Source organism: Mycobacterium sp. (assembly GCF_032162605.1).
Classification (GTDB): Bacteria; Actinomycetota; Actinomycetes; order Mycobacteriales; family Mycobacteriaceae; genus Mycobacterium.
The window spans coordinates 1-48263 of record NZ_JAVROT010000592.1; the positions used below are offsets into that span (position 1 = coordinate 1).

44 protein-coding genes, 2 tRNA genes and 2 pseudogenes are annotated in these 48263 nt (G+C 66.1%); 30 read left to right on the forward strand and 18 right to left on the reverse strand.

Annotation, left to right across the window (positions count from 1 at the left end):
• Positions 1-232: 232 nt before the first annotated feature.
• Positions 233-1039, reverse strand: a complete 807-nt coding sequence (gene cmrA, locus QOI01_RS33215; protein WP_526388003.1) for a mycolate reductase — start codon at positions 1037-1039, stop codon at positions 233-235.
• Positions 1040-1072: 33 nt separating this feature from the next.
• On the opposite strand from cmrA, the gene QOI01_RS33220 reads away from it, so the two are divergent.
• Positions 1073-2380, forward strand: coding sequence for an MFS transporter (locus QOI01_RS33220; protein ID WP_526388005.1), 1308 nt, complete (start codon positions 1073-1075; stop codon positions 2378-2380).
• On the opposite strand, the gene QOI01_RS33225 is transcribed toward QOI01_RS33220, so the two are convergent.
• On the reverse strand, positions 2377-3150 hold the full coding sequence (locus QOI01_RS33225) for an MmpS family transport accessory protein (protein ID WP_526388007.1): 774 nt from the start codon (positions 3148-3150) through the stop codon (positions 2377-2379). The two genes, QOI01_RS33220 and QOI01_RS33225, sit on opposite strands and share 4 nt — an antisense overlap.
• Positions 3151-3306: 156 nt before the next feature.
• Between QOI01_RS33225 and QOI01_RS33230 the strand changes: the two genes are divergently transcribed.
• Complete coding sequence (locus QOI01_RS33230) at positions 3307-3522, forward strand: hypothetical protein (protein WP_526388009.1); 216 nt, start codon at positions 3307-3309, stop codon at positions 3520-3522.
• Between the two features lie 16 nt (positions 3523-3538).
• Positions 3539-3694: a DUF6131 family protein gene (locus QOI01_RS33235; RefSeq protein WP_526388010.1), complete on the forward strand. Its 156-nt coding sequence runs from the start codon at positions 3539-3541 to the stop codon at positions 3692-3694.
• Here the strand turns inward: QOI01_RS33235 and QOI01_RS33240 are convergent.
• Positions 3691-4311, reverse strand: coding sequence for an SACE_7040 family transcriptional regulator (locus QOI01_RS33240; RefSeq protein ID WP_526388012.1), 621 nt, complete (start codon positions 4309-4311; stop codon positions 3691-3693). The genes QOI01_RS33235 and QOI01_RS33240 overlap by 4 nt on opposite strands.
• Positions 4312-4403: 92 nt before the next feature.
• Between QOI01_RS33240 and QOI01_RS33245 the strand changes: the two genes are divergently transcribed.
• The 8 genes from QOI01_RS33245 to QOI01_RS33280 all read left to right on the forward strand — a co-directional run bounded on the left by QOI01_RS33245 (position 4404) and on the right by QOI01_RS33280 (position 13955).
• Entirely contained in the window at positions 4404-5984 is a 1581-nt protein-coding gene (locus QOI01_RS33245) for a carboxyl transferase domain-containing protein (RefSeq protein WP_526388014.1), read from the forward strand.
• A gap of 2 nt (positions 5985-5986) precedes the next feature.
• A complete protein-coding gene (locus QOI01_RS33250; protein ID WP_526388016.1) occupies positions 5987-8011 on the forward strand; it encodes an acetyl/propionyl/methylcrotonyl-CoA carboxylase subunit alpha in 2025 nt (674 codons plus the stop codon).
• Positions 8008-9207, forward strand: a complete 1200-nt coding sequence (locus tag QOI01_RS33255) for an acyl-CoA dehydrogenase family protein (RefSeq protein WP_526388018.1) — start codon at positions 8008-8010, stop codon at positions 9205-9207. Before QOI01_RS33250 ends, QOI01_RS33255 begins: the two co-directional genes overlap by 4 nt.
• Positions 9204-9722: a MaoC family dehydratase gene (locus QOI01_RS33260; protein ID WP_526388020.1), complete on the forward strand. Its 519-nt coding sequence runs from the start codon at positions 9204-9206 to the stop codon at positions 9720-9722. The genes QOI01_RS33255 and QOI01_RS33260 overlap by 4 nt, the downstream gene beginning before the upstream one ends.
• Positions 9722-10540 (forward strand): HpcH/HpaI aldolase/citrate lyase family protein, encoded by an 819-nt coding sequence (locus QOI01_RS33265; RefSeq protein WP_526388022.1) that lies wholly within the window; start codon positions 9722-9724, stop codon positions 10538-10540. The genes QOI01_RS33260 and QOI01_RS33265 overlap by 1 nt, the downstream gene beginning before the upstream one ends.
• A gap of 100 nt (positions 10541-10640) precedes the next feature.
• Positions 10641-11750 carry a pyruvate dehydrogenase (acetyl-transferring) E1 component subunit alpha gene (gene pdhA, locus QOI01_RS33270; protein WP_526388024.1) on the forward strand — a complete coding sequence of 370 codons (1110 nt, stop codon included), beginning with the start codon at positions 10641-10643 and terminating at the stop codon, positions 11748-11750.
• A 1-nt stretch (position 11751) separates the two neighbouring features.
• Positions 11752-12795 carry an alpha-ketoacid dehydrogenase subunit beta gene (locus tag QOI01_RS33275; protein ID WP_526388026.1) on the forward strand — a complete coding sequence of 348 codons (1044 nt, stop codon included), beginning with the start codon at positions 11752-11754 and terminating at the stop codon, positions 12793-12795.
• Entirely contained in the window at positions 12792-13955 is a 1164-nt protein-coding gene (locus QOI01_RS33280; RefSeq protein WP_526388028.1) for a 2-oxo acid dehydrogenase subunit E2, read from the forward strand. Before QOI01_RS33275 ends, QOI01_RS33280 begins: the two co-directional genes overlap by 4 nt.
• A gap of 11 nt (positions 13956-13966) precedes the next feature.
• Here QOI01_RS33280 and QOI01_RS33285 read toward each other — a convergent pair whose 3' ends face one another.
• Positions 13967-14719, reverse strand: coding sequence for an enoyl-CoA hydratase (locus QOI01_RS33285; protein ID WP_526388030.1), 753 nt, complete (start codon positions 14717-14719; stop codon positions 13967-13969).
• A 317-nt stretch (positions 14720-15036) separates the two neighbouring features.
• Here QOI01_RS33285 and QOI01_RS33290 point away from each other — a divergent pair, with 317 nt between their 5' ends.
• A complete protein-coding gene (locus QOI01_RS33290) occupies positions 15037-15537 on the forward strand; it encodes a DUF5994 family protein (protein ID WP_526388032.1) in 501 nt (166 codons plus the stop codon).
• Positions 15538-15562: 25 nt separating this feature from the next.
• On the opposite strand, the gene QOI01_RS33295 is transcribed toward QOI01_RS33290, so the two are convergent.
• Positions 15563-17197 (reverse strand): fatty acyl-AMP ligase, encoded by a 1635-nt coding sequence (locus QOI01_RS33295; RefSeq protein ID WP_526388034.1) that lies wholly within the window; start codon positions 17195-17197, stop codon positions 15563-15565.
• An 800-nt stretch (positions 17198-17997) separates the two neighbouring features.
• Between QOI01_RS33295 and QOI01_RS33300 the strand changes: the two genes are divergently transcribed.
• From QOI01_RS33300 to QOI01_RS33320, 5 genes are all read left to right on the forward strand, one after another.
• Complete coding sequence (locus QOI01_RS33300) at positions 17998-18969, forward strand: GlxA family transcriptional regulator (protein ID WP_526388036.1); 972 nt, start codon at positions 17998-18000, stop codon at positions 18967-18969.
• A complete protein-coding gene (locus QOI01_RS33305; protein WP_526388038.1) occupies positions 18956-19654 on the forward strand; it encodes an SDR family oxidoreductase in 699 nt (232 codons plus the stop codon). The genes QOI01_RS33300 and QOI01_RS33305 overlap by 14 nt, the downstream gene beginning before the upstream one ends.
• 83 nt (positions 19655-19737) lie before the next feature.
• Positions 19738-20694, forward strand: coding sequence for an alpha/beta fold hydrolase (locus QOI01_RS33310; RefSeq protein WP_526388086.1), 957 nt, complete (start codon positions 19738-19740; stop codon positions 20692-20694).
• 2 nt (positions 20695-20696) lie between these two features.
• Positions 20697-22067 (forward strand): hypothetical protein, encoded by a 1371-nt coding sequence (locus QOI01_RS33315; RefSeq protein ID WP_526388040.1) that lies wholly within the window; start codon positions 20697-20699, stop codon positions 22065-22067.
• Between the two features lie 300 nt (positions 22068-22367).
• Complete coding sequence (locus QOI01_RS33320) at positions 22368-23633, forward strand: aminotransferase class I/II-fold pyridoxal phosphate-dependent enzyme (protein ID WP_526388042.1); 1266 nt, start codon at positions 22368-22370, stop codon at positions 23631-23633.
• Positions 23634-23641: 8 nt separating this feature from the next.
• Here QOI01_RS33320 and QOI01_RS33325 read toward each other — a convergent pair whose 3' ends face one another.
• From QOI01_RS33325 to QOI01_RS33335, 3 genes are read right to left on the reverse strand one after another with little or no spacing between them, the layout of a single operon-like run.
• The gene (locus QOI01_RS33325; protein ID WP_526388044.1) at positions 23642-24619 is read right to left on the reverse strand and encodes an NAD-dependent epimerase/dehydratase family protein; all 978 of its coding nucleotides are present in this window, start codon (positions 24617-24619) and stop codon (positions 23642-23644) included.
• A 48-nt stretch (positions 24620-24667) separates the two neighbouring features.
• Positions 24668-27166: an ABC transporter permease gene (locus QOI01_RS33330; protein WP_526388046.1), complete on the reverse strand. Its 2499-nt coding sequence runs from the start codon at positions 27164-27166 to the stop codon at positions 24668-24670.
• Positions 27167-28009 (reverse strand): ABC transporter ATP-binding protein, encoded by an 843-nt coding sequence (locus QOI01_RS33335; protein WP_526388048.1) that lies wholly within the window; start codon positions 28007-28009, stop codon positions 27167-27169.
• 414 nt (positions 28010-28423) lie between these two features.
• Between QOI01_RS33335 and QOI01_RS33340 the strand changes: the two genes are divergently transcribed.
• Positions 28424-28549: a hypothetical protein gene (locus QOI01_RS33340; RefSeq protein WP_526388050.1), complete on the forward strand. Its 126-nt coding sequence runs from the start codon at positions 28424-28426 to the stop codon at positions 28547-28549.
• 164 nt (positions 28550-28713) lie between these two features.
• On the opposite strand, the gene QOI01_RS33345 is transcribed toward QOI01_RS33340, so the two are convergent.
• Complete coding sequence (locus QOI01_RS33345) at positions 28714-28938, reverse strand: hypothetical protein (RefSeq protein ID WP_526388052.1); 225 nt, start codon at positions 28936-28938, stop codon at positions 28714-28716.
• A gap of 351 nt (positions 28939-29289) precedes the next feature.
• Here QOI01_RS33345 and QOI01_RS33350 point away from each other — a divergent pair, with 351 nt between their 5' ends.
• Positions 29290-29526 carry a hypothetical protein gene (locus QOI01_RS33350; RefSeq protein WP_526388053.1) on the forward strand — a complete coding sequence of 79 codons (237 nt, stop codon included), beginning with the start codon at positions 29290-29292 and terminating at the stop codon, positions 29524-29526.
• A gap of 94 nt (positions 29527-29620) precedes the next feature.
• Here QOI01_RS33350 and QOI01_RS33355 read toward each other — a convergent pair.
• The 3 genes from QOI01_RS33355 to QOI01_RS33365 all read right to left on the reverse strand — a co-directional run bounded on the left by QOI01_RS33355 (position 29621) and on the right by QOI01_RS33365 (position 30475).
• Positions 29621-29719, reverse strand: a tRNA-Gly gene (locus tag QOI01_RS33355).
• Between the two features lie 31 nt (positions 29720-29750).
• On the reverse strand, positions 29751-30218 hold the full coding sequence (locus QOI01_RS33360) for a MarR family winged helix-turn-helix transcriptional regulator (RefSeq protein ID WP_526388055.1): 468 nt from the start codon (positions 30216-30218) through the stop codon (positions 29751-29753).
• Between the two features lie 14 nt (positions 30219-30232).
• Complete coding sequence (locus tag QOI01_RS33365; RefSeq protein ID WP_526388057.1) at positions 30233-30475, reverse strand: hypothetical protein; 243 nt, start codon at positions 30473-30475, stop codon at positions 30233-30235.
• Positions 30476-30849: 374 nt separating this feature from the next.
• Between QOI01_RS33365 and QOI01_RS33370 the strand changes: the two genes are divergently transcribed.
• Positions 30850-31359, forward strand: coding sequence for a MarR family transcriptional regulator (locus QOI01_RS33370; protein ID WP_526388059.1), 510 nt, complete (start codon positions 30850-30852; stop codon positions 31357-31359).
• 675 nt (positions 31360-32034) lie between these two features.
• Here the strand turns inward: QOI01_RS33370 and QOI01_RS33375 are convergent.
• The 4 genes from QOI01_RS33375 to QOI01_RS33390 form a co-directional block, all read right to left on the reverse strand.
• Positions 32035-32670: an alpha/beta fold hydrolase gene (locus QOI01_RS33375; RefSeq protein WP_526388061.1), complete on the reverse strand. Its 636-nt coding sequence runs from the start codon at positions 32668-32670 to the stop codon at positions 32035-32037.
• 284 nt (positions 32671-32954) lie between these two features.
• The gene (locus tag QOI01_RS33380) at positions 32955-33785 is read right to left on the reverse strand and encodes an LLM class F420-dependent oxidoreductase (RefSeq protein ID WP_526388063.1); all 831 of its coding nucleotides are present in this window, start codon (positions 33783-33785) and stop codon (positions 32955-32957) included.
• A 167-nt stretch (positions 33786-33952) separates the two neighbouring features.
• Positions 33953-35041: an NmrA family NAD(P)-binding protein gene (locus QOI01_RS33385; RefSeq protein WP_526388065.1), complete on the reverse strand. Its 1089-nt coding sequence runs from the start codon at positions 35039-35041 to the stop codon at positions 33953-33955.
• Positions 35042-35142: 101 nt separating this feature from the next.
• On the reverse strand, positions 35143-35862 hold the full coding sequence (locus QOI01_RS33390) for an SDR family NAD(P)-dependent oxidoreductase (RefSeq protein WP_526388067.1): 720 nt from the start codon (positions 35860-35862) through the stop codon (positions 35143-35145).
• Between the two features lie 126 nt (positions 35863-35988).
• Between QOI01_RS33390 and QOI01_RS33395 the strand changes: the two genes are divergently transcribed.
• The 5 genes and pseudogenes from QOI01_RS33395 to QOI01_RS33415 form a co-directional block, all read left to right on the forward strand.
• Positions 35989-36312 carry an alpha/beta hydrolase gene (locus QOI01_RS33395; protein ID WP_526388069.1) on the forward strand — a complete coding sequence of 108 codons (324 nt, stop codon included), beginning with the start codon at positions 35989-35991 and terminating at the stop codon, positions 36310-36312.
• A 243-nt stretch (positions 36313-36555) separates the two neighbouring features.
• Positions 36556-36777 (forward strand): hypothetical protein, encoded by a 222-nt coding sequence (locus QOI01_RS33400; RefSeq protein ID WP_526388071.1) that lies wholly within the window; start codon positions 36556-36558, stop codon positions 36775-36777.
• A gap of 465 nt (positions 36778-37242) precedes the next feature.
• On the forward strand, positions 37243-38148 hold the full coding sequence (locus QOI01_RS33405; protein WP_526388073.1) for an SDR family oxidoreductase: 906 nt from the start codon (positions 37243-37245) through the stop codon (positions 38146-38148).
• A 127-nt stretch (positions 38149-38275) separates the two neighbouring features.
• Complete coding sequence (locus tag QOI01_RS33410; protein WP_526388075.1) at positions 38276-38746, forward strand: winged helix-turn-helix transcriptional regulator; 471 nt, start codon at positions 38276-38278, stop codon at positions 38744-38746.
• Between the two features lie 74 nt (positions 38747-38820).
• Positions 38821-39110: pseudogene (locus tag QOI01_RS33415) on the forward strand (tyrosine-type recombinase/integrase); the annotation flags it as partial.
• 77 nt (positions 39111-39187) lie between these two features.
• On the opposite strand, the gene QOI01_RS33420 reads toward QOI01_RS33415, so the two are convergent.
• A tRNA-Arg gene (locus QOI01_RS33420) sits at positions 39188-39260 on the reverse strand.
• Between the two features lie 155 nt (positions 39261-39415).
• Between QOI01_RS33420 and QOI01_RS33425 the strand changes: the two genes are divergently transcribed.
• From QOI01_RS33425 to QOI01_RS33445, 5 genes are all read left to right on the forward strand, one after another.
• Complete coding sequence (locus QOI01_RS33425) at positions 39416-39781, forward strand: group I intron-associated PD-(D/E)XK endonuclease (RefSeq protein ID WP_526388077.1); 366 nt, start codon at positions 39416-39418, stop codon at positions 39779-39781.
• 87 nt (positions 39782-39868) lie between these two features.
• Positions 39869-41362 carry a wax ester/triacylglycerol synthase family O-acyltransferase gene (locus tag QOI01_RS33430; RefSeq protein WP_526388078.1) on the forward strand — a complete coding sequence of 498 codons (1494 nt, stop codon included), beginning with the start codon at positions 39869-39871 and terminating at the stop codon, positions 41360-41362.
• A complete protein-coding gene (locus tag QOI01_RS33435; protein ID WP_526388080.1) occupies positions 41359-43005 on the forward strand; it encodes an HAD-IB family hydrolase in 1647 nt (548 codons plus the stop codon). Before QOI01_RS33430 ends, QOI01_RS33435 begins: the two co-directional genes overlap by 4 nt.
• The gene (locus tag QOI01_RS33440; protein WP_526388082.1) at positions 43002-45341 is read left to right on the forward strand and encodes a glycerol-3-phosphate 1-O-acyltransferase; all 2340 of its coding nucleotides are present in this window, start codon (positions 43002-43004) and stop codon (positions 45339-45341) included. The genes QOI01_RS33435 and QOI01_RS33440 overlap by 4 nt, the downstream gene beginning before the upstream one ends.
• 34 nt (positions 45342-45375) lie before the next feature.
• Positions 45376-47382, forward strand: a complete 2007-nt coding sequence (locus QOI01_RS33445; RefSeq protein ID WP_526388084.1) for a bifunctional copper resistance protein CopD/cytochrome c oxidase assembly protein — start codon at positions 45376-45378, stop codon at positions 47380-47382.
• Positions 47383-47410: 28 nt separating this feature from the next.
• On the opposite strand, the pseudogene QOI01_RS33450 reads toward QOI01_RS33445, so the two are convergent.
• A pseudogene (locus tag QOI01_RS33450) lies at positions 47411-48015 on the reverse strand (malate:quinone oxidoreductase).
• Between the last annotated feature and the right edge of the window lie 248 nt (positions 48016-48263).

Below are 48263 nucleotides of genomic sequence, written 5' to 3' on the forward strand. Positions count from 1 at the left end.
TCTCGATGCCGGAACCCGAGGGGCCGGGTGTGGTCGAAGAGGTGCTGAAGAGCTCGGCGTTCAAGAGCTTCATCCGGTCTGCGGCCACCGTGGCGGGCCGTGAGATCACCCGCAGCGTGTTCGGCACCAGCACGCGACGCCGCCGCTAGCGGTCTCTACGCCGAAATAGCATTCCCTGTCGTTGAGCCCCGCGCTCAACGACAGGGAATGCTATTTCGGCGAGCTGGGAGGTCTACTCGCCACCGAGCTTCTTGTAGACCGCGCCGACGATGGGCGTCACGATGGACCGCGGCGCGTAACCGCTCGCCACCGACATCGCCTTGGACGTCACCCCCGGAACGACGCGCATCTTGTTGCGCTCCAACCCATCCAGCGACAGCTTCGCGGTGTGTTCGGTCGAGATCCACAGGAAGTCCGGAATCAGCTTCTCGACGAGGGACTGCTCGTCCGGATTGGGCAGCTCGGTGCGCACCGGTCCCGGCGCCAGCACGGTGACGTGGATTCCGTGTGGCTTCACCTCGCCACGCAGCGACTCGCTGAAGGTGTTCACGAACGCCTTGGACGCGGCGTAGGTCGCGTTGTTGGGGATGGGCGAGTTGCCAGCCACGGACCCCGAGACGAGGATCCCGCCCGCGCGGCGCTTCACCATTCCCGGCAGCACCGCGAGCACGAGGTCGTGCACGCCGAGGACGTTGAGCTGAACCTGAGTCTTCTCGCCGTCGACGTCGAGGTCGACCACGGCGCCGAATGTGGCCGTTCCCGCGTTGGCGCAGAGGATGGAGACGTTGCGCTGCGCGAGCTCGGAGCAGAACTCGGCGCGTTGCGTGGGGTCGACCAGGTCTACGGGGCGCACCTCGACGGTGACGCCGTAGCGTTGGGTCAAGCGATCCGCCAGCGAGGTGAGTACGTCTCCCCGGCGGGCGGTGATGATGAGGTGGTGCCCGCGGGCAGCGAGTTCGGTGGCCAATGCCTCACCGATGTTCTGCGAGGCGCCGGTGACGACGGCGCGTGCGTCGGGACTGGGAGCGGGTACGGCCATGGGCACAATCGTAGGGACCAATAGAGTGCGTTCATGACCAGCCCCGTGACGGTTCCTCGAACCGCGGCGAGGTCCCGGGTCGTCGCGTGGGCGTTGTGGGACTGCGGCGCCACGGGCGTGAACGCGATCGTCGTCACGTTCGTCTACTCGGTCTACCTCACCCAACAGGTCGGGGCGGGACTGCCGGGGCCGACGACGCCCGCGAGCTGGCTCGGCCGGGTGCTGACCATCGCGGGCGTGTTCGTCGCGCTGCTGGCCCCGGCGACGGGGGTTCTCGTCGACGCGCCGCACCGCCGCCGCACCGTGTTGGCCGTCCTGACCGGAGTAGTGGTGGCGTTGACGTCCGCGATGAGCCTCATTCGCGCCGACTACCACTACCTGTGGCCTGGCTTGGTGCTGCTTGCGTGCACCGCGGCCTTCAGTGATCTGGCCACGGTTCCATACAACGCCATGCTGCGGCAGCTCTCCACGGCCGAGACGTCCGGGCGGATCTCCGGATTCGGTTCAGCGGCAGGTTACTTCGGCAGTGTCGGGCTGTTGGTCATCGTGTATCTGGGCTTCATCGCCGGTGACGGCGATACCCGCGGGGTGTTGTCGATTGCCCATGACGACGGCCAGAACGTCCGAGCCGCGATGCTTCTGACGGCTGCGTGGTTCACCTTGTTCGCGCTCCCGCTTCTCATCTCGGCCCGAACCCTCGACACGGAAGAACGCCCGCCTGCCGTTGGCATCCTCGGCGCCTATCGCGCGCTCTGGGTCGAGGTGAAGGGGGAATGGCGTCGCGACCATCACGTCGTGTACTACCTGCTGGCCAGTGCGGTCTTCCGCGATGGGCTCACGGGCGTGTTCTCGTTCGGCGCCGTCGTTGGCGTGACGGTGTACGGGGTGTCGTCGGCCGACGTGTTGCTGTTCGGCGTCTGCGCATGCGTGATCGCCGCGGTGGGTGCGGTCGTCGGCGGTCTTCTCGACGACCGCATCGGCTCCAAGCCCGTCATCGTCGGCTCACTGAGCGCGATGGTCGTCGTGGGAGTCGTCCTGCTGAATCTCTCGGGCGCCGTGGCCTTCTGGATCTGCGGGCTGCTGTTGTGCCTCTTCATCGGGCCTACCCAGTCCTCGGCGCGGACGATGATGCTGCGGATGTCGACCGAAGGCAAGGAGGGCGTGGCGTTCGGTCTATACACGACCACCGGCCGGGCCGTGTCGTTCCTCGCGCCGCTGTTGTTCTTCACCTACATCGACGTGTTCGGCAGCGACCGTGCGGGCCTGGCAGGCCTGGTCACCGTGCTGGTGATGGGACTGGTGGCCATCGTCGGGGTGCGCGTGCCGAGCCGCTCGAGCTAGCGCGTCCCCAGCGACGTGCACAACGTCAGGCCGGTGCCGGTGTTCTGCTGTGTCTCGGCGCCGTCGATCGTGATGGAGCAGGTGATCGGGCGACCGACGTTGACGATGCTGACGCTCGCCGAGCTGTTGGCCGCTCCGGTGAGCTGAACTTCCTTGTTCCACGGCAGCAGGACGTTGAACTCGGTCTGCAGGACGCCGCCACTGTCGAGGTACAGGATGCTTATCGCGCGGCCCTCGCCCGCGACCGAGTAGACGACCGTGTGGGTGCGGCTCGGGTCGGTTTGATCCGGCGGCAGAGCGGTGGTGGACGTCGTGGGCGCGGGAGTCGACGTCCGCGTGGTGGTCGGCGCGCGTGTGCTGGTCGACGGTTTGGTCGCGGTCGGTTCGATCGGAGTCTGCGGGGGTGCCACGACGGTGTCCTGCTGCGAACTGTTGACGATGACGAGGCCGATGACCAATCCGAGGACGATAAGCAGCGCCGTCGCCGCGAGGAGCCAGAGCCAGCGCCGCGGATTGGGGCCGCCGGGTTTCGGCGGCTCGGGAGGCGTCCCGCCGGGCGGGTTGGGCGCTCCGTACTGAGCCCCCGAATGGGGGTCCCAGCCATACGGGGAGTACGCAGGCAACTGTTCGGTGGGTTTGGGCCCATCGGGTGCCTGGTAGGTCGGTTGGTACGGCGATTGCTGGCCGTACGTCGCGCCGGGGTAGGCGGGGTAGTTATAGGTACCGGGGTGCTCTTGGCCCCACCCGTCGCGGCGTGATGGATCCGTCATGTCCACCTCATGTCTGCAGGGTACCTGCGCAGCGGACGGGGGCACCGTGCCCGCTTCCGCGTGACGGCGGATCTTCGCTGGCGGGTTTATCGCAATTGTCCGTCGGGTAAGCAGTGCCAACGCCGTCGTGGCGGACTAGGGACATGGAGGTCCAGCATGCGAGGTAGCGGAATCATAGGCACGATCGTGCTCGTCTGGTTGCTGATCGGAGTCTTCGCCGCGTACCAGCGGGACTATTTCAAGACTGCTGAAACCAATTGTGCAACAGCAGGAACCATTGCCTTGACGGTGGTCGCGGGGCCGCTGAACTACGCGGGTGCAAACCCGAAGGTGGCGAACTGCAACGTCAACGTCCCGCAGCCCAGCAAGTAATCGAGTAGGAGTCGACATGATCGCCCTGGGAGTAATTCTTCTTATCCTGGGACTTGTCTTCGGAGTCCCGATTTTGACCTACATAGGCGTCGTCGCGCTCGTCATCGGCGCGGTGTTCTGGTTGCTCGGAGCCGCAGGCCACGCCGTCGGCGGACGGCGCGTCTGGTACTAGACGGGGCGGGCTGAGACGAGGGCCGCGACGGTCATCGCCCTCAACACGGCCCGCGAGGACTCCGACACCGTCCCCGGCTTGACGCTGTGCGGGGTGGAGTTGAGCAGTCCGAACGTGGCGTGCGCCATCAGTCTCGCGTCGTTCTCGCCGAGTTCGTTCGACAGTCTGCGGAGCACGCCGACCCAGATCTCGACGTACTGTCGTTGCGCCCGGCGGACCTGACGCTTGGCGGCAACCGGCAGATGTGCGAGGTCACGGTCCTGAATGCGGATGAGATCGGGTTCGGAGAAGACGAAGTCGAGGTGGAAGTCGATCAGGTCGTCGAGTGCCACCGCGGGAGTCTCTGTGTTGGCGACGACGTCGGCGGCTCCCGCGAGCAGTCGGGTGCTGATGCCCACGAGGAGTTCGACGAGAAGTGCTTCCTTGTTGGGGAAGTGGCGGTAGATCGCGGGCCCCGTCACCCCGGCGGCGGCGCCGATGTCCTCGAGTCGGACGGCGAGGAAGCCGTGCTCGGCGATCAGTCGTTCGGCGGCCGCGATCAATTGCGTGCGGCGGTCGGACTTGGCCTTGCTGCGGCGCGTCTCCGTCGTGGCCGGCGACGTGGTCGGGACTGGCATATCCAGGCCTCCTCCCGCTGGTAGACATTTCGGTTAATGCTCACTAACATAGCATCAGTTAGTCATCATTAACTCAATTGGAACGGGTGGGCATGGCAACGCTCGTATCGCATCGCGAGCAACACCTGGCGCTGGTGGCGCAACTGCGCGAGAAGCTGGCCACGGCAGCGCTCGGCGGTTCGCCGCGGGCGCGGGAACGACACGTCAGTCGAGGAAAGCTCTTGCCGCGCGACCGCGTCGACGGGCTGCTCGATCCGGGCAGCCCGTTCCTCGAGTTGGCCCCACTGGCGGCCGACGGAATGTACGACGACGAGTGCCCCGGTGCGGGGATGATCGCCGGCATCGGCAGAGTGTCGGGTCGCGAATGCATGATCGTGGCCAATGACACGACGGTCAAGGGCGGGACGTACTACCCGATCACTGTGAAGAAACATCTACGCGCACAGGAGGTTGCGGCGCAGAACCGGCTGCCGTGCCTGTACCTCGTCGACTCTGGCGGGGCCTTCCTGCCCCGGCAGGACGAGGTGTTTCCCGATCGTGACCACTTCGGCCGGATCTTCTTCAACCAGGCCAACCTCAGCGCGCAGGGCATCCCGCAGATAGCGGCGGTCCTCGGGTCGTGCACCGCGGGCGGCGCGTACGTGCCCGCCATGAGCGACGAAGCCGTCATCGTGCGGAACCAGGGCACGATCTTTCTGGGCGGCCCGCCGTTGGTGAAGGCCGCCACCGGTGAGGTGGTGACTGCTGAGGAGCTGGGTGGTGGCGACCTGCATTCGAGGGTCTCCGGGGTGACCGACCATCTCGCGCACGACGATCGCGATGCGCTGCGGATCGTGCGGCGGATCGTCGCGACGTTGGGCCCGCGATCCGCAACCCCCTGGGACGTGCGGCCGACGGTCGATGCGATCGCCGACCAGAGCGAGCTGTACGACGTGGTGCCTACCGACTCGAGGGTGGCCTACGACGTGCACGAGGTCATCACGCGGATCGTCGACGGGCCTTCCCCCGGCGCTTCGCTTGCCCAAGGTGGTGACTTCGCCGAGTTCAAGGCGGAATACGGCACCACCCTGGTGACGGGCTTCGCCCGAATCCACGGGCACCCCGTAGGGATCGTCGCCAACAACGGCGTGCTGTTCGGCGAATCTGCCGTGAAGGGAGCGCATTTCATCGAACTGTGTGACAAGCGCTCGACACCGTTGCTCTTCCTTCAGAACATCGCCGGCTTCATGGTCGGTCGAGACTACGAAGCCGGGGGCATCGCCAAGCACGGCGCCAAGATGGTGACCGCCGTTGCCTGTGCGCGAGTGCCGAAGCTGACCGTCGTGATCGGCGGGTCCTACGGCGCAGGCAACTACTCGATGTGCGGGCGTGCGTATTCGCCCCGCTTCCTGTGGATGTGGCCCAATGCGCGGATTTCCGTGATGGGCGGCGAGCAGGCGGCCTCGGTGTTGGCGACGGTCCGTGGCGACATGTCACCGGAGGAGGAAGACGCGTTCAAGGCGTCGATCCGCGAGCAGTACGAGCGGCAGGGCAATCCGTACTACTCAACGGCACGGCTGTGGGATGACGGAGTGATCGACCCCGCTGATACCAGAACCGTTGTTGGTCTTGCCCTCTCGGTCGTCGCACAGGCTCCGCTGGAGCCGGTGTCCTACGGCGTCTTCAGGATGTGACCGTGAGTTTCGATAATCAGGGCGAGCGAAGCGACGGGTTGTTCGGCACCGTCCTCATCGCCAACCGCGGCGAGATCGCCGTGCGGGTGATCCGCACCCTGCGTGCCATGGGCATCCGATCCGTCGCGGTCTTCAGCGACGCGGACGCCGGCGCCCGCCACGTCGCCGAAGCCGACACCGCCGTGCGGATCGGTCCCGCGCCTGCCCGGCAGAGCTACCTGAACATCGACGCCGTCGTCGACGCGGCCCTGCGCACCGGCGCGCAGGCCGTGCATCCCGGCTACGGATTCCTCTCCGAGAACGCCGGATTCGCTACAGCGCTCGACGCGGCCGGAATCACGTTCATCGGCCCGCCCGCGGCGGCGATCCGGACCATGGGCGACAAGATCACCGCCAAGGCCACGGTGTCGGCGTTCGGCGTGCCCGTCGTTCCCGGCATCTCCCGACCCGGTCTGACGGACGCCGATCTGATCGGAGGCGCCGGCGAGGTCGGCTTCCCGGTGCTGGTGAAGCCGTCCGCCGGTGGTGGAGGAAAGGGCATGCGGGTGGTAAACCAGGCATCGGAGTTGCCGGCGGCCCTCGTCTCCGCTCGGCGTGAAGCGGCTGCCGCGTTCGGTGACGACACGCTCTTCCTGGAGCGTTACGTGTTGAGCCCCAGGCACATCGAGGTTCAGATCGTCGCGGACGGCCACGGTGGCGTCGTGCACTTCGGGGAACGCGAGTGCAGTCTGCAACGGCGGCATCAGAAGGTCATCGAAGAGGCGCCGTCGCCACTGCTCGACGCCGCGACCCGCGCGCGCATCGGCGCGGCCGCCTGCGACACCGCGCGCAGCGTCGACTACTCCGGCGCGGGCACGGTCGAGTTCATCGTGTCCGCGGACCGTCCCGACGAATTCTTCTTCATGGAGATGAATACCCGCCTGCAGGTGGAACACCCCGTCACGGAGATGGTCACCGGCGTCGATCTCGTCGAACTCCAGGTCCGCATCGCCGCGGGGGAGAAGCTGTCGCTGGCACAGGACGACGTCGTCATGCGCGGCCACGCCATCGAAGCCCGCATCTACGCCGAGGACCCTGCGCACGGCTTCCTGCCGACCGGCGGTGACGTGCTCGACGTGGTCGAATCACGACGAGCCAGGGTCGATTCGGGCATCCGCCCGGGGACCGTCGTCGGCAGCGACTACGACCCGATGCTGGCCAAGGTCATCACCCACGCCGACGACCGGCCGTCGGCTCTGCGTGCCCTCGACCGGGCCCTGGCCGACACCGCAGTCCTCGGCGTGACGACGAACGTGGGCTTCCTGCGGTTCCTGCTCTCCGACGCGGACGTGGCCGCTGGTCGGCTCGACACCGGGCTGCTGGACCGTCGGACCCCTGACTACGTGGCCCCCAACGCGGGTGATGCCGAACTGGTCGCCGCCGCCGCCTACCGCTGGCTCATCGGGTGGCGCGAAAGCTCCGATGGCCTGTGGGACAACCCATCTGGTTGGCGTGTAGGGGAACACGCTCCGTCGAGCCTTCGGCTGCGTGCGGGCGAGCGCACCGACCACGTCCACCTCGTCGGCAGACCGGAGTCCGCGGTGGCACGCATCGAGGACGGCGAGCCCCGTTCCCTGGTCGCGAGCCTCGACTGTCGCACACTGACCGTGACCTACGACGGCCTGCGCACCGAGTACGTCGCGGCCGCATCGAATGGGCGCATCTGGCTGGCTGGTGCCGGCCGCACGTTGGCCATCGACGAGGCTCCCGAAGCGGCCGTCCGGCCCGACGACGAACTCGGCGGTGACGCCGAACTCGTCAGTCCGATGCCGGGTTCGGTGGTCGCCGTCGGCATAGAAGATGGGGGGACGGCGGCAGCAGGCACCGTCGTCGTCACCGTCGAGGCGATGAAGATGGAACATGCTCTGACCGCGCCCGTCGACGGCGTCGTCGAACTACTCGTCGCCATCGGCGACCAGGTCAAGGTGGGTCAGCCGCTGGCCCGCATCACCGCCCACGCCCCTACGTCCGAGGAGACCCAGCCATGAGCGACTTTCTGTCCACCGGCACGCTGCCGGATCACTACGAACAGTTGGCCAAGACTGTCCGCGACTTTGCCCGCAGCGTCGTCGCGCCCGTCTCCGCGAAACACGACGCCGAGCACTCGTTCCCCTACGAGGTCGTGTCGGGAATGGCCGACATGGGGTTGTTCGGTCTGCCGTTCCCGGAGGAGTACGGCGGCATGGGTGGCGACTACTTCGCCCTGTGCCTGGCGCTGGAGGAACTGGGCAAGGTCGACCAGAGCGTGGCCATCACGCTGGAGGCCGGGGTGTCACTGGGCGCGATGCCGGTGTACCGCTTCGGCAACGACGCGCAGAAGCAGGAGTGGCTGCCGTTGCTCGCGAGCGGTAAGGCGCTTGGCGCGTTCGGACTCACCGAGGCGGGCGGTGGCACCGATGCTGGTGCCACCAAGACCACCGCCCGATTGGATGGGTCAACGTGGGTCATCAATGGCTCAAAGCAGTTCATCACCAACTCGGGCACCGACATCACGAAGCTGGTCACGGTCACGGCGGTGACCGGGGGCGCCGGTTCCCGAGGGCAGGAGCGAAGCGACTCGGGAAGTGGACTGGGCAAGAAGCAGATCTCGTCGATCCTGGTCCCGGTCCCGACGGAAGGTTTCACCGCCGAACCCGCGTACGACAAGGTCGGTTGGAACGCGTCGGACACGCACCCGCTGAGCTTCGACGACGTGCGGGTGCCGCAGGAGAACCTCCTCGGCGAGCAAGGGCGGGGCTACGCCAACTTCCTCCGGATCCTCGACGAGGGGCGTATCGCCATCGCGGCGCTCTCGGTCGGCGTCGCGCAGGGCTGCGTCGACGAATGCGTCAAGTACGCCAAGGAACGCGAGGCGTTCGGCGCGGCCATCGGGACCTATCAGGCGATTGCGTTCAAGATCGCCCGAATGGACGCCCGCGCGCACGTCGCCCGCACCGCCTACTACGACGCGGCGGCACTGATGCTTGCGGGCAAGCCCTTCAAGAAGGAAGCCTCGATCGCGAAGCTCGTCGCCAGCGAGGCGGCGATGGACAACGCCCGCGACGCCACCCAGGTCTTCGGTGGCTACGGCTTCATGAATGAGTATCCCGTCGCAAGACACTTCCGGGACAGCAAGATCCTCGAGATCGGCGAGGGCACAACGGAAGTGCAGCTGATGCTGATCGCACGGCAGGCGGGACTGTGACTGGAGAAGACGTGGTCTCCAAGAAGGTCATAGTCCAGCGTGGCCTGTGGTTCGAGGAGTTCGTACCGGGAGTGCTCTATCAGCACCGGCCCGGCCGCACCATCACCGAGGCCGACAACGTCTTCTTCACCACCCTGACGATGAACACCCAGGCCCTGCATCTGGATGCCGCGTTCTCGGATGCGCTGCCACCGTTTCACCAACGGTTGGTGAACTCGATGTTCACGCTGTCCACCTTGGTCGGACTATCGGTGGCGCAGTTGACCCAGGGCACCATCGTGGGCAATCTGGGTTTCAGCGACGTCGCGTTCCCCAAGCCGCTGTTTCACGGCGATACCCTCTACGCCGAGACCGAGGTGACCGACAAGCGCGAGTCGAAGAGCCGTCCGGGGGAGGGCATCGTCACGTTCGCGCACACCGGACGCAATCAGCACGGCGACGTCGTGGCGACCGCGTCGCGAAAGACCATGGTGCGCAAGCGTCCATGCCCCGAAGAAGATGGAGCGTCTTCCTGATGGCTCTGACCCAGAACGGACCCGGGTGGTTGTTCTGCCCCGCGGATCGCCCCGAGCGGTTCGCGAAGGCCGCTGCGGCCGCCGACGTGGTGATCCTGGACCTCGAGGACGGCGTGGCGGCCAGGGACAGGGAGTCCGCTCGGGCTGCGCTGTTGGACACGCGGCTCGACCCGGGCCGGACGGTGGTGCGGGTCAATCCCGTCGGCACGCCCGACCATGCGTTCGACGTCGAAGTCCTGGCACACACCGAGTACACCACGGTGATGCTCGCCAAGACCGAGACGCCGGATCAGGTGCGTTCCCTGGCGCCGCTGGATGTCGTGGTGCTGATCGAAACGCCCCTCGCTGCGCTGTCGGTCGCCGATCTAGCGCGCGTCGACAACGCGGTGGCCGTGATGTGGGGGGCCGAGGACCTCTTCGCCGTCCTGGGGGGCACTGCGAACCGGCATGCCGATGGAAGCTATCGCGACGTAGCCAAACACGTTCGTTCGCAGAGCCTCCTTGCTGCCAAGGCCTATGGCCGGCTGGCGTTGGACTCGGTGTACCTGGACATCAAGGATCTCGACGGCCTGCGTGCCGAGACCGACGACGCGGTGGCCGTGGGGTTCGACGCCAAGGTCGCCATCCATCCGACCCAGGTCGCAGTGATCAGGGCCGGCTACGAACCGGCCGACGCGCAGGTCGACTGGGCGCGGCGCGTACTCGACACGGCGCGCGATCAGCGCGGCGCCTTCCAGTTCGAGGGCATAATGGTGGATGCCCCAGTGCTACGGCGAGCAGAGCGCATCGTCACGTTGGCGCCACACCCCGGCGGCTGACGGACAAGCCTCCCATCAGAGGTCTGCTCTGACCGCCTCCGTGCTGAGCACCTCAGTCGCCTGACGGCGCGACCCGCCGCCAGTGACCCTAGGAGGCGGTATGGCCGGTTACGTTCAGGCATCCCCGACGCCCGACATCGTCGAGATGGAGCCGATACAGCTGGTCGCCCCGGACGGGACGCCGACCAGTGAGGGCCCAGGAGCCCGATACCGAAGAGACCGCCCGCCCGAAACCTTGGCCTGGCTCTACGAGTCGATGGTCGTGACCCGCGAGCTCGACACCGAGTTCGTCAACCTGCAACGGCAGGGCGAACTCGCGCTCTTCGCGTCGTGCCGGGGTCAGGAGGCGGCGCAGGTTGGCGCTGCCGCATGCCTGCGCAAGACCGACTGGCTGTTCCCGCAGTACCGCGAACTCGGAGCGTTCCTGGTGCGCGGTATCGCGCCCGCTCAGCTCGGCGCCGTGTGGCGGGGCCGGTGGCACGGGGGGCTGGAGTTCACCAAGAAGTGCTGCGCCCCGATCGCGATCCCCATCGGCACCCACGGCCTGCACGCAGTCGGTGCGGCGATGGCCGCTCAGCGACTCGGCGACGATTCGGTCACCGTGGCATTCATGGGCGACGGCGCGACGTCGGAGGGCGACGCGCACGAGGCACTGAATCTGGCTGCGGTGTTCGCCGCGCCCTGCGTGTTCTTCGTGCAGAACAACCAGTGGGCCATCTCGGTGCCGGTGCAACGGCAGCACGCCGGTCCGACGCTCGCCCACCGCGCCATCGGCTACGGCATGCCCGGCATTCGGGTCGACGGCAACGACGTGCTGGCCTGCTACGCGGTGATGGCCGAGGCGGCAGCGCGGGCCAGGGGTGGCGGAGGACCCACGTTCATCGAGGCGGTGACGTACCGCATGGGTCCGCACACGACGTCGGACGATCCGAAGCGCTATCGGTCCGAGGACGAGGTCGAAGCATGGCGGACAAGGGATCCCATCTCGCGCTATCGCGCCTACCTCGTGCGGCTCGGAGTGTTTACCGACCGGCTCGAGGAGCGCGTCGCCCATCGTGCGCAACGACTGCGAGCCGAGTTGCGCGATGCCGTCATCAACGAACCCGACATCGACGTCACCGAAGTCTTCGACACGGTCTATCACCGCATCCCGCCCGATTTGGTGCACCAACGCGACCAGCTGATCGACGAATTGGCGAGGGAGGCCTGAGATGACGCAACTGATAGAGCGACCCTTCGGCTTCGACGACGACGCGCCGGAACCGTCGCTCCCAGCCCTGCCGGTCCCCGCGACTTCGACCATGGCCCAAGCGATCAACCGCGCCCTGCACGACGCGATGGCCGCCGACGACCGAGTCCTCGTCTTCGGCGAGGACGTGGCCCAGCTCGGGGGCGTGTTCCGGGTGACCGAGGGATTGGCCGACACGTTCGGCGACGCCCGGTGCTTCGACACCCCGCTGGCCGAGTCGGCGATCATCGGCATCGCGATCGGCATGGCCATCCGCGGCTTCGTACCCGTGCCCGAGATTCAGTTCGACGGATTCGCCGCCCCGGCGTTCGACCAGATCGTGAGCCATCTGGCCAAGTACAGGATGCGGACCCGTGGCGACGTCGACATGCCCGTGACCGTGCGCATCCCATCGTTCGGTGGAATCGGTGCCGTCGAACACCATTCGGAGTCGACCGAGTCGTACTGGTTGCATACCGCGGGCCTCAAGGTCGTGGTGCCCTCGACCCCAACCGACGCGTACTGGCTCCTGCGGTACTCGATCGCCGAACGCGACCCCGTCGTCTTCCTCGAACCCAAGCGGCGTTACTGGACCCGGGAGTTCGTCGACACCACCAACCCAGCCGATCCCATTGGGCGCGCGGCAGTGCGCAGGATGGGCGATGACGTCACTGTCATCACTTACGGCCCGCTGGTGGCGACCGCGCTGAACGCCGCCGAGACATGCCCCGCTTCGCTGGAGGTCATCGATCTGCGCTCGCTCAACCCGTTGGACTTCGACACCATCGCGGCCTCGGTATGCAAGACGGGGCGCGCCGTCGTGATGCACGAGGGGGCCAGGACATTGGGCTTCGGCGCCGAACTCGCTGCGCGGATCTCCGAGGAGTGCTTTTACGACCTCGAGGCACCGGTGTTGCGCGCCACGGGGTTTGACACTCCCTACCCGCCCGCTCGGCTCGAGAAGCTCTGGCTTCCGGGTGTCGACCGACTACTGGACTGCGTCGAGAAGGCGATGAGCCAGCCATGAGCGAGGCAACCGTTCAGGACTTCCTGCTGCCCGACCTTGGCGAGGGCCTGGAGGACGCCACCATCACCGAGTGGTACGTCTCCGTCGGTGATGACGTCGCCCTCAATCAGCTGCTCTGCACGGTGGAGACCAACAAGGCCCAGGTCGAGTTGCCCAGTCCGTACGCGGGACGCATCACCCAGCTTGGCGGTCGCAACGGTGAGACGCTGCGCGTGGGAACGGTATTGGTGCGGATCGCGACGTCGGACACGCCCGCTCGTCGGCCGGTGCTCGTGGGATATGGCGCCGACGACACGATGGACAGTTCGCGGCGACGCGCCCGCGCCAAACCGCCCGTGCGCAAGCTGGCCGCCGAACTCGACGTCGACATCGCTGCGGTGGCGCCGGGTTCGGGTCCCGATGGCGTCGTCACCAGAGCCGACGTGCTCGCGGCGGCAGGCCCGGCCGCGCCCGAGGCCACGATGACTGGAGACGACGTCGCGATCACGGGCGTCCGGCTGGACATGGCGCGTCGAATGGCGTTGTCCAGGCGCGAGATTCCGGACGCGCATGCGTCCGTCCAGGTCGACTGCACCCGGCTCGTTGAGCTGCGCGACCGGCTCCGCACCGGCGGCGTGGAGACGATCACGCCGTTCGTGCTCGTGCTGCGTCTCCTGACGATCGCCCTGCGACACCACGGCGCGCTCAATGCGACGTGGTTGGACACGGTCGACGGGCCCCGCATCCACCTCCACTCGGCGGTTCACCTCGGATTCGGCGTCGCCGCTCCGCGTGGCCTGCTCGTACCCGTGGTGAAGGACGCCCACGCCAAGACGACGCGCGCGCTTGCCGACGAGGTCGGCCGGTTGATCGCCGACGCGCGCAGCGGCGGCCTCAAACCCTCGGAACTTCAGGGCTCGACGTTCACGGTGTCCAACTTCGGTGCGCTGGGTCTCGACGATGGCGTGCCCGTGATCAACCATCCGGAGGCGGCGATCCTGGGCATGGGTTCCCTCAAACCGCGGCCCGTCGTCGTTGGCGGCGACGTCGTTGCGCGTCCCACGATGACCTTGACGTGCGCCTTCGATCACCGAGTCGCCGATGGCGCCCAAGCCGCCGAATTCCTTGGCGAGCTACGCGACTTGATCGAGGCTCCTGACCTGGCGCTGCTCGACCTCTGACGAATCGCCAATCACCTGCGCTGCGCGGCGGCCAACCGCTCGGCGAACTCCGGCGACTCGATGGATACCGCCTGGGGGCCGATCTCGACGTCGACCGCGATGCGGTGCTGGTCGACGTCGACGGTGCCAGGGTTGGCGGTCGCCCGCATGGACGCCTTGGTCGCGAGAACGACACTGCGGGGAGCCGACGCGGGACCGGCTGCCAGCTCGCGGGCCGCGGCGACCGGATCGTCGGCGACCTGCAGTGCCAGGCCGTGGTCGACCGCGGCGGCGGCGTCGAAACGCATGCCGAACAACAGCGAGGCCCGTGCTACCTGCGGGCCGACTGCGCGCTGCAGCATCCACGTCGCACCGCCGCCGGGGTGGATGCCGAGTTTCTGAAAGCGCGGATCGAACAGGGCGGCGGGTCCGGCGATGCGAACGTCAGCTGCGAGCGCCAGGTTCAGCCCGGCGCCGACCGCGGGACCGTTCACGGCGGCGATGGTCGGAAGCGAGCAATCCGCCACGGCGAGGAAGCCGTCGTAGATCACCCGAAGGCCGTCCTCGGTTGCCGCACCCAGTGCCGTGAGGTTGGCGCCCGCGCAGAACGCCTTGCCCGCGCCGGTCACGATCACGGCGTGGACGTCGGGATCGTCCTCGGCCGCCTCCACGGCGGCGCGCAGTGCGGTGGAGATCTCGGCGGTCACCGCGTTACGGCGATCGGGATCGTTGAGCGTGATGAGAGCGACGCGGTCTTCGACATGCACCAGTACCAGATCGGACACGGGTCAAGGGTAGTGACCGGATGTATGCCTGCGATGGCGGGGCAAGGGTGGTGACTCGCCGCCTCGGACGGCACCGCACGCGATCTGCAGAATGGCGAGAGGCCGCGGCGTCGGCACCTCGTGCGTAGGCTCTGGGGTGAGCCGCTTCGTGGTCAACGATGAGTCGTGCGGGAAACCTCGCGCGAGTGACATCAACGTAGATCCGATCCGACTGCCGTTCCGCTTCGCGCAACGGCTTTTCAATCGCGAAGGATTCGCTTGATGGCCCGCAATCACTCCGCGTCGACCTCGACATCCGTGGCCACGACGGCCACGGCGTGACCAACGCGGCGTCGCGACGAACGGCGAGCCCGGTCCGCCTCACCCTCTGCGGTGAGCTCGGTCGTCGGGTCGATGGCGCCTGGTGGCCGCACAGCAACCGACTGGCCAGGGAACTGCCCGAACTCGTCGCCGTTCTGCACGGGCGGCTCGGCGAAGTCGTCGACATCTCGGTGAACTGGTCGTTGTCGGAGAACCTGCCGGATCTGAATTCACGCCACTGGCAGAACAAGCATCAGCATCTGATGGCCGTCACCGGCCGTGATGCCAGCGCTAACCTGCTGGTCATTCCGAGCCTGACGCCGGGCACCCTCGCTGGCCTGCTGTTGCGGATCGCCGCGGGCCTGCCTCTGAGCGCCGCCCACCAGGCCACGCCACTCTTCCGGACGGCCGCCGAGATCGTCGACGCGGCCAGGGCCGACGGCGGGCAGCGGGCCGTCCCGACGCCTGCGCCCAAGGACCTCAGCCGAGCCCGAGGCCGACGGAGTTCGACGCCTTGACGGGTGCCCGGTAGGTCGCTTCCGGTCAGTTGACGAGCGACAGCGCGTGCGCGCGCCGCAACTTCCCCGACGGCGTCTTCGGGATCACGCCCGGCTGGAGCACCACGACGTTGCGGGGCCGGACTGCGACGCTGGCGAAGACCTCGTGGGCCACCTGGCGCTCGATCCGGCGCACCTGCTCGGCGTCGGCGTGGTCATTGGATTCGACTGCGACGGCGAATGTTTCGCGTGACATACCGGCGTCGAGACGGACCGCGACGGAGCACCCCGGGCGGACACCCGACACACGGGTGGCGGCGCGCTCTATGTCGGTCGGGTAGATGTTCTTCCCGGCCATGATGATGACGTCCTTGAGCCTGCCGCACACGACGATGTCGTCGGTCTCGGTGAGGTATCCCATGTCGCCGGTGTCGTACCAGCCCATGTCGTCCTGGGCGGCGATGAAGCCGGCCATCGTGATGTAGCCCTTGGTGACCGGTTTGCCACGAACCTGGATGACGCCGACGGCGCGGGCTGGCAGCACGCTGCTGTCCTCGTCGACGATGCGTGCTTCCAGCCCGTCGATCGGCTGGCCCAGGGAAACGAGGCGACGGATGTTGCCCTTCGTGGCGGGCACGGCACGGTGCAGTACCGCCAGCAGGTCGGCGTCGACCTCGTCGACGACCATGCCGGCGCCGCACTTGGTAAACGAGACCGCCACTGTCGTCTCGGCCATGCCGTACGCAGGCACGATCGCCTCCCGCCTCAGCCCGAACGGCGCCCCTGCCTCGCAGAGATCCTCCACGTCGGCCGGGTCGACCTGTTCGGCCCCCGACAACGCCCATCGCAGCGACGAGAGGTCGAACTGGCCAGCGGTGGCCTGCCTTCGCAGTCGCTTGGCCAACAGGGTGTAGGCGAAGTTCGGCGCGGCCGTCATCGTGCCCTTGTACTTGTCGATCAACTTGGCCCACAGCAGGATGTCGTGCAGGAAGTCCATCGGCGTGACCTTGACGAGTTCTGCCCCGAAGTACATCGGCACGGTCAGGAAGCCCGTCATGCCCATGTCGTGGAAGCAGGGCAGCCAACTCACGATCACGTCGGTGTCTGGGTGGAAGTTCGCGCCGACGAACATTGCCTCGGCGTTGGCGACGATGTTGGCGTGCGTGATACACACCGCCTTGGGCATTCCGGTCGATCCGGAAGTTAGCTGCATCAGCGCCAGATCGTCATCTTGGGTGTCCAGTGGGTCGATCGGCTCATGGGCCAACAGTTGCTCGACTGTGAGCACTTCAATCCCGTGCTCGGCCAACACCGGCGCGGCCGGCATGAAGGGATCAGAGACGACGACCGCCTTCGCCTCGATCATGCCGATGATCTCGGTGGTCTCCTTGGCCCAGCGCATCAGGTCGGTGCGCGGCGTGGGCTGATGCAGCATCGTCAGACTGGCGCCACGCATCCAGATTCCTTGCGCGGTGGGGGCGATCTCAACGGGAGCGCCGGCGAGCACCGCTACGGCGTCGCCGTGTCCGATGCCCGCGGCGGCCAAGCCGCCCGCTATGCATCGTGAACGTTCGTGGACCTCGGACCAGGCATGCCTGACCGGTGTGTCGGGATCCCCGGTCGTCATGCCGTTGCGACTGGTAGTCGCATTGGCGAACATCGTCTCGGTGAATCTGCTCACGAAAATCCTTCGGGCTCAGGCGCGTTGGCGGCGATACTCAGTTCGATCGTCGAGCGTTCGTCCCCTATGACGAGCACCTTCAAGGAGGAAGCGCGGGGACTGGGCGCCATCGCCGCATGAGCAGCATGGATACATTCGGACGTTGCGAGCAACGACAAATGGGGAAGTGACCCCTTTCTGAATAATTCCCCAAGAGCCACGGCTCCACAAGGGAGAACGGGGCGCCGAGTACGTCGGACGCACTGACTGTACAGAATTAAGGGCGTTCTCAGTGTTTGGACGCACCAAAAGCATGCCGATTGACGCCTAGCCGTCACCTTGGCCCTACGATCGCCGTCTGACCTGCAATTTGCCAGCCCACTGAGCCTGGGCCGCGGGTGCGAGACATCGCGCACACGGTGGCGTCGGACTTCATCCACGATACGAATGTTCACGAACCGTGATACTTCGTCGCACTAATAATCTTGCAATCCACGTTTCACCGCGGTATCCGGCCGGGTCCTTGCTCGGTGCGGGACTCGTGCCGAGACCACTCTTGACCCTTCCCGGCCGCGGGTGGCTATAGCGGGAAATCCCCAGTCGCCGAACACCTCCGAGGCATGGGAGTCAAGGTGTCGACCGACGCTTGCACTTCGCTAAGTCGGAAGCTGAAGCGAATCCGGAAGTTTCGTCGCCAGCACGTCCACGGGACTGATGACCAGTTGGGAACGCCACTATGCCTGGCTCGATATGGTGATGAGACACACCACCGGCCGGGATCCCCACGGATCTCGCCCATTCGTGTCCCAGGGAGGACATTCGTGTCCCAGGGAGGAACAGTCTGGCCAACCGTCAAGGGTCCGGCCACGTCGCGGGGACGGGCCAAGCACGTGATCGGCGTCGTCGTGGTGCCCGACAGCGTCCCCCTCGAGCTCCTGGTCGCACAGGCGGTGTTCGGGCCACCGGTGCGGCCCATCGCCGACATCATGGGGGTGGCCGAGGACTCGCCGTACGACGTCGTGCTCGTCGGTGAGGAGCGCCGCCACGTGCACCCCCGGGGGATCGACGTGGGGGAGCTGGCTCCCCTGGGTAGCCTGCGCGAGGTCGACACCGTGATCGTGCCCGGAATCTCGGAGCCGCTGTCGCGGCGAAGCGACGACCTGCTCGGGAGCCTCAGTGCTGCAAGCGAATCCGGTGCGCGGATGGTGTCGTTTTGCGGTGGGGCGTTCCTGCTGGCGCAGGCTGGGATCCTGGACGGGCGGTCGGCGACCACCCGCTGGCTGCTCGCGCCCGAGTTCCGCAAGTCGTTCCCGCGCGTTCGCCTGCAGGTCGACGGGCTCTACGTCGATGATCCGCCGGTGCACACCTCGGGTGGGATCTTCGCGGCGACCGACCTGGCGCGCCACATCATCGCGCTGGACCGTGGCCAGGCCCTCGCCAAACGACATCAGCAGGATCCTCGTCAGCGCACACCGCACCGATCCGGTGGCCAGTCCCAGTTCATCAAGGACTCGATGAGGGCAAGGAGCGGGTCAGTGAGGCAAGGTTCTGCTCGAAACCAGCGATTTCGCCGTCTCCGAGGTCGCGACGATGGTCGGTTTCGGCTCGACGGAGACCCTGCGCCGCAACTTCGAGAAGGCGGTCAGCACCACCGCGGGCGCCTACCGCCGCACGTTGAAGAACGCCGGGTAGACATGCCGTCCGCCAGTTTCCGCACGGATCCGGACGACCTCGACGCCACGGACGGCGAGGAGCTCCGTGGAGGTGCAGGATGGTCGAATGGACATCTCTAGCTGCACGGCCCTGGTGACCGGTGCGAACCGCGGGCTCGGTCGGCACTTCACCACCGAACTCCTCAAGCGCGGTGCGAAGGTTTACGCTGGAGCTCGCAACCCCGACTCCGTCGACATCGAGGGCGCGGTCGCGCTGGCGGTGGACATCACCGATCAGGCATCGGTCACGGCTGCGGCTGAGGCGGCGGGGGACGTCACGCTGTTGATCAACAATGCGGGCATCGCGGCGGACGTCAATCTGCTCACCGGTGATCTCGACGGCGCTCATCGGGAGATGATGACGAACTACTTCGGCACGCTGTCCATGGTGCGGGCGTTCGCTCCGGTCATCGCCGGCAACGGCGGTGGCGGGATCCTCAACGTGCTCTCGGTGCTGTCGTGGCTGAGCCTGCCGGACCTCAGCGGGTACTGCGCGTCGAAGTCTGCGGCCTGGTCGATGACGAATGCGGTCCGCGCCGAGCTGGCCGACCGCGGGATCGTGGTGACTGCACTGCACGTCGGTCTGATGGACACCGACATGGCGGCGGGCCTCGACGAACCCAAGGCGAATCCCGCCGACGTCGCCGCGCAGGCGATCGACGGCATCGCGGCAGGTGCCTACGAGGTGCTGGCCGACGACACGAGCCGCGGCGTCCAGGCCGGCCTCGCCAAGGGAGTGGCAGGCGTCTATCCGCAGTTCGCGTGACGCCGGCGAACTGACTGCCGTAGTGACGTTCTGCCCCCAGCGACCGAGCAGTGCGGGGCCGAGTTGACCGCCGCGGCCTCCTGATGGGCGTCCTGAGGTCACCAGACGCGCGGTTCGAGAATCTGCCCGACTACCCCTTCCCGCCGAGCTACGTGCAGGTTGAGACCAGGGGAATGGGCTCTCTGAGAATGCATTACGTGGATGCCGGACCCGCCGACGGGCAAGTCGTACTACTTGCGCACGGCCAACCGACGTGGTCGTACCTGTATCGGCACGTGATTCGTGTCCTCGCCGACGCCGGGCTGCGGGTCATCGCACCGGACAACATCGGCTACGGCCGTTCCGACAAGCTCACCGAGCCGACCGACTACACGTTCAAGCGTCACGTCGACTGGTTGTACGGGCTCGTCACGAAACTGGACCTGCGTGACGTCACGCTCGTCGCGCAGGACTGGGGTGGACCTCTCGGCCTGAGCGCGCTGGCCAGGGCACCCGATCGTTTCGCCCGCGTCGTGGCCACCAACACCATCCTCCACACCTGTGACCCGGCGCTGGAGAGCCAACTGACCTGGGCCCATCACGGGGTCGGTGACGATCGAATGATGTTGCAGGAGAGCCTTCTCGACTACGTGCTGTTCTACCAACGGACGCCGGACATCGTGCCTAGCTTCTTCCTCGACGCCGTAGCCGGGCCCTTGTCCGCGGACGTTCTTGCCGCCTACGACGCCCCGTTCCCGGACCGGTCGTACAAGTCGGGACTGCGGCAACTCATCGCCCTGATTCCGTTGACCCGCAACGATCCCGGCGCCGCGATCGGGCGGGCCACCATGGCGGTGTTGGAGCAGTGGCAGAAGCCGTTTCTCACGGCGTACTCCGACGGCGACCCCGCGACGCGCGGATGGGATCGCGTATTTCAGCAGCGGGTGCCGGGCGCGCACGGGCAGGACCACGTGACGATCACCGGCGCGGGCCATTTCGTCCAGGAGCAACGGGGGGAGGAGCTGGGCGGCATCATCGCTGGATTCGTCGCGACCACATGAACGTGACGCGCGCCTCGGAAACATTCGCCCAGCGCCCCACATCGGGCGCACATCACGTGCCCGACGGTGTGGCCGTCGTCGGAAGTCACGATGAGACGCTCGTGAAGCCGATGGCCAGCTTCCTCGCAGGAATCCCTGGGAACCTCTATCGCAGACGGCGTCCGCGATCAACGGACGGCGCGGGTGGGAGAGGGGCGTGGACGGTGGTGGTCACCGTATTGGACCGCGAGGATCCGCCGAGCGGAGCGCGGCCCACGTCGCATCGTCTGCGCGGGCGAAGGCGGTGGCCGCGCGTCGTGCTCGCGGTGGTTGCCGTCGCTGCGCTGGTAGTCGGTGGGTGCGTCGTCGATGCGCTGCGTGCGCCCGGCGCCGACAGCGTCGCCGCGAAACTCGCCGAGTGGGGCCGCGGCCACGGCTTCAACGACGAGGTGACCTGGCTCGAAAAGGAACTCTATCTGCGCAATCAGCCCGCCATCGGTGGCCAGCCGCCCGGTGGAATCCCGATGGCGGCCGGGACGGAGCCGCACGTTGCGGCCTCCACGGCGCTGCCCGCCGTGCCCCTGCCCCCGCTCGGAGGAAAGGAACCGCTACCGGGGGAGGGCAGCTGGCAGACGGTGGTGACGGTCGGCGGCCGCCCCGCCGTTCAGGTCGCGTCGCTGCGCCCCGACGGCCAGCACACCTCCTTCGTCGTCGGCGTCCTGCGGATGGACCCGACCCTGGTGCGTGGCGAGCTACGTCCGGGCACCACCGATCCGGGCGGCTCCTGGCGTGCGTCGAGCGCGCTGACATCCCACGAAGTACACAATGTCGCCGTGGCATTCAACGGTGGGTTCCGGCTGACCGATCCCAGCCATCCCGGGTACTTCAGCCAGGGGCGCACCGTGTCGAGACTGGTGGACGGCGAGGCCAGCCTGGTCCTGCACGCCAACGGCACCGCCGACGTCGGCACCTGGAACCGCGAGGTGCGGATGGGGCCCGACGTCGCAAGCGTCCGGCAGAATCTCGTGCCGCTCGTCGACGACGGAGCGCTGAACCCCACCTGTGCGAGCGGCGGACCCAAGGAATGGGGCACCACGATTGGGCAGGCCGCGTTCATCCACCGCTCCGGATTCGGCGTCACCGCAAGTGGAGTCGAGGTGTACGTGGCAGGGCCCGCCCTGTCGGTGTGCACGTTGGGCAACATCCTGCTGGACGCGGGAGTCGTTCGCGGCATGGAACTCGACATCAACCCGGACTGGGTCAGCGGCGCGTACTTTCACCCACAGCCCAGCGGTACGCCGGAGAGCTTCAAGCTGTTCCCGGCGGAGAAGGTGTCCCCACGGCACTACCTCAAACCGTCCAGCCGCGACTGGTTCGCATGGTTCACCCGGTGATCAGTCGACGCTGATGGCAGCGAGCCGGGCAGGCGGATCGCAAGGGCGGATCACGGGGGGTTTCGGCTCGCCGAACGATGGCTATGCCCGGGGCGTGGTCAGTTCGGCCCCAAGACCAGCTCCGCCGATACCAGCTAGGGTGTCTCTAGCTCGAAAGGGGTATCGCTCGCCGTTGGCGAAGCACCGATCCGGTCACGCCTGTTCAAGACCGACGCATCAAGGTATCCAGCAACGTGGTTACAACAACGTGCCCGCGGACATCACGACATCGGGGCATCGCCCGTTAGGACGGAAGCTCACGTGCGGATTTCGGTCGACGTATTCGCCAAGGCCCGCTGCCACGACCGCCTGGAGCAGTTGAAGACCGTTCGTGAGCTGGGTGCGCTGCCGTTCTTCCGTGTGCTTGAGGGCCCGACGCTGCCGATCGTCGAGATGGAAGGCCGGTCGCGGATCATGCTCGGGTCCAACAACTATCTGGGCCTGACCGGAGACGAGCGGGTCAAGCAGGGCGCGCAGGACGCGCTGGCAAAGTATGGCACGGGGTTGACCGGTTCACGTTTCCTGAATGGAACGATCGATCTGCACGTCGAGCTGGAGCACGAACTCGCCGAGTGGCTGGAAACCGATTCGGCGATCGTCTTCACCACGGGACATCAAGCGAACTTGGGCGTGCTGGGGACAATCCTGGGTCCGGGTGACACCGTAGTGGTCGACTCCGGCGACCACGGCTCGATTCTCGACGGCTGTGTACTCGCCAAGGCGAAGGTGCGGTCGTTTCGGCACAACCGGCTCGACCGGCTCGAGCACACGCTGAAGCGGGCCGCGCACGATCGGGGCGGCGTTCTGGTGGTCGTCGACGGGGTGTTTTCGATGGAGGGCGACATCGCGCCGCTGCCGGAGATCGCCGAGCTGTGCGGACGCTTCGGCGCCCGGCTGATGGTCGACGAAGCGCACGCGCTCGGCGTACTCGGCGCCCGCGGAGCGGGCGTCAGCGAACTGTTCGGCGTCGAGCACCGCGTTGATCTACGCATGGCGACGTTCTCGAAGGCGTTGGCTTCCTGCGGCGGGGTCATCGCAGGGCCAGCCGACGTCATCGAGTATCTGCGGATCCGGGCGCGGCCATTCATCTTCACGGCTTCCGCCGTCCCCGCCGCGGTCGGCGCCGCCCTGGCCTCTGTGCGGATCTGCCGGTCGGAAGAGGGCCGACGACTGTTCGCACAGGTCCTCGACAACGCGCGCTACCTGCATGCCGGCCTTCAGGCGCTCGGGTTCCGAGTGGTCGAACCCACGAAGCTGCCCGACGGGACCGACGTCATCACCCCGGTGGTGCCGATCTTCATCGGCGACGAGATGCAGACCGTGATGTTGTGGAACCTGCTGTACCAGGCTGGCTTGTTCGTGAACGTCGCGATCTTCCCTGCCGTCCCACTTTCCGGCGCGCTGTTGCGCACGAGCGTGATGGCCACGCACGATCGCGACACGCTTGATCGGGCCCTGTCGATCTTCGCCGACGCCAAGCGGGTGTTCGAAACCCATCACGGACCCCTTCCCGCCCCTAAACGGTAGGAACCGGGTTATCCGGCGATCCGCCTCGTGTCTCTCAACCACGCCAACGTCGGTGTCAACGTCTCGCGAGCACCGCGAAAAGTGGCGCCCAACTCGGTGCGCGATCTTTGGTTGTCCATTAGCCAGAACAGGGTGGCGTAGGGAATGACGTTCGGGTTGACCGGGAATGGCGCCTTGAGAGCCTGCGCCGTCCTTCCCGCTGCCCGGACCAGCGGGTTGGGAAGCTGCACAACCGGCTTCTTCCTGCCGAGGATGTCCATCGTCATGCGGGCCAGCTCGGCGATGGAGAGGTTGTCGCCACCCAGGATGTAGCGTTCACCGGCCGCGCCACGCTCCAGTGCGAGGATGGTGCCCTCGGCGACATCGTCGACATGGACCACGCTGGTCCCGCCCCTGCACACCAACACCGGACTGCTTCTGGCGAAATCGACCAGGTTTCCTGCGGTGTTCAAAGCGGTGTCGTTCGGACCGTAGACCTCGGCCGGGTTGACGATCGTGACCGGTAGCCCATCCTTCGCCGCCGCGCGGCAGGCGCCTTCCACAACGCGTTTGACGCGGCTGTAGTTGTACTTGCGCAGATCCAGGGTGCAGGCGCTGTCCTCGTTGTGGACAAGCGCAGAGGTGGAACCATTGATCGCCGCGGCGGTACTGACGAACACCATGCGAATATTGCCGGCACGCTTGGCCGCAGCAAGAACATTGCTGCTGCCGATCGCGACGACCTCATCCATGAGCGGGGAGTTGATGTCATTCCAGTTGGACAAGCCCGCCAGATGGATGATGCCATCGCAGCCCTGCATGCCCTGCACCACGGAATCCCTGTCGCGCACATCGCCAAGCACGCTGTGGTGCGTCAGTCCGGCTATGCGGTCGGTATTACTGGACGCGCGCAGCAGGCAGCGAACGTCGTAGCCTCGCTCCAGTAATTTGCGCACCACTACCGAGCCGATGAATCCGTTGCCACCGGTGACGAATATTGTCTTCACGCGCCGCCTCGGCGGTTGATGTTCAAGGTCCGGAACGCATTCGGTCGATCAGTCGACACTGATCGCCTCGATGATGTTGAGTCGGGCGGCGCGGACCGCTGGTGGTAGGCAGCCGAGCAGGCAGATCACGACAGCGAAGGCGCCGATGGCGATCATCGTCGGACTCGCCTGCCACACAACGTCGATGCTGAGCACGTTCGTCATGGCGATGGAGACCAGGTACTGGATTGCGCCGCCGAGGATCAGGCCCAGGATTCCCCCGACGATTCCGATGCCTGCGGCTTCGGCCAGGATGGTGTTGAGGGTGAAGCGGCGGGTTGATCCGATGGCGCGCAGCACACCGATCTCCCGGCGTCGGTCCAGTACTGAAAGCATGAGGGTGTTCAGCAATGTGACGGCCGAGACCAGGACGACGATCCACCCGATGATCGCGATCACGGAGGTCACCTGGTTGAGCGCGCTTCGGACACCGGCCAGTGCCTCGGCGCCGGAATAGACGAAGGAATCCTTGTCCACGATGTCGCGTATCGCCGCCAGGACGGCCTTCGGATCTGCACCCTGTTTCACATGGATCTCGAGGTCGGTGGCACCGGGTCGCGAGAACCAGCTCTGCACTGACTCCAGGTTCATCGCGATGGTGCCGGTGAGCCCCGAGAAGTAGGGGACGAGTTCGAGCACCTGCACCCGGCGCTGGCCACTGGGGGTCTGCAGCACGATATGGTCGCCGGCGGAAACCCCCATCGCACGGCCGAGGTCGCGAGACAGTGCGACACCTTCGCCGGCGAGCAGTTTGTCGCGGTCCCGCGCCGACATCGACTTGTAGATGTCCCGGTTCGAGCCGGGCGCGACTCCGAGCAGCATCACCCTGGTCTCACCCACAGTGGCGAAGACCATCTGGTCCGGGACTACGCGGTCGACACCAGGGACAGTCCACACTTTGGACTCGGTGTCCGGCGGCAGAAGTTTCGTCGAATAGTCCTGCGGCGGAGCCGAACTCACCCAAGCGTCGGCCTCGGCGACCGAGGAGAACGAGGCGACGGTGGAGTCGACGGCGTTGCTGGTGGCTCCGGTCACCGCGACCGTGGTGACCACGGCGGTGAGCACCGTCATCATGGCTACCCACATCCGTTGCGGCGCACGCTCGATGGTGGCGGCGGCCAAGACGCCCGCGGCACCGAACAGTCGGGCCACAGAGGCTGCGGCGCCGATGATGGGCCCCGAGAATGCGAAGCAGAGAGCGCTGGCGCCGATGAAGGCCAGGGCGATCGACGCCATCGCGATCTGGCCCATGTCGCCGGTGACGATGAGGATCGTCGCGGCCAGCAGAATCACTCCGGCAATCCCCGCTGAGATCCGCAGCGGCCGCGAACCGGCTCGCGATGTCGAGGCACCGTTGGGTGCCAGCGCCTCGATCGGTGCGACGTCGTGCACCTGCCGGGCGGCCAGCGCTGACGCTGCCACGCTGGCGAGGATGCAAGCGGCGATGGCCAGAGGTATGACGTAGGGCGCCAGCACGTATTCAATGCGTGCATCCAGCGACTGCACCAATGTCGAGGGCAACCGGTCGATGGCGAGGCGCCCGATGACCACCCCGCAGAGCGAACCAATCGCGCCGCCGATGAAGCCCAGTAGCGCAGCCTCGCCCAGCATGTCGGTCACGATGGTTCGGCGCCTGCCGCCCAGTGCACGCATCGTCGAGATGCTGGGCCGGCGCTGGGCGATGGCGATGCTCATCGCGTTGTAACTCAGGAAGGCAGCGACGACCAATGAGACCGACGCAGCCAACAACGTCATCGCCTGAAGAATGGCAAACGAGCTACTGGCTTGTGCGGCGCGGAAACTCGGGGTGGCCACCACGGCCCGCCCGTCGATCGCCGTCGTGACGGCTGACCGAACGTGGCCCACATCGGCATTCGGCGTGGTGAACAGCAGGACCGAGTCGACTCGGCCAATACGGCCGGATACCTGTTGGGCGAGCGCGAGCGGAGCGATCACGAAGTGCGCGTCGTTCAGTCGTCTCGCCGCTGGACCGTCCACCACGGCGACCGCGGTGACCTTCGTCGATGCCAGTTCGAACTCGTCGCCCTTCGCGATGCCGAGACCGGCACCGACGATCACGGCGTTGGACGTCGCCGTCACCGGTGAACCGGCGTCGAGTTGGTCCTTGATCGCCGTCTGCAGATCGGAGTGCAGTTCAGCTGCGTTCTGGCCGAGGCCGATGAGCAGGGCCTGCTGCGAATCGGCCGTGGTGCGCATCCGCACCATCGGGACCGCCGCGATGACGTCTTCTACCCCGCTCACGGTGTCTACCAGCGATTCGTCGAGACCGTCGTCGGTGATGCCGGACACCTCGAGGTCGGCGTCGCCTCCGATGCTGGTGGCCAAGCGGTTGATGGAACCGGTGATCGAGCCAGACACTCCGAGGACCGCGACGAGCAGCGCCGCGGAGACCGCCACCACGGCCACCGATGCCACGGCGCGCCCCCAGTGTGTGCGCAATTCTCGGATGTTGAGCAGCAGCAGCCGACTCAACGTTGCTGGCGGCACCTAGCTAGGCCGGTACGTCGCGGGCAGGGCGCGCGGTCGCGGGCGTGCAGTGTGTACGTCAGACCGACGTCCGCCGTTGCGCTGAACCGGGATGACGTCCGTCGCCGGGTCACTCGCGCCCACTGCGTGACGCCCGCCCCGCGGCGCGCAAGCGGTGAACAGGTCGGACTTCAATGCACCGTCCTGCATCGTGATCACGCGATCGGTGGCCGCCGCAGCCGCCAGGTTGTGGGTCACCATCACGACCGCGCGACGGGTGCTGCTGTGGTGCGCCACGTCGCTCAAGAGTTCCATGATCGCCGCCCCGGTGGCCGTGTCCAGGTTGCCGGTCGGCTCGTCGGCCAAGATCAGCGGCGGATCCATCATCAGCGCCCGCGCCACGGCGACCCGCTGCATCTGGCCACCGGACAACTCGCAAGGGCGGTGATCGATGCGCTTGCCGAGTCCGACGAGATCGAGCAGTCGAATCGCGTCAGGCCGGACCTGCCGCAGTTTCTGCCCGTCGAGCAGCCTGGGAATCGCCACATTCTCCCAAGCCGACAGGGTCGGCAAGAGGTTGAAGAACTGGAAGATAAATCCCACCTTGCGGCGGCGGAAGTTCGATTGCTGGTCGTCGGTCATCGCCGCGATCTCGACGCCGTCGAAGCAGATCGAGCCGGAGTCGGGCGAATCCAGAGCACCCAAGAGGTGCAGTAACGTGCTCTTGCCGGCCCCCGACGGCCCCACGACCGAAGTGAATTGCCCGCCGTAGATGCGCAGCGAAAGCCCGTCCAGGGCACGGATTGTCTGCCCGCCGGCGCGGTACTCCCGCACGACGTCCGTCAGTTCGACGCTGAGTGCCACTTCACCTCCTCCGCCGTCCTAACGGCATTCGGCGAATGGGCCATCACTTCCTCACGCGGACGGCACTTCTGATGCGTCGTCAAATTCTTGGTGAACCGGCGACCTGCGCTGGCTCCGAAAATTTTGCACCCATGCGGTCTGTGAGGGCTCGATGATGCCATTCCGGGCAGGGAGAAGCAATTTGTCAAATCTCGTAGCAAGCCGACTGCGCGCCCGGCTGCGGCGGGGACCGTGAAGCATTGAGGGCTGCCTCTGCCGAGGTGGTGAACTGCAGGAAGTACCAGGTCGCATGGCCGAGCCAGCCCTGGAACATCCGTGCTTCACGAGAGTAATGGCGTACGGGCGACAGCAAACTCTCAGATTGGTCTCGAGGTTTTCATCCGTCGGCGAGCGTTGTGGTTCGATGAGAGCCCGGTGGTTGGTGGCGATGATGTCGAGATCGCCGCACAGGCCGCGCTCCTTCGCGAGCGCAACGCGCTCGACGCACGCATCGGACGTCTACTGGATCGGCCGGTGAATACCGGAAGTCTTGGTGAGTAGATCGCCGCGCGGGTCTTCGACATCGAGCTTGAGGCCGCCGCCGCCAATGCGGCGGACTACGACGGTCACTTCACGGCCGGAGCCTTGGCTGGGCGAACCGTGAACGTGAAGGCCTACAGGCGGCACGAACGGATGCTCGACGTGAATCCGAGCGCACCCCTGGATTATCGACCGGACTTCACGCCCAGCTCGGCGAGCGTGGGATGAAGGTTGGCATCGCTACCAGCGTCCTTGCGTTGCAATGGGAGTCCGCAGAGATCGATCCACGTCCGACCGATCCGCTTTTGGCGGTCAGCGAGGCCCAGCGCCGCATGCTTGAGACGTTCGCGAGCCAGTAGCCAATAGCCAATAGCCAGCAACGAGTAGGCGAAGGCCGATCGATGTCGCATGCTGTCGATGCCACACGCCTCCGCATTTATTCCCGACTTCCAATGTGATTTGGATCATAAAGTCTTGACTTGGCTCAACACGTCACAGTTCGCCATCAGTCGAAGTTGATGGCTGAAAGGTAAGGCCATTAACGGTAAGGCCGATTGCTGCGAGTTCGGCTCGGTGGCCGCAAGGTTCTGACTGTTGTGCGGCCGCCAAGCTGTCAACGGGCCTGAGCGGGGTCATGAACTTCGCAAACCTGACTCGGCGTCGTCGGCCGGTCGTGGTGAGTGGGCGACGGTGTTGCGACTCCCACAAGAGACAATAGATTGCCGTCGGTCACCAATCTCGATGAGTTATTTGGAGGTCGAATGTACAAGTCCATCAAGCCAATTGCCGCCGCAGCAGGCATCGCTGCAGTGTTGACAGCCGGGCTGAGCGTCGCTACGCATGCGCCGGACTATTCCACTGGCACGTACAGCGGCACGAGCGGTGCCGGAGACACCATCACGATGAGCGTCCAGTCGACGACGCTGGAGACCGCCTCGTTCGGGCCGGCGGCGAAGGCGACGGCTCCCTGCGGATTTGCTCAGACGGGAGGTTGCTGAGCGGAACGCGGTGGCACGCTAGGTTTTCCTGCTTGTCGATTTTGTTCGCCATGCGGTCACGCCTGGCCCGCCCCGCACACAACAAGCCACAAAACGCCCGCGGCAGGACTCGAACCTGCGACGACCTAGCCTTGGCTGGCGGCTCGTTGTTGGCAAGGTCGTTCGAGCCGCGCTCCGTTCTTCCCACGCGAGCCGTCAGCGCGGCTGAGGCACGTCGAGGACGGTCACAGAACCGTTCGCCCTTCGGCGATCCGGGCAAGCACGGGAACGGCGGTCTGCACGTCGTGCAATTCGTCGTCGGTGAACGCGGCCAACCGCTCGGCCAACTTCACCCGTGTGCGCGCTACCGACGATCGGTATGTCGCAACACCTTTCGACGTTAGGGCAATTAGAACCACGCGACCGTCGGAGGGATCGGTCACACGGCGCAACAATCCCTTGCGTTGCATGCGTCTTGCAGCGATCGTGGTGGACGCGGGCTGGTGCCACCCGAGGGCTGCCAGGTCGCCCAGGCGCATGGGACCGTGGTCGATCAACGCGGCCAAGATCTCATCCTGAGACCACGTGGTATCTCCCGCGGCGACGCGTCCCACGTCGTCGCGACGCATGGACGCATACAGGGCGGCAAGAGTGTCAAAGACCCGGTCGGACAACACCGTTACGTCGTCCTCGCTGGAGTGGATCTCGGTCATGAATGCACCGGTCTTTAGCCTGGCAACCCCTGTTCTTCAACGGGAAGCGGCGCGGCGCCGGTGATCGACGGCGCGGCCTGCTCGATGAGGGGCGCGTCGGGTGTCACAGTCTGCGTGACGGTGACGCCGGTCTGCAGCTGCGATCCATCTCCGCTCCCCAACGAGGTCTCTCCACCGGCCGCGACGCCCATGACGGCAGCAACCACCACGCATCCGCTGGCGAACGCGACCAAGCTCCAAGCGCTCAAGGTATTCATATCATATCTCCTATGTAAATTAGTCCCCAGTACTTCCCGTCGCGCGGGAAACTCCTGCACAACGGATATATATAGATATATAGGGTATCAATGTATTTGTCTAGTCTGGGGATGTTTGGCGTCTTGTCAGCGCGTGGCGTTCTTCGTCAACAGTGCCCGCCGCGGGATTGTTCCGCCCGGTGACTCCGTCGGTTCGCGGGGCCATATCTTTTGATCATCGCTGGTGCAGTCCGGTCTCGAGAGAGCGAGGGCTGACCCAAGTGGCGGCTCCGGGGTCGGCGACAGCACCGTGTTTAGAAAGGCCTGCCAAGGTGCGGGAGGGCAACGCCGCAGGTTCAGATGTATGTGCATAGCTTAAGTGATATAAAAACGGTGTGGACACCCGGCACGGACTTGCTGACGTCGACTGGATCGGTGCGTCGGTTGACGCTGCGGCAGATCTGACCGTTCGCTGCCTGGCCGATCGTGACGGCCTGAGTGCCAGCGCGTCGTCGGTGCTCAACAGAATCGATCGTGAGGGCGCTATCAGGCTGACGGTGCTCGCCGCTGCAGAGGGCATAAGCCAACCGGCCATGACGCAGATGGTGCAGCGGCTGGAACGTCAAGGATTCGTGACGAGGTTGCGCGATCCCGACGACGGACGGGCGGCACTGGTGGCGATAACCGAGTCCGGACGCACGTTGTTGGCGCGTCGCACACGGGGTCGGAGTGAACGGCTCGCCGATCTACTGGCCACGTTGTCGTCGGAAGACGAGTTGACGCTGCGGCTCGCCGCCAAGGTTGCATTGCCGTTGCTGCAGCGACTGCTCGAGACCGCCGCCGATGCACTGCGTCTGGTGACTGATCCCAAGAAGCCAGGACTTGAACTTGGTGCGACGACCTGACACGAGACCTTCGTCAGACGCAGCGAGGGACAAGGCCCCTTTGCGACGCTAAACCGGATTGGGTCAACAGATCCGGTGGCAAAATTTTAGCGCACGCCAGGCATCCACGTGTGCACGATGTGAGCATCGATCGAGTGGACAGCCCCTCACCGCAAGGTTCAAACTTTGAGGTCAGACACGTGGTCTGATGAACGTGCGGGGGACTCCGGTCGCCAATGACGAACCGTGCCGATCTAGCGCGATCCTTCCAGGCTGGCAAGACTATTCGTCTTGCAGTACTCGTGAGGGGACCGGGCGGATCTCGTCGTTTCTCGGACGTTGGCGACGAATGAACGACGAGCACGGCACGGCACGTGAACTGCCGCTCGACCCTGGTTCCGGCCTCCCGCCCATTGCCGGTGCCCGGGACCCCGCTCATGTCGGTGAGATCGTCGGTGACTGCGGTTCGGCGAAGGCGATACCTCAGCGAGCAAATCGGTGAACCCATTGGGTGGGATCAGCTCGGCCTGGCGGTAGCGCGACACTCCGCGGATTGCCCCAGAAGGTTGGGGGTCGCAACCACCTCTGGGACACCAACTGGATGGCCTTCACAGCGAGTGGGCGGTGAGCCAGAGCAGGATAAAGTCGGCGACCTCGCGCCATCCGCTGTCGATGGTCAGGGAGTGGCCGCGGTGTTCAATCCGCTTGAGGTCGGTGACCGCGGTGGAGTGGCGGTACTGCTTGTGGGTGGCCCGGGTGACGACGTCGGGGACGATGTGGTCCTCGGTGCCCGAGATCAGCAGCAGTGGACCGCGGGTCTGGTTGTCGGTTGCGACTTTGGCCTGGGCGTGGGGCGCGAAGTTTGGCCAGGGCGGCTTGAAAGGGCGGGCGGGCCGGCGCTGGGATTGTCCACTGGTCGTAGAGGGTGTCGGATTCCTGGGTCGGCAGCGCATTGCCGAATCCGTACTGAAATTGCTTGCGCGTCAGGGATATCGAACGGTGCAGGTTCCCCGGGTTTCCCAGCGCGGGCAGCGCGGCGCGGATCTGCGCCAACGGAAGCGGCAGGACGCCCTTGATCTGTGCGGGGTCGATGGCGACGGCGGCGCGGCCGGCGCTTTGCCCCAGGAGCTTCTCGGCGATCAGGCCGCCGACCGAGTGGCCGATGATGATGGGGCTGGTATCCAACGCCTCGATGATGGTGGCGTAGTGCGCTGTCGCGTCGTCGATGGTGGTGTCGGCGACGAGTTCGGGCTGGCGGCGGGACTGCTCGACGGTGTCGGACTCGTTGGGCCAGCCGGGGGCGATCGGATCGTAGCCAGCGGTGCGGAACACCTCGAGCCAGGGGTTCCAGCTGGTGGCGTGTAGCCACAGTCCGTGGATGAAGACGACCGGTGTGTGGGGGTCGGTGATGGCGTTTTCTCAATCTGTCGTGTTCGGCGATGAGTCGGGGTCTTGGGTTTCCGAAGTCCCTGCGGCGCCGTGACTATGGCGATGGGTTCCATTCCCTGGTGCAGGGCATCCCCGCCGCGGAGCGGAGTCTGGGGACGGGTGTGGCGTGTCGTTGCGCTGTCGGGTGGGACGGAATTTCTCCCTGTCGAAGGCCCACTGGTCTCGGGTCAGCGTCCGAGGCGGGAGGTGAGGGCGGCGAAGTCGTCGAGTCGGCGCAATGTTTCGGCTTCCGGTGCGGTCGGTAGGTACAGCGCGACGCGTTCGACGTCGTGGTCGGCGTAGCCCCCGAGTTCCCGACTGGTGACGGGTCCGATGTGGGACACGGTGACCGCGGTACGCATGCCGGTGACGGCTCGCAGCTTGTCGACGGCGGCCGACATTCCCAGGCTGGTGACGCTGAGGGCGAACCAGCTCGCTGCGAAGCGGGCTATGCGCGGGAAGGAGGCGGGTCCGCCGCCGATGTAGAGGGGTGGATGCGGATGTTGTATGGGCTTGGGCCAGGCGCTCATGGGACCGAAGTCGACGAATTCGCTGTGGTATTCGGCGATGTCGTGCGTCCAGATCTGCTGCATCGCCTCCAGGCGTTCCTCGGTGACTCGGCCCCCGGTGCGGGGATCGGTGCCGTGGTTCATCATTTCTTCCCGGTTCCATCCGACCCCCACACCGAACAGGAAGCGCCCCCCGGACAGCAGGTCCAAGGAAGCGACTTCCTTGGCGGTGATGATGGGGTCGCGTTGAGGCAACAGGGTGATGCCGGTGCCAAGGAGCAATCGCGTGGTCACCGTGGCCGCGGCGCTCAGCGCGATGAACGGGTCTAGCAGCCGGTAGTACTTCTCGCCCAGCTCCCCGCCTTCGGGACTGGGCGAGAGCCGTGAGATCGGAATGTGGGAGTGCTCGGAGACGAACAGGCTGTCAAACCCGCGCTCCGCGACGGCGCTCGCCAGTGCGGCTGGGGCGATCCCCTGATCGGTGATGAACGTGCTTATGCCGAATCTCATCGGAACTCCTTGCGGCCCGTTCTGTTGACGGGATGGATGGTGGGCTGTCGTCGCAGAGTGAGGGGACTCGAAACCCCTGTCGGCGTCGGTGGTGGTGGTCAAGGGGTGCGGTGAGGTCGCCGCCGGCCACGTTGGCGTCGCGGCGACCTCACCGTGGTCGCGTGGGCCTAGAGGGTGCCCCCGCGGACACTGCCCTTGAGGATGGGGGAGTCGCTGTCCCAGTTCTCGGGTTGGATCCGGTCCCAGAGGGAGCCCTTGCCGAGTTCTAGTCCCAGTTGTTCTTCGCGTCGGAACCACTGCTCGGCGTTGCGGATCCGGTTGGGGTGGATTTCGTCGAGGAGTTCGTAGTCTCGTTTGACGATTCCGTGTTTCCAGACGTCCCAGAAGGCGGTGAAGTTGTCGCGGAAGTTCATCGTGCTCTTGTCGTCGGGGTCGGCGTTGTAGCCGGCGGGCATGTCGGCGATGAAGCTGAGTGTCCCGTTCCAGTAGGTGTCCAGGTCGGTGTCGATGTATTGAGCGGGATGGCCGGTGACCTTGGTGAATGCCTCGGCGAGCTCGGTGTAGGTGATGTGGTCGATGGCGACCTCGAGGTCCATGCCGTTGGTGAGCTGGGGATGGTCGAAGAGCCACCGGACGTAGTAACCGCAGTCTTCGAGGGAGACGTGGGGTACGGCTCCGTCACCGAGGGGGACCCGCCAGGTGGCGACGCCGTCCTCGATGGTGGGTGTCATGACGGTCAGTGGTGAGATGACCATGTCGATGTAGCGGCCGGAGGTGAACACTGCGGCGCCCATCCGGTCCTTGTTCGTTTGGTTCTGGAGCAGCACCCATTCGCCCATGGGGCCCTTGCCGTCGATGTGGCCGCTGTGGAACTGCGACTTGAATCCCGACTTCTTGAGCGCGTAGTCGAGGTTTCCGTAGACGAAGAACTTGATGCCCTCTTCCAGGGCTATCTCGTAACTGCGGAAGGCCCAGAAGGTTTCGGTCTTCTCGCCGGTGTTGAAGCCGTCGATGTTGACGAAGGCCCCGTCACAGCCGCGGAAGCCTTCCCGTAGGACTTCTTCGTCGGCGAAGGTCCCTTCGATGATGGTGACGTTGCCTAGGGCGAGCAGGGCTTGGGCTCGCGGGGAGCTGGCGTCGCGGGTGAGGATGCGGACGGAGTACTTCTTGTCGGTGACGAGGGCGCGGACGATGGGGATGCCTTGTGCTCCCGTGCAGCCGATGACGAAGATGGTGGAGGTGGCGTGCGATGACATGGCTGATACTCCAAAGGGGTTGAGGGTGTTAGGGGTTGGGGGTGGTGTGTGGATGGCTGTGCGGTGCCATCACGGTGCGGACCATGGTGGGGTGCGGGTGCTCATGGGGTGACGTCCGGGCTGATGGCTTTGATGCCGCCGCTGACCTGCAGGATCGCGCCGTTGACGTAGCTCGCGGCCGAAGAGGCCAGGAAGGTGACGGCGTTGGCGATCTCGTCGGCCTCGGCGACGCGATCCAGGGTGGTGGTCCGGCCGAGGGCTTGCATGAAGTCGGCGGCGGCAGCGGTTCCGGGGGTCATGGTGGGTCCACCTGATGCCGCGTTGACGCGCACGCCGGCGGCGCCGAACTCATCGGCCCAGACCTTGGTCAGCAGTTCGAGTCCGGCCTTGGTGGCGCCGTAGATGCCAGCGCCCTGCCCGGGCATGGTCGCGCCGAGGGTGCTGACGTTGGGGACGACCCCGTGGCCGCGTTCGGCCATGGCGGGTACCAGCTTCTGCACCAGGATGTTCGGTGCGCGCAGGTTGATGTTGACGTGCTCGTCGAAGAACGCGTCGTCGGTGTCCGCGGTCGGGCCGAACCGGTAGATTCCGGCATTGTCGATCAGGATGTCGACTCTGCCTGCCTGCTCGGCGAGTCGGCGTACGTCGTCGGCCTTGGTGAGGTCCGCGGCGATGAATCGGGCTTTGCCGCCTGAATTTTGGATGTCGCTGACCGTCTTGCCGCCGCGTTCGAGGTCACGTCCATGCACGATCACCTCGATTCCGCGTTGGGCCAGTTGGACGGCGACTGCCTGGCCGATGCCAGCTGTCGCTCCCGTCACCAGGGCGGTGGTCAGCGTCGTCAGCCCACATCAGCGCCGCGCGCGGATCAAGCCGGGCACCGATCCTCTCGGTACCAATAGTGCTGCGGCGTCACGCCATATTGACGAACCGAATAAGGAGCCCTCGTGTCCCGCCAACCCGTCGTCTTCATCCACGGTCTGTGCATCCACTCCACCGCCTGGGAACCTTCGGCGAGGATCTACCGCGATGCCGGCTTCGACCCCCTCACGCCGGGTTGGCCGGGTGACGGCGACAGCGTGGAAGCCGCTCGGCGCGATCCATCCAGCGTCGCCGGCTACGGCCTTGCCGAGATCGCCGAGCACTACACGAAGATCATCGCCGATCTGCCGCAGCGCCCTGTCGTCATCGGTCATTCCTTCGGCGGCTTGATTGCCCAGCAACTCCTCGCCGCCGGCCACGCCAGCCATGCCGTCGCGATCAACCCCTGACCGGCTAGAGGTGTCACAAAGGTGCCACTGAATACGATACGAGGGGCCCTTTCCGGTGCTGCGCAAGAAGTCCAACCGTGAAGCTGCGGTGACCATGACCGAGCGGCAGTTTCGGTACAGCTTCGGCAACGTCGTATCGAAAGAGGAGTCCCGCGAGCTCTTTTGACGGTGGGCGAGTCCCGGCCCGGGTAAGTCGCTGTTCGAGGCGACCTCGGCGACAAGGATCCGCACTCACCGGCAGCGGTGGACACTGCGACGAGCGATCGCGGACCTCTGCTCATCACCGGAGGCGGCAAAGATCACCAGATTCCCGAGGTCGTCACACGCCAGGCGTACCAGCACTACTCCGGTTCCCGTGCAGTCACCGACTATCACGTATTCCCAAATCGCGGTCACTCGTTGGTCTTCGACTCCGGCTGGCGCGAGGTGGCCGACTATGCCCTGGCTTGGCTGACCCGACGATGACCAACCGTTGCGGACTCCAATGGCCGTGTCGGCCGCCACGAGCCCGTCGTGCCCGATGTTCGCCAGCGGTCCACCGGCGACACTTGCATTCAGGGAGGAGGAACGGGTCGCCTGATTGTTCTGAGTGGCGGAGTGTTGTTTCACACTCTACTCGTCGTGGCCGGAGGGATCGACGTTGTCCGTAGGCACATCGCCCATATCCCCAATGCGATTGCAAAGCAACGCATTTAGTATTTCTCGCAGATCGACCAACCCGCCTGCCGAGGCGGTGGCGTGCCTCTCCAGCGAGCTGTTGAGGTGGTTCGCGATTGAGATCAGTGCAAGGCGATTCTGTCGATCCGTCATCCACGGCCACGCGTCAACTGAGTCGGTTGTGAATTCCAACCGATGGTAGTAGGTTGCGAATTCCGACCGGAGGGTGGATGTGCTGAAGCCCTTGGCACGAACCGACGAAGGAGCAGGACTATGACCACCAAAAACTGGACCGCAGAGGATCTTCCCAACCTGTCGGGCAAGACGTTCATCGTGACCGGAGCGACGAGCGGCCTCGGCGCAGCAACCGCCCGGACGCTCGCCGTGGCCGGCGCGCACGTCGTCCTCGCAGTGCGCGACGTTGAAAAGGGGCGAGAGGTCGCTGCCACCATCATCGGCACGGCCGAGGTCCGCGAGCTCGACCTGGCCTCGCTGGCATCCATCCACGCCTTCGCGGCGGCCTGGGACGCCGACGTCGACGTCTTGATCAACAATGCCGGCATCATGCAGGTGCCCGAAGCGCAGACCCCCGATCGATTCGAACTGCAGATCGGCACCAATCACCTCGGCCATTTCGCTCTGACCAGTCTGCTGCTGCCCCGGATCCGGGAGCGCATCGTCACGTTGAGTTCGGATCTGCACCGCGGTGCGAAACTCGATCTGCGCGACTTGAACTGGCGTCGGCGGCGCTATGACGCCAGCCAGGCCTACAAGGACTCGAAACTGGCGAACCTGCTCTTCGCCCGCGAGCTACAACGACGCCTCGCCGCCGGCGGCAGCCACGTCCTGTCCCTGGCAACACATCCCGGGATCGTCAGAACCGGCCTCTTCGGCCACGTCGACGGACTGGCCGGCTTCGGTCTGGACATCGGCTCGCGCATCGTCGGCCACGACGTGTCCCAGGGCATCTTGCCCACCCTCTACGCCGCGACCCAGGACGTCCCCGGCGGAAGCTTCATCGGGCCGAACGGATTTCGTCAACTCCGAGGCTTCCCGGAGGTCGTCACGTCGTCCCCAGCGGGTGAGGACGCAGCCCTGGCGCAACGGCTGTGGGAGCTCTCCGAGTCGCTAACGGCGACCATCGTCGGCGGCAGCATCCTGCGTTCAGTGCGGCCTTAGCTGGCGGAGGGCACACTTGGTCCACCAAGCGAGGCCTGCCGCCTGGACCGCACGTCGGGCGGGCGGCAGGACCGTGACACCGGCGAACCAGGAGCGTTGGAGAACACTACTGACTACAGTGGGTGGCATGGGCACAGAGAGCACGTCGCACGGCTTGGATTCGTTGGCGTCGGAAGCCGTTGCACCCCGGGACTGTTCGATCGCCGATGCGCTGTCCTTGCTCGGCGAGAAGTGGACGTTGCTCGCCATCCGCGAGATGCTCTACGGCGCACATCGATTCGACCAAATCGCGGGCTTCACCGGGGCCACCCGCGACATCCTGGTCGAGCGGCTCCGCAAGCTCGAAGAAAACGGCGTCATCGAACGTCGTCAGTATTCCGAGCGCCCGCCGCGCTACGACTACCACTTGACTGAATCGGGTCAACACCTGGCGCCGGTCTTGATGGCGCTCGGCGCGTGGGGACGCGACTGGGCCTCCGGGTCGACGCCTCCGCGGGGCTTTCTTCACGAATGCGGCCAGCCCCTGCAGATCGACTACGTGTGCCACTCGTGCGGAGAAGGCGTCAGCGCCGATTCGGTGCGACCGATGCACGACTAGGGTCGCCACGACATCAACGGCGAGGCGATCGATGATTGACGCACACTCGTCGGTGAGGTGTTCGTCGAACTCCGTTTCTCGGAGGGCAGTCGGTCGTCTTCCCCTCGGCCTGTGGCACGTTGCGCGATCCCGACAACTTCGCTGGGCAGTGGCGACTAACGCGTGACGAACTGGGCGTGCCAGACGTAGCCCGCACAGCTTCCGCAAGACGGTGGCAACGCTGATCGACGACGCGGGACTGTCGGCGTGTATCGGTGCCGACCACCTCGGGCACGCCAAGGTGTCCATGCCGTAGGACCCCTCCATATGAGACGCGGCAGGATTCAGCCAGGTCGCTGACCTGCTCGACAAGACCGTCGAAGACGGCCCAATTCCGACATGGACGACGAACAAACGTCGACGACAGCTTGCAGAGACGGCCAAATACCCCACTCTGTCCAGCGCCCCCGGCAGGGATCGAACCTGCGACCAACCGCTTAGAAGGCGGCTGCTCTATCCGCTGAGCTACGGAGGCAGCGGACCCACCTTAGCGAATGGGCCCCGACCGATGGACGGGTCATTCCCTACCCTGGAGCCAATGGCAATGCACCCAACCAGGGAGAAGGGAGACTTAGGCGTGGCCAAGGTGCATGCCGACTTGGTGGGAAGGGTTTCACGGTTCTCATCCCGGTGGCGGAGCACACGCCATTCGATCTCGTCGCCTACGCCAGTGCCGAGTTCCATCGCCTTCAGGTGAAGTACCGGTCAGTGCGTTCGGGGGCGCTCAAGGTTCAGTTCTGTTCCATGTGGGCGGACAGGCACGGGACAAACACGACACCGATGGACGAGGATGCCATCGATTTCGTGTGCATCTACTGTCCCGAGACCGACGACTGTTACTACGTCCGCCCTGGTGCGCACGGGACATCGGTCACGCTGCGCTGCGGATCACCCCTAGCAGGAATGGCCAGCAGGCAGGCGCCTTGTACGCCGACGCGTTCCGTGTGCTGCCGCCCGCAGTTGATGGTTGAGTCGGCGGCATCGCAAGCTCCATGACGGCTACTACTAAAGGCACTCGCACCGACAGGCCGCCGACTAGCGTGGAGCCAGCACTCGGCAAACGGATGAGGGGATCGGCAAGCGATGAGCAAGGCGCCGGATATCAACGCGGCCGGACTTCCCGAGGAACTGAGTGCGGTCGACCAATTGCTGCATCGCGGCGAGGCCAACCCACGCACCCGTTCGGGGATCATGGGTGTCGAACTGCTCGATGCGACACCCGACTGGGAGCGGTTCCGCACGCGCTTCGAGAACGCCTCCCGCAAGGTGCTCCGCCTCCGGCAGAAGGTCGTCATGCCGACCTTGCCGACTGCCGCTCCCCGGTGGGTGATCGATCCCGACTTCAACCTCGACTTTCACGTGCGGCGGGTCCGTGTGCCTGCGCCCGGCACACTGCGCGAGGTGATGGACCTCGCAGAGATCGCCCAGCAGTCACCGATGGACATCTCGCGACCGCTGTGGACCGCGACCCTCGTCGAGGGTCTCGCCGACGGCAAGGCCGCGACGATGCTGCATCTCAGCCACGCGATCACCGACGGAGTCGGTGCCATCGAAATGTTCGCCAACATCTACGACCTCGAACGTGACCCGCCGCCGGCGGAGGTGGCGCCGCTGCCGATCCCCGAGGATCTCTCGCCGAACGACCTGATGCGCGAGGGCATCAACAGGCTGCCGGGCTCGATCGTGGGCGGCATCCGCGGCGCGATCGGGGGCGCCGCGTACGCACTCGGCAAGGCGGTCCGCGATCCGGTCTCCGCTGTCGGTGGCGTCGTCAAATACGCCATGTCCAGTGCGCGGGTGATGGGGCCGGTGGCCGAGCCGTCACCGCTGCTGCGCAGGCGCAGCCTGTCGTCGCGCACTGAGGCCATCGACATCAAGTTCAGCGACCTGCACAAGGCCTCGAAGGCGGCAGGCGGATCGATCAACGACGCCTACCTCGCCGGGCTGTGCGGGGCGCTGCGGCTCTACCACGAAGCCAAGGGCATCCCCATCGCGACGCTGCCCATGGCGGTTCCGGTCAACCTGCGTTCGGACGACGATCCCGCGGGCGGCAACCGCTTCGCCGGCGTCAACCTCGCGGCACCGGTCGGCGTCGTCGACCCGACGAAGCGCATCTTGAAGGTGCGCGCCCAGATGATGCGCAAGCGCGAGGAGCGTGCGATCGACATGGTCGGCGCGATGGCGCCGCTGATCAGCCTCCTTCCCGATTCGGTTCTCGAGACGGTGGCGGGATCGGTCGTCAACTCCGACGTCCAGGCCAGCAACGTCCCGCTCTACCCGGGGGACACGTTCATCGCGGGTGCGAAGATCGTGCGGCATTACGGAATTGGACCGCTGCCCGGCGTCGCCATGATGGTGGTCCTGGTGTCGCGCGCCGGATACTTCACCGTCACCACCCGCTATGACCGCGCGGCGATTGCCGATGAGGCGCTGTGGGCGCGGTGCCTACCGGCCGGCTTCGACGAGGTGCTCGCGCTCGGTGGCGACGGACGGTCAATCCCAGCGTCGTTCACACCCGAACCCGTCGCTTCGCCCACCTCGGTGTCCACCTCGGCCAATGGGAGTGCCGCGCAATGAGTTCGCATAACGGACAGGGCACCCGCCGAGGTGACAACGTGATCCTGCGCCTCCCAGGGTCGGTCGCCGAGATCGAGGCCAGCCCCCCGGGGCCCGAGGTAGGCGCGTTCTTCGACCTCGACGGCACTCTGGTTGCCGGCTTCACCGGCGTGATCATGACTCAGGACCGGCTACGGCGTGGGCAGATGGGTGTCGGCGAGTTCATGGGAATGGTGCAGGCCGGGCTCAACCATCAACTGGGGCGCTCGGAGTTCGAGGACTTGATCGGCAAGGGCGCTCGCATGCTGCACGGAAGCTCGCTGAGCGACCTCGACGAGCTCGGCGAGCGGCTGTTCGTCCAGAGCGTCCAGAAGCGCATCTATCCAGAGATGCGCCGGCTGGTGCATGCCCACATGGCCCGCGGACACACCGTCGTGCTCAGCTCGTCGGCGCTCACCGTCCAGGTCGAGCCCGTCGCCAAATTCCTTGGCATCGAGAACATCCTGAGCAACAAGTTCGAAACCGACGACGATGGCCTCGTCACCGGCGAGGTTCTCAGGCCGATCATCTGGGGACCGGGCAAGGCGCGGGCGGTGCAGTCCTTCTCAGCGAAGAACGGCGTCGATCTGGGCAAGAGTTACTTCTACGCCGACGGCGACGAGGACGTCGCGCTGATGTACCTCGTCGGCAATCCACGGCCCACCAACCCCGCCGGCAAGCTCGAAGCCGTTGCCGTCAAGCGTGGTTGGCCGATCCTCAAGTTCACCAGCCGCAGCGGGAGCAGCCCCGTCGCACAGTTGCGCACCGCGACGGGCATCGCCTCGCTGGTGCCCGCGGCGGCAGGTGCCATCGGGCTCGGCCTCCTGACGCGCAACCGCCGCACCGGCGTCAACTTCTTCACCTCGACGTGGAGCCGTCTTCTGATGACGTCGATCGGCATCGACCTGAACATCAACGGTGAAGAGAACCTCACGGCCGAACGCCCGGCGGTCTTCCTGTTCAACCACCGCAACCAGGCCGACCCCTTCATTGCGGGCCGACTGGTCAGCGACAACTTCACCTCGGTCGGCAAGAAAGAGCTCGAGAAGGACCCCTTGATGGGGACCATCGGCAGGGTATTGGACGCGGCGTTCATCGACCGCGACGATCCCAAGGCGGCGGTCGAGAGCCTGCACAAGGTGGAAGAGCTTGCCCGCAAGGGGATTTCGATCCTCATTGCACCAGAGGGCACCCGCCTGGACACCACCGAGGTGGGGGAGTTCAAGAAGGGGCCCTTCCGGATCGCCATGGCGACGGGCATCCCGATCGTGCCGATCGTCATTCGCAACGCGGAGGTCATCGCCGAACGCAACTCGAGCACGTTCAACTCCGGCAGCGTCGACGTCGCGGTGTTTCCGCCGATTCCCGTCGACGACTGGACCACCGAGAACCTGAACGAACGCATCGCGGAGGTTCGCCAGCTCTACCTCGACACGCTCAGGCACTGGCCGCAGGGTGCACTGCCCAGCGCGCCGCCGTACGAGCGTGACGCGAAGCCTGCCAAGAAGGTGCCCGCCAGGAAGGCCCCTGCCAAGAAGGCTCCCGTCAAGAAGGCGGCCGCCAAGAAGGCTCCCGTCAAGAGTGCTGCCGCCAAGGCGAATCCGGCCAAGAAGGGGCGACCGTGAAGGTCACCGCCGACGCCCTGCACAGCTTCATCCCCACCCACGACGCGTTGGTGCTGGCGTCGGTGGACTCGCCGGCCGAGGTCCAGATGCTCGACGACTGGCTCGCGGCGCAGCGCCTGGCGCACCCCGACGCTCGCATCGAGGTCCTGCAGCTTCCGGGCAACGACGACCCACCACCACCCGTCCTCGCACGCCTCGTCGAGCTGCTCGAGGTCGACGAGGACCGGTCCGTCGTTCCGGCCCGCGTCTTCTGGATTCCCGCCGGCCTGCCCACCCGCTCCAAGGTGGTGGCCTTCCTCAGTGGTCGAGACACGTACCGCCCGCCGAAGTTGTTGCAGCGCAGCATCTTGCGCAAGGACGCTACCCGCGCCCGCGTGGTGGCTGGCGAGCCCGCGAAGGTGTCCGAGCTGCGGCAGAACTGGAGTGACACCACGGTCGCCGAGAATCCTCGCGACTTCGCGCGGTTCGTCATGCGGCGGGCGGCACTCGCGATCGAACGCGTCGAACTGCGGCTGCTCGGCCCCGAGTACAAGTCGCCACGATTGATCAAGCCGGAGATGCTGGCGTCGGCGCGTTTTCGCGAAGGGCTTGAGCAGATTCCCGGTGCGACACTGGATTCGGCCGGAGACATGCTCGACGAGCTCGCGACGGGCTGGAGCCGGTTCTCCGTCGACCTGATCCCCACGTTGGGGCGAGCGATCTTCAGCAGGGGTTTCGACCCCAACATCGACTATGACCGCTCCGAGGTCGAAGTGATGCGCACCGCGCTCGAGAACCACCCAGCGGTGCTGCTGTTCTCCCACCGGTCCTACCTCGACGGCGTCATCGTGCCGGTGGCGATGCAGGAGAACCGGCTGCCACCCGTCCACACGTTCGCCGGCATCAACCTGTCATTCGGGGCCATGGGGCCGCTGATGCGTCGCTCGGGCGCCATCTTCATCCGACGCAAGCTCGACGATCCTCTGTACAAGTACGTGCTAAGGCAGTTCGTCGGCTACATCGTCGAAAAGCGGTTCAACCTCAGCTGGTCGATCGAGGGCACCCGCTCGCGGACCGGAAAGATGTTGCCGCCCAAGCTTGGTCTGCTCGCCTACGTCGCCGACGCCTACCTTGACGGGCGCAGCGACGACATCCTGCTGCAACCGGTCTCCATCAGCTTCGACCAGTTGCACGAGACCGCCGAGTACGCCGCCTACGCGCGCGGCGGCGAGAAGACACCCGAGGGTCTGTCCTGGCTGTACAACTTCATCAAGGCGCAGGGCGACCGCAACTACGGCAAGATCTACGTCCGCTTTCCGGCAGCCGTGTCGATGCGCGAGTACCTCGGTGAGCCACACGGTGTGATGACCACCGACGAGGCCGCCAAACGACTGGCGATGCAGAAGATGGCCTTCGAAGTGGCGTGGCGCATACTGCGCGTCACCCCCGTCAACGCCACCGGGCTGGTGTCGGCGCTGCTCCTGACCACCAACGGTGTCGCGCTCACCCTCGGACAGCTCCACCACACGCTGCAGGACTCGCTGGACTACCTGGAGCGAACGAAGACACCGGTGACCAACAGCGCGCTGCGGCTGCGCACCACCGACGGTGTCCGAGCCGCCGTCGACGCGCTCTCCGGTGGCCACCCCGTCACCCGGATCGACGGCGGCCGGGAGCCGGTCTGGCGCATCGCACCCGAGGACGAACACGAGGCGGCGTTCTACAGGAACACCCTCATCCACGCGTTCCTCGAGACTTCGATCGTGGAATTGTCACTGGTCTATGCGGGACGTGCCGAAGGGGATCGGCTCGAAGCGTTCTGGGCGCAGGCGATGCGACTGCGCGACCTCTTGAAGTTCGAGTTCTACTTCGCTGACTCCGCGGCGTTCCGGACCCACATCGCCGAGGAGATGTCGTGGCACGACGACTGGGAACAGCACGTCGCCGTGGGTGGTGACGAGGTCGACGCAATGCTGCGGGCCAAGCGCCCGCTGATCGCCGGGGCCATGCTGCGTCCGTTCATCGAGGCATACGAGATCGTCGCCGACGTGCTCAGAAACACGCCCCCCGACATCGACGAGAAGGATCTGACCAAGCTCGCGCTGGGCGTCGGCGGCCAATACATCGCACAGGACCGGGTGCGCAGCAACGAGTCGGTGTCCGCACTGCTGTTCGCCACCGCGCGGCAGGTGGTGGCCGATCAGAACCTGCTCGCGCCCGCCGCCGATCTCGAGGAGCGGCGCACGGCGTTCCTGGCCGAATTGCGCGGCATCCTCGGCGACATGGACAAGGTAGAGCAGTACTCCCGCGAGCAGTTCTTCGTGCGCGAACTGGTCAAGCGCAAGCAGAGCGGCTGACGGTGCTGCCAGCCGCGCGCCATACGCTGTAGGCATGACCACGGTCGAGGCGCGAGCAGGCGCTCGCACCATTGCGGTGTGGCCGATCCTGTTCGGCGTCGGACTGCTGGCCGGTGCAACCGCCGCGGGCATCGCCGCGCTGTCGCTGGCCGACGCGCTGACCGCGACGGGGCTGCCCGACCCGGGTCCGGTCACCAACTACGGACTTCCGTTCTTCAGGGCCGCCGGCGAGATCGCCGCGGTCGTGGCGGTGGGCTCGTTCCTCGTCGCCGCCTTCCTGGTTCCACCACAGCGCAACGGCGTCCTCGATGCGTCGGGCTACCGGGCGCTGCGGCTGGGCACCGCCGCGTCGGGCGTCTGGGCCGTCTGCGCGGCCATGCTCGTGCCGCTAACCGTCTCCGACATCACCGGGCAGCCACTTACGAGCCGTCTCGATCCCTCGGCCATCTGGTCCGTGGCGAGCCTCATCGACGTCGCAGGCTCGTGGCGCTGGACCGCCCTGTTCGCCGCGATCGTCACGGTCCTCAGCATTCCCGTGCTGCGCTGGTCGTGGACGCCGCTGCTGCTCGTGGGCTCGTTGGTGACGCTGCTGCCGCTGGCGCTGACGGGTCACTCGTCTGCTGGCGGGTCCCACGACCTCGGCACCAACAGCCTGTTCATCCACCTCGTCGCCGGCGCCATCTGGGCAGGCGGGCTGCTCGCGCTGCTGGTGCACGCCATTCGCGGTGGCGAACATGCCGACGTCGCCGCGCGCAGGTTCTCCGCGGTCGCCCTGTGTTGCTTCGTGGCGATGGCCGTCTCGGGCGTGGTGAACGCCCTGGTCCGTATCCGCCTGGAGGACCTCGTCCACACCAGTTACGGCTGGTTGGTCGTGTGTAAGGCGGTCGCCCTGTGCCTGCTCGGCGCCCTGGGCTGGCAGCAGCGTCGTCGCGGCGTGGCCGCACTGCGGGTCGATCCCGATGCGCGACGGCCATTGATCCGGCTAGCGCTGATCGAGGCCGGGGTGTTCGGGTTGACGTTCGGCATCGCCGTCGCGTTGGGCCGCACGCCGCCACCGCCGCCCGCAGTCTTCAACCCGTCGGTGACGGCGGTCGAGATCGGCTACGACCTGGCGGGACCGCCGACCATCGCACGCGTTCTGTTCGACTGGCGCTTCGACCTGATCTTCGGTACCGCCGCGATCGTGTTGGCCGGTGTCTATCTGGCGGGTGCGTGGCGGCTGCGCAAGCGAGGGGACACCTGGCCGACGGGCCGGATCGTCGCCTGGCTGTGCGGAACCGCGGTGCTCTTGTTCACCACCTCGTCCGGGATCGGTCGCTACATGCCCGCGATGTTCAGCATGCACATGGCGGCGCACATGCTCCTGTCGATGATGGTGCCCGTGCTGCTGGTGCTCGGGGCGCCCGTGACCTTGGCGCTGCGTGCCCTGCCTGCCGCGGGCGGCGACGATCCGCCCGGCCCGCGCGAGTGGCTGCTGGCGGACCTGCACAGCCGGGTGTCGCGGATCCTGACCAACCCGATCGTCGCCACCGTGATCTTCGTCGCGGGTTTCTACGGTCTGTACTTCGGCGGCATCTTCGACGTCGCGGCCAGTAGTCACGCCGCGCACGTGGCGATGAACCTACACTTCCTGGTGACCGGCTACCTCTTCTATTGGGTGGTCATCGGTGTTGACCCGACGCCACGACCGATCCCACCCATCGCCAAATTGGCGGTGGTGTTCGCATCGCTGCCGTTGCACGCCTTATTCGGGGTGGTGCTCATGGGCACCAAGTCCGTGCTGGCCGGTAACTTCTACCAGTCGCTGCAACTGAGCTGGCACAACGACCTGCTGGGCGATCAACGACTCGGCGGTGGAATCGCCTGGTCGGCAGGTGAAGTCCCGCTCGTCCTGGTGCTGCTCGCGTTGCTCGTCCAGTGGCGGCGCAGCGATCAGCGGGTCGCGACGCGGATGGACCGGGCCGCCGACCGCGACGACGACGCCGACCTCGCCGCGTACAACGCAATGCTCGCCAAGCTGGCCAGCTTCGAGGACCGTTAGCCGTACGACGACACCACGTTGGCGTGCGTCATCGGTCGAGCTGGCGTGCGATCAGGTGCAGGGCGCGGGCGGTCGCCCTTGTCGAGTTGGCAACGGCCGCCGTATCCCAGCCTGCGCGCCCGGCGCCGGGGATGGCCTCCATCATGGTGGTATGCCACGAGGTATGCCATCGCTCGGGGAAGCAACGTTGCAGGAGGTCGAGCATGATCCGAACCGCTGTGGATGCGCCTGGAGATGCGCCGAGCAGACCGGCGATCGTGCCGTCGGCGCTGACGACGAGTTCGGTACCCTGTTGGATCACACCGATTCGGCGCCGATCAGGGGTGATCAGTTGCGCACGTTGACCAGCCGCCACGAGTTCCCATTGGCCAGGATCGGCGAGGGGGGGTAGTAGCGCTGCAACTGGGTGAACTTCCGTCGCGGGCGGGCGAGCTGGGTGATCAGGTACCTGATCAGCACCACATTCTGGATGAGTGCGGCCGTGATCACGTGCAGGTTGTGCCAGCGCATGGTGGTGAAGAAGTCGGTCCACCGGCCGTGTTTGAGGAGTTTCGTGCTGAATGACGCGTATGGCCCGAACAGTAAATACGGAGTGCCGTCGACGACGCGCTTATCCAGGTGGGGCACCGACATGGGGGAAGCACCACAACCCAAGCAGCACCAACCCGTCGCCTCAACGACTACCTACTCCAACACTTCGCGTAGACCCGACCTCACGCAGTGCTGTCACCAACGCCTTGTCCCGCGACGGCTAGCGCTTGATGCCGAGTCGACGCAGCGCCAGCGTGGCCGCGAGATGCCCGGACATGCCGTGCACCCCGCTGCCCGGTGGTGTCGACGCCGAGCAGATGAACTGGCCGGGCACGCCGGTCCAGTAGGGA

Bases quoted from the DNA above. Each gene is read 5' to 3' on its own strand.
- cmrA (WP_526388003.1), bottom strand. From the start codon at position 1,039: ATGGCCGTACCCGCTCCCAGTCCCGACGCACGCGCCGTCGTCACCGGC.
- QOI01_RS33220 (WP_526388005.1), top strand. From the start codon at position 1,073: ATGACCAGCCCCGTGACGGTTCCTCGAACCGCGGCGAGGTCCCGGGTC.
- QOI01_RS33225 (WP_526388007.1), bottom strand. From the start codon at position 3,150: ATGACGGATCCATCACGCCGCGACGGGTGGGGCCAAGAGCACCCCGGT.
- QOI01_RS33230 (WP_526388009.1), top strand. From the start codon at position 3,307: ATGCGAGGTAGCGGAATCATAGGCACGATCGTGCTCGTCTGGTTGCTG.
- QOI01_RS33235 (WP_526388010.1), top strand. From the start codon at position 3,539: ATGATCGCCCTGGGAGTAATTCTTCTTATCCTGGGACTTGTCTTCGGA.
- QOI01_RS33240 (WP_526388012.1), bottom strand. From the start codon at position 4,311: ATGCCAGTCCCGACCACGTCGCCGGCCACGACGGAGACGCGCCGCAGC.
- QOI01_RS33245 (WP_526388014.1), top strand. From the start codon at position 4,404: ATGGCAACGCTCGTATCGCATCGCGAGCAACACCTGGCGCTGGTGGCG.
- QOI01_RS33255 (WP_526388018.1), top strand. From the start codon at position 8,008: ATGAGCGACTTTCTGTCCACCGGCACGCTGCCGGATCACTACGAACAG.
- QOI01_RS33265 (WP_526388022.1), top strand. From the start codon at position 9,722: ATGGCTCTGACCCAGAACGGACCCGGGTGGTTGTTCTGCCCCGCGGAT.
- pdhA (WP_526388024.1), top strand. From the start codon at position 10,641: ATGGCCGGTTACGTTCAGGCATCCCCGACGCCCGACATCGTCGAGATG.
- QOI01_RS33275 (WP_526388026.1), top strand. From the start codon at position 11,752: ATGACGCAACTGATAGAGCGACCCTTCGGCTTCGACGACGACGCGCCG.
- QOI01_RS33280 (WP_526388028.1), top strand. From the start codon at position 12,792: ATGAGCGAGGCAACCGTTCAGGACTTCCTGCTGCCCGACCTTGGCGAG.
- QOI01_RS33305 (WP_526388038.1), top strand. From the start codon at position 18,956: ATGGACATCTCTAGCTGCACGGCCCTGGTGACCGGTGCGAACCGCGGG.
- QOI01_RS33310 (WP_526388086.1), top strand. From the start codon at position 19,738: ATGGGCGTCCTGAGGTCACCAGACGCGCGGTTCGAGAATCTGCCCGAC.
- QOI01_RS33345 (WP_526388052.1), bottom strand. From the start codon at position 28,938: ATGCGACATCGATCGGCCTTCGCCTACTCGTTGCTGGCTATTGGCTAT.
- QOI01_RS33350 (WP_526388053.1), top strand. From the start codon at position 29,290: ATGTACAAGTCCATCAAGCCAATTGCCGCCGCAGCAGGCATCGCTGCA.
- QOI01_RS33360 (WP_526388055.1), bottom strand. From the start codon at position 30,218: ATGACCGAGATCCACTCCAGCGAGGACGACGTAACGGTGTTGTCCGAC.
- QOI01_RS33365 (WP_526388057.1), bottom strand. From the start codon at position 30,475: ATGAATACCTTGAGCGCTTGGAGCTTGGTCGCGTTCGCCAGCGGATGC.
- QOI01_RS33380 (WP_526388063.1), bottom strand. From the start codon at position 33,785: ATGAGATTCGGCATAAGCACGTTCATCACCGATCAGGGGATCGCCCCA.
- QOI01_RS33385 (WP_526388065.1), bottom strand. From the start codon at position 35,041: ATGTCATCGCACGCCACCTCCACCATCTTCGTCATCGGCTGCACGGGA.
- QOI01_RS33405 (WP_526388073.1), top strand. From the start codon at position 37,243: ATGACCACCAAAAACTGGACCGCAGAGGATCTTCCCAACCTGTCGGGC.
- QOI01_RS33410 (WP_526388075.1), top strand. From the start codon at position 38,276: ATGGGCACAGAGAGCACGTCGCACGGCTTGGATTCGTTGGCGTCGGAA.
- QOI01_RS33430 (WP_526388078.1), top strand. From the start codon at position 39,869: ATGAGCAAGGCGCCGGATATCAACGCGGCCGGACTTCCCGAGGAACTG.
- QOI01_RS33435 (WP_526388080.1), top strand. From the start codon at position 41,359: ATGAGTTCGCATAACGGACAGGGCACCCGCCGAGGTGACAACGTGATC.
- QOI01_RS33445 (WP_526388084.1), top strand. From the start codon at position 45,376: ATGACCACGGTCGAGGCGCGAGCAGGCGCTCGCACCATTGCGGTGTGG.